The sequence below is a fragment of the Pseudomonas spelaei genome (genome assembly GCF_009724245.1).
GTDB classification, from domain to species: Bacteria; Pseudomonadota; Gammaproteobacteria; order Pseudomonadales; family Pseudomonadaceae; genus Aquipseudomonas; species Aquipseudomonas spelaei.
Genome location: NZ_WNNK01000001.1, coordinates 345,785 through 401,924 on the forward strand (window position 1 = coordinate 345,785; position 56,140 = coordinate 401,924).

The following is a 56,140-nucleotide window of genomic DNA, read 5'->3' on the forward strand; positions in this document are numbered from 1 at the left end:
CCTGATTGTCGTTTTGCCGCGCTTCGAAGGCGGCGGCCCGGCGCGGAAAGGTACCGCGCACTACCGGCTCGCCGCTTTCGTTAAGCACTTGCACGTCGATGTGGTACTGGCGTTTGCGCTGTTGCAGCAGCTCCTGGGCAGCATCCTCGCCCTGGGCTTCGTAGAGCTGGGTCCATTCTGCGGCAAGGTTGGCGAGGCCAGGGTGGCGGCTGAGAATCCAGGCGTCCTGGTTGAGCATGTGCCCAAGCAGGAGCGACAACCCGGCAACCAGGGCGATAGCCAGCCAGAAACTGGCAAGGATGCGCCAGAACAATGAACGCACAGGAAACCCTCAAACAGGAAAAGCCCAGCGGCACGGGCCACTGGGCTGGGAGTGAAGCTAGATCATTATTGCGCTTTTTGCGGTTGTTGCGCTTTCCAGGCCTGGAATTCCTTCCACTCGGCACGGCGCTCGGCTTGTTTTTTCACGATCTCGTCGAATTTCTTCTGTTGATCGGGTTTCAGCACGGCGCGAATGTCGGCCTGGGTTTTCTGTTTGGCAGCGGCCATTTCATCTTTCATGGCTTGTTGGTCAGCGGCAGGCAGTTTGTCCAGGTACTTCCTGACCAGGTCCTTGCGAGCCTGCCATTGGTGGCCCATCAATTTGCCGATCTGCTGGCGCTGTTCGCGGCTCAGATCAAGCTGGCTGAAAGGGCCGCCTTTACCGCGCATGCCGTGTTCGCCGCCGTGGTCCGGGCCGCCCATCATGTGGCCTTCAGGGGCGCCCATCGGGCCTTGGCCTTCTGGCGCAGCGGCCATGGCAACGGTGGGGAGGGCTGCCGCGAACATCAGAGCGATAAGGGTCTTGCGCATGGTGATTCTCCTGTCTCGGTTCCGGTGAGTCCGGATGTGAGTAGATTAAGGAGATCAAGGTCAGCGGCGGTCAGGGGAGGGTAAAGCTTGGGTAAAGAGGATTTTGGCGGGGGCTTACAAAACTGGGGATCTGACAAACAACGCAGGTTCATTGTGGGAGCTGTCGAGCTTTAGCGAGGCTGCGATGCAGGCGCTGCGGTCCGGCAGGTACACCGAGGTGATCCCATCGCAGCCTCGCCAGGGCTCGACAGCTCCCACATTAATCTTTATTGAATCAGAGGCTGTAGTAGTAACCACGGCTGCGCAGCGCCACGATCCGCGGCCGGCCATCGGCGTGTGGGCCGATCTTCTTGCGCAGGTTGCTGACGTGCATGTCCAGGCTGCGGTCGTACAGGGTCAGCTTGCGACCCAGGGCGATCTGCGCCAGTTCCTGCTTGTCCAGCGGCTCGCCCGGCTGGCGCAGCAAGGCTTCCAGCAGACGGCTTTCGGAGACGGTGAGGGCAAATTCCTGCTCGTCGATGGTGACCACGCCGCGCACCGGGCTGAAGCACAGGTCGCCCAGCTCCAACTGGGTCGACACTGCGGCCGGGTGGCTGCGACGCAATACGGCGCGCAAGCGAGCGGTCAACTCACGGGGGTCACAGGGCTTGGCCAGGTAATCGTCGGCGCCCAGTTCCAGGCCGAGAATCCGGTCCAGCGGTTCGCCCCGGGCCGAGAGCATCAGCACCGGTAACTCCGGGTGATCGCCACGCAATTGCTTGAGCAACTCCAGGCCGCTGCCATCGGGCAGCATCACATCGAGCACTACGGCAGCAGGTGCTGCCTCGGCCAACGCCTTGCGCGCGCTCAGGCCATCATGGCAAGCGCGCACCTGGAAGCCTTCCTGGCTCAACCAACTGGTCAGCAGCTCACAGAGCTCCTGGTCATCGTCTATCAGTAACAGCTCGCTCATGACTCACTCAATTTAGCCATTGTCGACGGCGTCGGTGCCCGCCGCTGGCGAAGATACCGCATAGCAGGGCGATCAGCGCTACTCCTGCACCTGTCACAAACCATTGTTGCTGCTCGGTCAGCCAGCGTGGCAACACCATGCCCTGTGCTTCTTTGAGTTGCTGGACCAGGCGTTGGTTCTCCTGGCGCAGTCGATTCAATTGGGCGCTTTCGCGGGTTGCATCGGCGCCTTTCAATTCGGGGCTTTGCAATTGTTTGCCCAGTTCGTCACGCAGTCGTTCGCTTTCCTTCAAACGTTGCTGCAGCTCGGTGATCTGGCTGCCGGCACTCAAGGACAGGGGCGTGGAACTGCCAGTGTTCGAGGATTCTTCAGCGTGGGCGGTTGCCCCGATCGTTAACACTGCCAACAGACACAACTGACTTAAGCGCATCGGAACTCCTGATTCCAATCGATTGTTCAGCACGTTGTCGGCCGCTTACCGAGAATGATGAGCGATAGGAGTACGCCAAACCCAATAGGTTCAGCGTAGCCGGGTCAAGGCAGGACTTGTTTGAATGGTTTGATCACCACGTCAGCGTAGACGCCGGCGGCTACATACGGGTCAGCATTGGCCCAGGCTTGTGCATCTTCGAGGGAGGCAAACTCGGCCACGATCAGGCTGCCAGTGAAACCGGCTGCACCTGGGTCATTGCTATCGACAGCCGGGTGAGGACCGGCAAGCACCACACGCCCTTCGGCTTGCAGCTGTTTCAGGCGCTCGAGGTGGGCCGGGCGCGCGGCCAGGCGTTTTTCCAACGAGTTGGCAACGTCGGTAGCAATGATGGCATAGAGCATGTCAGTCCTCGGTTTTCGGCGTGGTAGGGTCGGTGTCATGCAGGTGGCGCGACAGGTAGATGCCCTGGGCGACCAGGAACAGCACCGTCATGCCCAGGCTGCCGAAGACCTTGAAGTCGACCCAGTAGTTCTGGAAGGTAAAGGCGACGAACAGGTTGGCCGCGCCGCAGAACAGGAAAAACGCGATCCAGGCGATGTTCAGGCGGGTCCAGACCGGCTCCGGCAATGTCAGCGCGTGGCCCATGATCCGCTTGATCAGCAGGCGGTCACCGATGAAGTGGCTGCCGATAAAGGCCAGGGCGAACAGCCAGTTGACCACCGGGGCTTTCCATTTGAGGAAGGTTTCGCTGTGGAAGGCCAGGGTCAGGCTGCCGAAGACGAGGCAGGCGATCAGGGTCAGCCATTGGCTTTTTTCCAGCTTGCGCTGGGAGATGAAGAGGGCGCCGTAGACCACCAGGGAGCTGATGATCAGCACGGCGGTGGCGCTGTAGATGCCACCGACCGTCAGCTCATGGCCTGCGATATCGATGACCCGAGGGTCGAGTTTGTAGACGATGAAAAACAGTAACAGCGGGATGAAGTCGATGAATTGTTTCACAGTAAGAGCCAGAAGCTGGATGTGGCGGCATAATAACAAACATCCTTGGTAGCGAAAGCGCCAGCTGACTTGAGGTTACACACTCCCGTGAATGTTGATTTGCACTGCCACAGCACGGCCTCCGACGGCGCCCTGGCGCCCGCGGTACTGGTTGCGCGTGCGTTTGAAAAAGGCGTGCGAGTCCTGGCGTTGACCGACCACGACACCCTCGAAGGCCTGGAAGAGGCCCGCGTTACGGCGAATGCCCTGGGGATGCAACTGGTCAACGGTGTTGAATTGTCCTGCACCTGGGGCGGCGCAACCATTCATGTGCTGGGCTATGGTTTTGACGTAAACGCACCGCCATTGGTGGAGGCCATCGCCAAATTGCACGATGGCCGCTGGCTGCGGTCCGAAGAGATAAGCCGAAAACTGGCCCTCAAGGGCATGCCCAACGGGCTGGACGGTGCTCGAGCCATCCAGCAGGAACTGGGCGACAGCGGCAACGCGCCGGCCCGCCCGCATTTTGCCGACTGGATGGTGCGTGAAGGTTTTGTAAAGGATCGCGCCGAAGCGTTCCGCAAATGGCTGGGGGCCGGCAAGCTGGGTGACGTCAAGCAGCACTGGCCCACCCTGGAAGACACCGTCGCCACGTTGCGTGCGGCAGGCGCCTGGGTCAGCCTGGCGCACCCCTGGCACTACGACTTTACTCGCAGCAAACGCCGCAAACTGATTGGCGACTATATTCAAGCGGGTGGCCACGCCATCGAAGTGGTCAACGGGCATCAACCCGCCGAACAGGTGGGCAGCCTGGCGATTCTGGCCCGTGAGTTCGGACTGCTGGTGAGTGCCGGCAGTGATTTCCATGGTCCTGGCGGCTGGTCGGAGATTGGTGAATACCGCCAACTCCCGGAAGATTTGCCGCCCCTTTGGTGTCGGTTCAAACATGAACCCATTATTGCCACCGTCTGAACAGGTAGAGAACGTGAGTCAATTTTTCCAGATTCATCCGGAAAACCCACAAGCGCGCCTGATCAAACAGGCGGTGGAGATCATTCGCGCCGGTGGCGTGGTGATCTACCCCACAGACTCGTCCTACGCCATTGGTTGCCAGATCGGCGACAAAAGCGCTGTTGAACGGGTAAGGCGTCTGCGTGATCTGGACAAAAACCACAACTTCGCGCTGATTTGCAGCGACCTTTCCCAGTTGGGGTTGTTCGCCAAGGTCGACACCGGCACCTTCCGCCTGCTCAAGGCCCACACGCCGGGCCCCTACACCTTTATTCTCAACGCCACCCGCGAAGTGCCGCGCCTGCTGCTGCACCCGAAGAAGCGCACCATTGGTTTGCGGGTTCCGGAGCATCCCATTGCGTTGGCGCTGCTGGAGGAGTTGGGCGAACCATTGATGAGCGTATCGCTGATCCTGCCCGGCGAAACCGAGCCGCTGTACGACCCCTATGAAATGCGCCGCTTGCTGGAAAAACACGTCGACCTGATCATCGACGGCGGCTACGGTGGTAACAAGGCCTCCACCGTGATCAACCTGGCCGATGGCGAGCCGGAAGTGGTCCGCGTCGGTTGCGGCGACCCGGCACCGTTCATGGTCGAGGCCTGAATGTCGGTCGTGGAAACCGTCGACAGCCAGGCGGGCGCCCAGCAAGAGCTGCCATTCGCCATGGTCTACGGCCAGGCGGTCATGGAAATGCCCCTGGACTTGTACATCCCGCCGGACGCCCTGGAAGTCTTCCTCGAAGCCTTCGAAGGTCCGCTGGACTTGCTGCTGTACCTGATCCGCAAGCAGAACATCAACATCCTCGATATCCCGGTGGCGGAAATCACCCGCCAGTACATGGGCTACGTCGAGTTGATGCAGTCGGTGCGCCTGGAACTGGCGGCTGAGTACCTGGTGATGGCTGCGATGCTGGCGGAGATCAAGTCGCGCATGCTGTTGCCGCGATCGGAGACCGTCGAAGCGGAAGAGGATGACCCGCGCGCCGAACTGATCCGCCGCTTGCAGGAATACGAACGCTTCAAGGCCGCAGCCGAAGGCATCGACGGCCTGAGCCGGGTCGGTCGTGATGTGGTGGTGCCCAAGCTCGATGCCCCGGAAGCCCGGGCGCGCAAGCTGTTGCCGGACGTGAGTCTGGAAGAACTATTGATGTCCATGGCCGAGGTGCTGCGCCGTGGCGATATGTTTGAAAGCCATCAGGTCAGCCGTGAAGCGTTGTCCACCCGCGAGCGTATGAGCGATGTGCTGGAGCGCCTCAAAGGTGGTGGGTTTGTGCCCTTTGTCGAGCTGTTTACCAAAGAAGAAGGGCGCCTCGGCGTGGTGGTGACGTTTATGGCGATCCTCGAACTGGTCAAGGAATCCCTGGTCGAGCTGGTACAGAATGAGCCTTTTGCGGCTATCCACGTGCGGGCGCGAGCCGAATAAAGAGCTGAATCGATGAATTTGACTGAACCCCGCGAGCTGGCCCCGTTGCTGGAAGCCTTTCTCCTGGCCTCGGGCAAGCCGCAGTCCCTGGAGCGCTTGTTCGAACTGTTTGAAGAGGCCGAGCGCCCGGAACCGCCAGTGTTCAAGAAAGCCCTGGAAATCCTGCGCAAGTCCTGCGATGGCCGGGCGTTTGAGCTACGCGAGGTTGCCTCGGGTTACCGCCTGCAAATCCGCGAGAAATTCTCGCCGTGGGTCGGCCGCCTGTGGGAAGAACGCCCGCAGCGCTATTCGCGGGCGATGCTGGAGACCATGGCACTGATCGCTTACCGCCAACCCATCACCCGCGGCGAGATCGAAGACGTGCGGGGCGTGGCGGTCAACAGCCATATCGTCAAGACACTGCTGGAGCGTGAGTGGATCCGCATCGTCGGCTACCGTGACGTGCCCGGTAAGCCTGCGATGTTTGCGACCACCAAGGTGTTTCTCGATCACTTCAACCTGAAAAACCTCGACGATTTGCCGCCCCTGGCCGAGCTGCGGGAAATAGAGCCGGATCCAATCCTGGACTTCGACGACGTGCCGGTGCCTGTCGGGCTGCAGGAACTCGCCGATGCCAGCGCCGAGCCGGAAGAACCCAAGGACGAAACCAGTTTCCATACGTTGTTGCTGGAACTGGACGACATGGAGCAGGGGATCAAGACTGACTTTGACGATTTGCTGCGCGATGGAGTGAGCGAGCCTGATCCGGAAATGACGGTGAATGTTGAAATCGAGGCTGAGGTCGAGGTCGAGGTCGAAGACGCTGAGCCTGAACCGGAGGAAGACATCCTCGGAGTAGCTGAAGCCCGGGAAAAACTCCTGGCTGCCGTGGCCGCCCTTGAACAGCCAGAACTGAGTGATGAAGAGGCCGAAGCCCAGGCATTGGCCGATGCCATTGAAAATGAGCGTCGCCAATTCGACGACTGAGCTGAGTATTCCAGGCGCCGGGCTTTCTGTGGGAGCTGGCTTGCCTGCGATGCAGGCACCTCGGTGTTTCAGGCATACCAAGGTGATGCTATCGCAGGCAAGCCAGCTCCCACAGGGTGCCGCCGGTCGGCTGAAAGGCGGATGCCTGGCCACTTCTCGACTAGTCTCTGATGCGCAACGCTCGCCATGAGCGTATGATTCGCGACCCTTTGGCGATGCGTTCGCCAATAGCCCAGCTTTTACTATCTTCAGGCCAAGCCTGAATCGACACACCGGGAGGTGCTTAAGATGAGTGACCAAGACCAGAAAGACAGCCAGGAAATCGGCCCCGCAGGCGAAAAACTGCAGAAAGTCCTCGCCCGTATCGGCGTGGGTTCGCGCCGTGACGTAGAAGCCTGGATCACCCAGAAGCGAATCAAGGTCAATGGCGTTGAAGCCACCCTTGGCCAGCGGGTTGACCTGCACGACGCCATCACCATTGATGGCAAGGTCATCAAGCGTGAAGAGGCCGCCGAATCGGTGCGCCGCGTCATCATGTACAACAAGCCTGATGGCGAAATCTGCACCCGTGACGACCCGGAAGGCCGTCCAACCGTATTCGACAAGATGCCGCGCCCTAAAGAAGGCCGCTGGATCAACATCGGTCGTCTCGACATCAACACCACTGGCCTGCTGATGTTCACCACCGACGGTGAACTGGCCAACCGCCTGATGCACCCGTCCTACGAAATGGACCGCGAATACGCGGTACGTGTACGTGGCGAAGTCGATGACGAGATGATCGAGCGCCTGAAAGCCGGCGTCGTGCTGGAAGACGGCCCAGCCAAGTTCACCGACATCAAGCAGGCGCCAGGCGGCGAAGGTTTCAACCATTGGTACCACTGCGTGGTGATGGAAGGCCGTAACCGTGAAGTGCGTCGTTTGTGGGAATCCCAGGGCCTGGTGGTCAGCCGCCTGAAGCGCGTGCGTTTCGGCCCGGTGTTTCTCAACTCCGACCTGCCGATGGGCCGCTGGCGCGAAATGAGCCAGTACGAAGTCGACATTCTGAGTGCTGAAGTGGGCCTGACGCCTGTGGCCATGCCGCAGATGAACGCCAAGAGCAAAGACAAGCTTGAGCGTATGCAGCGTAAATCGTCGCGCCCTGTAGCCCGCACCGAACGCGTTGCCCGCACTGTGCGCCCAGCGTTGGACGCGCCAGCTACTGGCGGTCGTATCTCCCGCGAACCGCACGTGGAAGGCGATCGTCGTCCATCGGCACCTGCTCGTCAGGACGGCGAACGTGCTCCACGCACGCCGCGTCCGGCGGGTCGTGGTGACGCGCCAGCGGGCGGTCGCAGCAACCGTGGCGAGTCGGGTCGTGGTGCTCCGGCGACGGATCGTCCGGCGGACAGCGCCAGTACCAAGCGCCCAGCCAAGCCCGCGCCGAAAAAGCGCCCGGCGCTGAAGTTGGTAGACGACGCGCCATCGGGCAAGCGCCGTGGCGCGCCGGCCGGTTCGGGTCAGCGTCCAGGTTTTGGTCGCAAGAAGCCGCAGTGATGCTGTAAGCGCTGTACAAAAAACGCCAACCCTAGGGTTGGCGTTTTTTTTTGCGAGTGGTCTGGAATGCAATCTTCCACACAAGCCCGGCTCCCACAGGGATTTCCTGTGTTATCTAGAACACAAACGCCCCATCAAATACCGGCTTGTCATCCAGTGCCAACACCCCGCTGGAGAAAATCAGGTCCAGGTGATGGCTGCCTTTCTGGCCGCCCCCCAGCCCCAGGTGCAAGCCGCAGTGGCGCTCTTCAAAACCGGCGTTGCGGGCATACAGGTCTTTGACCCCTTCATTGGTGCCGATGCCCAGCTCTTCCACCCGACGGTTGGACGGGTTGGCATTCAGGTACTTGTTGAAGTCATCGGCCAGCCCCGGCACGTCACTGGCGACAGAGCAGATGGTTGAGTTCTCGATCCACAACTCCAGCGGTGACTGCAACACCCCGTATTTACGGGCGAAGGGGATGGTGCTGAGAAAGGTGCCGACAAATCGCACCTGACCATTGATGGCTTCGCTGTGAGTGGCAATTTCACCGGGCGCCAAGTCGTGGTTGCCGACGCCATTGATATTGGTCCACTTTTTAATGCTGCTCATGGGCGCTTCAAGGCGTGAGCCGTGTTCATCGGTGAAGCTCAGCACGTTGGCCTGGGACATGCGGCGGATCAGCGTGGCGTTGAGGTCGGCAATGCGCTGCGGGGCGACGCTGAAGGTGTCGTAGAAGTAGTCGCCATAGTCCTTGAGCAACAGGGACTTTTTCCAGTGCTCGGCCATGATGCCTTGCAGGGCGCGGATAAAGTCGGGGCCTTCAGCCCGGGGATTGGGCAAGGTCGAGGAATCGTAGAGAAACATGTACAGGTCGCAGTCTTCGATGGACTTGGCCAGGACCTCGCTGGGCTCCAGGTCCAGGCGCTGCACCTTGAAGTCAAAGCGCGCGGCACTGCCTTGGGTGATGGCGTGGGTGATGGCCTCGTAGCGCTCGGTATGGCCCAGGAGCACGGTTGGGCGATGAAGACCGGTCAGGGCCGGGTGATGTGCCAGGTAATAGAGAAAATGTTCGACGGCGCGGGCCTTGTCCATGACGTCCATCCTTCAAAGCCTTCGGAAAAGTGGCAGATGCAGTGAACTGCATCTGCCTGGATGCATGCCGGGTATTAGAAAGGCCACATCGCAGTGCCAAACGGCACAACGGCGTCGGCTTGCATCATTTCAACGGCGGCCTCATGGGTCGGCGCTTCAAACCAATCGTCGAGTTGCAGTTCGGTTTCCAGGTCGTTTTCCAGTGCTTGCATGGTGTATCTCCTAGAGGACGTTGTTTGAGACGAAGCTTGTCAGCGGGCTGCGCCGAGCAAGTGGAAAGAACCTAGATTAGAGTGATTCTGAATGCAAAAAATATATTGACACCGTTCCATTTGGATTTTTTATTCCGTTCTGGTGGCGATATTTTTATTAATGGAAAACAGTCGGCTAGGTGGGTTTAGCGGTCAGGAAATTTCCGACCGTCAATTTCTCGTTATCTGGCGGATCTCTGTCATCTGTCCCGGATATCTGCCACAGCGTAACGAATATTTTACGAAAATAGCCCTCGAAGACACGGGATGTGTAAGGGGAGAAGCGCTGTAAGGAAAACCTGACAACAGGTGGATTCCAAAGCCTTCGGCCGGGCCCCGGGCCTCTTGTTTCGGCCTACGGCAAAGGCTGTGATGGTGCCGTGCCACGTGCGGTACACCACAACAAGAAGGAGGCGCAATGAACGCCATATTGCCAAATGATCCCGCCGATTCCCCAGCGCTCGCGGGTCTCGTGCGCCACCTGTCTTCAACGCCCATACCCGCAAAGCCCCTGAATAGACCACTGCCGTAAACGCCGATGTCCGCCCGAATGGTGTTGGCGGTGTACAATGCGCGGCGTTTTACTGTGACCCAATTGCGTATCCGCGCATTTTGCGCCCGCCGGCTGTCGTGATGCCTTTGTGCTCATCGATGCACCCAAAGGCCAATACCTCAGGGCTATCCGCCTTGTTCACTCCGCCTGGCCACAAGCCAGCCGGGTTCGATTTCGTCACAGATAAAAACAAACAGGTGACGCATGACCGCTAGAAAGACGCTGAACTCCTGGTGCCTGCGCTGGGGTTTGATCGGCGCTGCTTGAGCCCGTTTCAAAGCAGCAACGTGCAACGAACATCATCAAACCTTGCGTGAGACCCTTTTCATGAGTGGACCCAACTCGCATTCAGGCGAGCTAAAACGCGGCCTGAAAAATCGCCATATTCAACTGATCGCCCTCGGTGGCGCGATTGGTACTGGCCTGTTCCTGGGCTCGGCCGGGGTGCTGAAATCCGCCGGCCCGTCGATGATCCTCGGCTACGCCATTTGCGGTTTTATCGCCTTTATGATCATGCGCCAACTGGGCGAAATGATTGTTGAAGAGCCGGTAGCCGGCTCCTTCAGCCACTTTGCCCACAAGTACTGGGGCGGCTTTGCCGGCTTCCTGTCGGGCTGGAACTGCTGGATTCTGTACATCCTGGTGGGCATGTCGGAGCTGACAGCCGTTGGCAAGTACGTGCACTACTGGTGGCCGGAGATTCCAACCTGGGTCTCGGCGGCGGCGTTTTTCGTGCTGATCAATGCAATCAACCTGGCCAACGTCAAAGTCTTTGGTGAGGCCGAGTTCTGGTTCGCCATCATCAAGGTGGTTGCCATCGTCGGCATGATCGCCCTGGGCAGTTACCTGCTGGTCAGTGGTACGGGCGGGCCACAGGCCTCGGTGACCAACCTGTGGGATCACGGCGGGTTCTTCCCCCATGGCGTCGGCGGTCTGGTGATGGCCATGGCGATTATCATGTTCTCCTTCGGTGGCCTGGAAATGCTCGGTTTCACGGCTGCTGAAGCGGACAAGCCGCGCACCGTGATCCCTAAAGCGATCAATCAGGTGATCTACCGGATTCTGATTTTCTACATCGGCGCACTGGTGGTGTTGTTGTCGTTGACGCCGTGGGACAGTTTGCTGGTGAGCCTCAACGCGTCGGGTGATGCTTATAGCGGTAGCCCGTTTGTGCAGGTGTTCTCGATGTTGGGCAGCAATACGGCTGCGCATATCCTTAACTTCGTGGTGTTGACGGCGGCGCTGTCGGTTTATAACAGCGGCACTTACTGCAACAGCCGCATGTTGCTGGGTATGGCTGAGCAGGGGGATGCGCCCAAGGGCCTGGCGAAGATCGACAAGCGTGGGGTGCCAGTGCGGTCGATTCTGGCGTCGGCGGCGGTGACGCTGGTGGCGGTGTTGATGAACTATCTGATTCCGCAACATGCGCTGGAATTGCTGATGTCGCTGGTGGTTGCGACGCTGGTGATCAACTGGGCGATGATCAGTTTTTCGCACTTCAAGTTTCGCCAGCATATGGACCGGACGGGGCAGGTGCCGTTGTTCAAGGCGCTTTGGTATCCCTACGGGAACTATGTTTGCCTGGCGTTTGTGGCGTTTATCCTGTGCATCATGTTGATGATCCCGGGAATCCAGATCTCGGTGTATGCGATTCCGGTTTGGGTGTTGTTTATGTGGGTGTGTTATTGCGTCAAGAACAAGCGCAAGGCTCAGGAAACGCTGAGTACGGCCTCGGTGCTTAAATAGCCCAGGCGACAAATAACAAACCCGGCCATGTGCCGGGTTTGTTTGTTCCGGCAGCCTCATTCCAGTCTTCTGTAAGGCTTATCAAGCCTGAATCAGCAAATGGCTACAGCAACAACGGCCCAACAGGTGATAAATAACCGTCGAGATTTTGCCCCCCCATCGGCGAGGATATTTCCCCATGATCACGACACCCCCCCTTTATCCGCAGGCCTTGCACAGCCCAGTGCTTGATCCGAGTCCCCATCAGAGCAATAACGTTACCGAGAACAAACAACTAGAGGCCAATCTTGGACGACTGGCCAGTGAAAGCCCGGCAGCCCACAAAACGGTAGATGCTTTGCTTTCAAGTGTGACCAGGCTGTTTACGTTAGTTGAAGGCAGTGAGCTGAAAGCCAGGGCAAAGATGCTTGCCAGTTACTCTCCGGACGCTCCCAATTTTGGGGTGATCGGCCAGTTGGGTGCCGGTGGTTTCACCCGCATCCTGGATGAGGCGCTCCAGGGTGGGGCGCACCGCCACCGCGATGGGCAAGAGCCACTGACACTGCGAGAAAAGGGCACCGCCTTTTTCAATCTGAGCAACTCGCCTTACTTTCGAGAAACCATGGAGCGTATTCACGGCTCGCCCGAGTTGAAAGAACAGGCTGGCGCAATTATTGATACTCGCTACCTGGAGTCAAAGCAGTTCGGGCCTGCACGAGGCAGCAGCAAGGAGCGGCCATTACCCGACCAACTGGCGCTTTATACATTCAAAAATGAAAGCACTCAGGATGCTTCGAAAAACGCGCATCTCTACGAGCAAATCAAGGAGGTGAACGGCCAGCCTGTGGTGAGCAATCCAGCCAAGGCAGGTGCCAGTTTAACTAAAGTGCAGAATGATTTTCGTGAAGCTCCACCTCTTGCGAACAAGGTTTGGACATCGGCCGCTGACCTGAAAAGTGATCAGCGGTTGACCTCCCGCGAGCTTGATTTTGCGCGCCTCAACCCTCGTAATCGTATGGATCGGGACGACGGCCAGTTTGGCCATCAAGGCCCGATCAAAAGTTTTACATCCTTGCCCCTCGAGCAAACGGTGGTTCCTCGGGGCAATGGCTTTGCGGTCTGGCAAGTGAAGCAGGGCACCGGCTTTGCGCGCGACGCGGTGTTACAGGCAAAACCAGTCGTGGCAGGCCCTTCCGGCACTACCGACCGCTTTATGACGGCTGCCCGTCTTTTGGGTAATGGCCTGATTAACGAACTGGGCCTCAACTCGCCCAAGGCCGGAGAATCCCACTCGCAAAGCGAGGCCAGGGCAGAACGGGAAATGAAAGAGCTGGTACGCTGGATGGCTACCGGCTATCTGGTGGACGACAATCATCACTCCATGGTCGAGGTCAATCTGGGGGCAGCCAACCACGGTCTTGCGGCCCAATGGGGCCCGGAGCTATACCGCGAACCCTTCACCGCACCGATCAATGCCCGTCAGTTCTCTACCTCCAACGCCGAGGTTGCACGCGAGCTGGAACGGCAACCGGCAGTGAAGACCCATTATGAGACGTTTCGACATGACTTGCAGGGTGGCAATCGTGCAACAGTGACGCCTGATGGGCGTGTGCTCTGATCCCATGGACGCCTGGCCGCAGCCGCGGCGACATTCGCGTATCCTTGGGTTCTTCTGACCCAAGGAACCAAGCCCTTCATGCTGGTGATTTCCAACAACGTTCACATACCAGATGCCGAGATCGAGTTGACCGCTATCCGCGCACAAGGTGCGGGTGGTCAAAACGTCAACAAAGTCTCCAGCGCCGTACACTTGCGCTTCGACATCCCGGCCTCATCATTGCCGGAGTTCTACAAGGAACGCCTGCTGGCCCTGCGCGACAGTCGCATCACCAGCGAAGGCGTGCTGATCCTCAAAGCCCAGCAATACCGAACCCAGGAACAAAACCGCGCCGATGCGCTGGAGCGCCTGGTGGAATTGATCCTCAGTGCCACCAAGGTCGAAAAGAAGCGCCGCCCCACCAAGCCAACACTGGGTTCAAAAAAGCGTCGCCTCGAATCCAAGACCAAGCGCGGCAGTATCAAGGCCGGCCGGGGCAAGGTCGATTTCTAAGGCGCTTCCCGCGCTTCCCGAGACTTCGGCGCCTGCCGGTACAAATACAGGCTGAGCAGTAAGCCGCCAAACGCCGCGATGGCCGCAAACAGGAAGATCGACGCAAACCCGAAGCCCGCCGCAATCGCCCCGGCCAATGGCCCGGTGATCCCCAGGGACAAATCGATAAACAACGAATACGCCCCCACCGCCGCGCCACGGCTGGAGGCAGGCACCAGGTTGACCGCTTCCACCCCCAATGCCGGAAACACCAGGGAAAAACCGAACCCGCTCAAGGCCGCGCCGGCCAATGCCAGGTGGGCGTCCGGTGCTAGCCATAACAGCAGCAGGCCCAGGGTCTCCACCGACAGGCAGGCAATCGCCACGCGAAAGCCGCCGATCCGGTTGATCAAGTTGCCGAACAGCAGCCGTGCGCCGATAAAGCTGGCACCGAACAGGCTCAGGCACAGCACCGCGTTGTCCCAGTGCTGGGTGGCGTAATACAGGGTGATAAAGGTGGCGATGGTGCCAAAGCCGATGGAGCCCAGGGCCAGCCCGCAACCATGGGGCAGCACGCGCCCCAGTACGTGCAGGAACGGCAAGCGTTCGCCCACGACAATCGGCGCCGGGACTTTCGGCCAGGCCAACACCAGGCCCACCACGGCCAGCAGGATAATGCTGACCCCCATGCTCCACAGTCCCAGATGGCTGACCAGCAGCACGCCCAGCGGTGCGCCGACGGCCAATGCACCGTAGCTGGCGATACCGTTCCAGGAGATGACCTTGGCGGTGTTCGCCGCACCCACTCGGCCGATACCCCAGCCGATCGAGCCAGACCCCACCAGGCTTTCGGCGCTGCCCAGTACCAGGCGGCCGATCAACAGGCTCGTCAGGCTCCAGGCCGGCAGGTTCGATAGCCAGGCCGAGAGCAGCATGAACACACCGCTCAAGCCACAACCCGCCAGGCCGTACATCACCGCACGTTTGCTGCCCAGATTATCGATGATCCGGCCGGCATACGGCCGGCTCAGCAACGTGGCCAGGTACTGCACGCTGATCACCAGCCCCGCGATCACCGCGCCGAAGCCCAGCTCGCTATGGACATAGCCCGGCAGCACGGCCAGGGGAATGCCGATATTCAGGTAGCCGATAAAGGTGAAGAGGACGATGGAAACGACTTGCAGCGTGACCGCCATGGGGCGCTGGGTATCTGGCATGGGGAGAGGTCCACTGTTGCAGCAGGAAAAGACAGGCTGCTTATGATACCGATGGTTTTGCCTGGGCAGGGGGGCAAAACATAAAACGCTTGATCAAGGTTTGGTGGCGGCTGGGTTCAGCAATTGCGTGGTCACCAGGGCGGCGAGGGCGTTTTCCTGGGTACCGAAGCGCTTGAGCAGCAAGGCTTGTTTTTCCGGGCTGAGGCGGTTCCAGACGTCGACCATCTGCAAGGCAGTGTCGAGCAAGGCGTTGTCGGGCGCGTTGTTGGCGTTATGGGGCATGGGCTCTGTCTCGGGTGATTCAGGCAGTGTGGAAAGCGCGCAATGTAACGCTTTCCACACGGTCTGGGTACGGCGCTCAGTCCTGGCTTTCGCGGTCGACTGGTTTTGCTTGCACAGGCTCAGGTTGTTTGCTGCTGGCCTGTTGCGGGGTTGGCTGCTCAGTTTCGTGCAGGCTTGGGAAGGGGAGATTAGGTATTTCGTGCATCGTCGTCGCTCCTCGCAAGGTCTGTTTTTTCAATCGCAGGTGATTCCGCGCTTTCAAAAAGCCTTGGCAGGATACAGCACTGTAAATGACAAAAAGACTTTTATATCGACGGATGTATGAATCGTCATCTGGAAACCGCAAGTGACATGGGGTCACACCTCCCTCGGCTTCAGTTCCGCCAATACAATCTTTGTCATCGTATGACCTTGTCGATTTCTTCATTTTATTCGATTGACAGTCAGCTATCTACTGAATATAAAGCATTAAGTTGTATGATGACATATAACGTTACATCTTTATATGACTCATCCGACAAGCACTGTCAGTTGCAGAACGTACGCCTCAACTCTAAAAATAATTAAGGTGAAACGATGAAAATCAAAGGCATCCGTTGGTGGATGGTCGGGCTGATGACGGTCGGGCTAATCATCAATTATCTGGCGCGCAACACCTTGTCGGTTGCTGCGCCGACGCTGATGAGTGACTTGAGTATCTCCACTGAGCAGTATTCTCATATCGTGGTCGCCTGGCAGGTTTGTTACGCGTTGATGCAGCCGGTGGCGGGGTACGTGATTGATGCCATTGGCACCAAAATGGGCTTTGCCGTTTTTGCGATTGCCTGGTCGGTGGTGTGCGCGCTGGCGGCCTTTGCCACTGGCTGGCAGAGCCTGGCCGTGGCCCGTGGTGCGTTGGGGCTGACGGAATCAGCGGGATTCCCGGGTGGCGTCAAGGCGATTACCGAGTGGTTTCCGGCCAAGGAGCGTTCCGTCGCCATCGGCTGGTTCAACTTTGGTTCTTCCTTTGGTGCATTGCTGGCGCCGCCACTGGTGGTGTGGGCGATTTTGCACAGCGGTTGGCAGTTGGCGTTCCTGATTGTCGGCGCGATTGGACTCATCTGGAGCGGGCTGTGGTTGTGGTTGTACAAACACCCGCTGGATCAGCGCCGTCTGGGGGATGCCGAGCGTGATTACATCCTCGCTGGCCAGGAATCCCACCTCAAGGAGGGCGTGCAGAAAAAGGCCAGTTGGAAGCGCATCCTCAAGAGCCGAAACTTCTTCGCCATCGCTTCGGCCCGGATGCTTTCGGAGCCGGCCTGGCAGACCTTCAATGCATGGATCCCGCTGTACCTGATGACCGAGCGACACATGAACATCAAGGAAATGGCGCTGTTTGCCTGGCTACCGTTTCTCGCCGCGGACATTGGTTGTGTGTTGGGGGGCTACCTGAGCCCGTTGTTTCACCGGCACTTCAAGGTGTCGTTGTTCACCTCGCGCAAGCTGGTGATGTTGCTGGGGTGCCTGTGCATGATCGGCCCGGCCTGCATTGGGCTGGTGGACAGTGCCTACACGGCGATCGCACTGCTGTGTGTCGGAGGGTTCGCCCACCAGACGTTGTCGGGGGCGTTGTTTTCCATCGCTTCGGATTCCTTTGGGAAAAACGACGTGGCGACCGCGACCGGCGGGGGGCAAATGTGTGGGTTTATCGGCGCGGCGGCCTTTACGGCGGTGTTTGGTGTACTGGTGACAAAAGTCGGCTACAGCCCGCTGTTCGTGGTGCTGGCGATTTTGGACCTGATGGCTGCCGTGATCATCTTGAGCGTCGCCAGGGCTATTCCCCAGGAGCCCGAACCACAGGCTCCCGGTACGGCTCAACCCGGCCAGGGTTCGCTGCTGCCGGTGTGACGCTGGCGTTCCATCGCCGTCATCACGCTTGCGCAGGTGACGGCTTTAAAACGGCACCTTGCCGAGAATCATGTCGCGGTACATCACAAAATCCCCCAGCAGGCTGTAAAACGGATGCTGGAAGGTGGCCGGACGGTTCTTCTCAAAGAAGAAGTGGCCAACCCAGGCGAAGCTGTAACCCGCTACCGGCACTGCCAGCAACAGCCACCAGGCACCCTTGCCGACGGCAAATGCCAGAATAAAAATCACCAGGCTGGTGCCGATGAAATGCAGGCGCCGGCAGGTACTGTTGCCGTGTTCGCTCAGGTAGTAGGGGTAGAACTCTGCGAAGCTATTGAATTGTTTAACGTTTTCCACGATGGCCGGCCCTCTGTTTATTGTTCCGCCCAGCAGATGCTCGGCGGGGAGCTTATTTGAGTCTAGAGTCATCAGGTGTAACGGCCAGTGACAATAGATGCCACTTTAGTATCCTTGGGTTTCCTGGCTGTAGTTTCAGCCTGCCATATCAAGAAAACGCCATGAGCGAACGAACAACTTCTTCAAGCTGGGCGATGGGGATAGTCAAGGCACTGGAGATGGACGGCCTGGATTGCCGTGCGTTGTTCAAGCAGCTTGGCCTGGACTATGCCGCCCTGGATGACCCTGATGCGCGTTTCCCGCAGGACTCCATGACCCGGCTCTGGCAGCGGGCGGTGGAGCTGTCGGGCAACCCGGCGATAGGCCTGAACATGGGCAAGGTGGTGCGCCCGGCGTCGTTTCATGTGGCCGGTTATGCCTTGATGTCCAGTCGCACGCTGGCTGAAGGCTTCATGCGCCTGGTGCGCTATCAACGAATCATTGCTGAAAGCGCCGACTTGAGTTTCCGACTCTTGCCTGAAGGCTATGCGCTGATTCTCACGGTGCATGGCGATCATCTGCCACCCACCCGGCAAAGTGCCGAAGCCTCCCTGGCCAGCGCCCTGGCGCTGTGCGGGTGGTTGACCGGGCGGACCTTGCAGCCGCGCAAAGTGCTGGTGCAGGGAGATCAGCCGGCGGACCTTGAGCCGTACAAAAAGGCCTTTCATTCGCCGATGGTGTTCAACGCGCCCTATGACGCGCTGATTTTCGAGCGAGCGGACATGGAGGCGCCGTTGCTCACCGCCAACGAGGCCATGGCGCTGTTACATGATCGCTTTGCTGGTGAATACCTGGCGCGGTTTTCGGAGAGCCGGGTGACTCACCGGGCGCGGCAGGTATTGTGCCGCCTGTTGCCCCAGGGCGAACCCAAGCGCGAGGTGGTGGCCCAGACCCTGCACCTGTCCCAACGCACCTTGCAACGGCGTTTGCAGGAGGAGGGCACCAGTTTCCAGACTTTGCTGGACGACACCCGCCGCGAACTGGCGGAGCAGTACCTGGCGCAGCCGTCCATGACCTTGCTGGAAATTGCCTACTTGCTGGGGTTTGCCGATCCGAGCAACTTCTTCCGTGCCTTCCGACGTTGGTTCGATGTCACGCCCGGCGAGTACCGGACGCGTTTGCTGGAGGCGTCAGCGTCGATCAGTGCCGCCAGAACGCCGGAATACACAGCACAAACACCGTAATGATCTCCAGTCGGCCCAGGAGCATGCCCAGGGACAGGATCCACTTGGCTGCATCCGGCAAGCTGGCAAAGTTGCCGGCCGGGCCAATGGTTTCCCCCAGGCCTGGGCCGACGCCGGACACGGTGCTGGCGGCACCGGTCAGTGCGGTCATCCAGTCCAGGCCCAGCAGTGACAGGGCCAGGGCGATCGCGCAGATGGTGATGGCGAAGAAAAACGAAAAGGTCAGGATCGAACGTACGATCTCTTCATCGAGCCGATGGCCGTTGTACTTTTGCTTGATCACGGCGCGTGGGTGAATCAGTTGATTCAAGTTGGCCTTGAGCAGGATGTAGGCCACCTGGAAGCGGAAGATCTTGATCCCGCCCGCCGTAGAGCCCGAGCAGCCGCCGATAAAGCCCAAGTAGAAGAACAGCATCAGTGAGAAATTTCCCCACATACTGTAGTCCCCGAGAGCAAAACCAGTCGTAGTCACGACCGATGTGACGTTCAGTGCCACATGGCGCAGGGCGTCCAGCCAGTGCAGGTCGGTGGTCCACCAGTACCAGGTGCCCAGCACCAGCCAGGTCACCAGCAGCAATCCGAGCAAGCCTTGTACCTGCTGATCCTTGATCAGCGCCCGGCGATTGCCGCGCAACATGGCCACATACAGAGTGAACGGCAGGGCGCCGAGGATCATCACTACCACCGCGACCCAATGCACTGCCGGCTGCTTCCAGTGGGCCAGGGATTCGTCGGAGGTGGAAAACCCGCCGGTGGAAATGGCCGACATTGCATGGTTGATGGCGTCGAACAGGCCCATGCCGGCCCACCAGAAGGCGAGGCTGCCGAGGATGGTAATACCGACATAGGTCGCCACAATCAGCCGTGCCACCATATGGGAACGCGGCATGACCTTCTCTGACCGGTCCGAGGATTCGGTCTGGAACAGACGCATACCACCGATGCGCAGCAGTGGCAGGATCGCCACGGCCATGCCGATAAAGCCGATGCCGCCGAGCCAGTGCAACAACGAGCGCCACATCAGGATCCCGGGGGACATGCTGTCCAGGCCGCTGAGCACCGTGGCGCCGGTGGCGGTGATCCCCGACATGCTTTCAAAGAAGGAGTCGGTGTAGCTGATGTGCTGGGTCAGCAGGAACGGCAAGGCGGCAAAGATGCACACCACCACCCAACTGGAGACTGTCAGCAGATACATATCTCGAGGGCGCAGGTGCACGTGTTCCGGGCGGCCAGGTATCACCAGTGCCAGACCCGCGAGGAAGGTGATCATGCTGGCCCAGAGAAACGACGGGAGGTCGCTGGTACGTTCGAAAATGACCAGTGTCGCCATCGGCACGACCATGGCGATCGCGAGGGTGATCAGGAAGATGCCGATAATGAAACCGATCATCCGTAAAGTCGGCAACGCCATGAGGTCCGCTCGGTGACAGGGAAAGGCGCCATTCTACCTGCGGTGCTAGGCATGTAAACCGGGGCTTGGAGGTGATGATGGGCAAATGTTGTAGCCGCTGCCGAGGTACGAGGCTGCGATGCGTGTCCGCAGGACCGCCCTTGGGGCCGCTGCGCAGCCCATCACAGCCTCGTGCCTCGGCAGCGGCTACAGTAAGCTCGCTGTGCAGACGATGAAAGGCACAAAAAAGGCGACCCGAAGGTCGCCTCTTTCACTCATCTAAACAGCGCCGCTCAGAACTCGTGATCGGCGTTGTCCGGGTTCAGGTCGCTGATACCCAGTTTGCCCGCTGCCAGCTCGATAGCGCCGGTCTGCTGGACCAGGGCGGCGATGGCGTCGCGCACGATCTGGTTGCCCGCGTCGTTGCCCGCGGCGATCAACTGGTCGTAGTGCTCGCCGTTGTTGGCGTGGTCAACCATGACCTGGATCTTCGCTTCGGTGGCTGCCAGGTCCGCCTTGAGGGCTGCGTCGGCGGCCGGGTCGGCCTTGGCCACCAGGGACGACAGGCTTGGGCCGGTCATCTTGTTGCCGTCGACACGGGTGTATTCGCCCAGGTAGACGTTGCGGATGCCTTTGGCGTCGTAGAAGTGCGAGTTGTGGGTGTTGTCGCTGAAGCAGTCTTGTTCGTCTTCTGGCGAGTTGGCTTCCAGGGAAACCTTCATGCGCTCACCGGCCAGCTCACCCAGGGACAGGCTGCCCATGCCGAACAGCATCTTGCGCAGGCCGTCGGTGGCAGGTTCTGCTTCCAGGGTGGCGCGGTAGTTGTCTTCGACGTTGGGCTTCCAGTTGCCGACCATTTCTTCGAGGTCGCTGACCAGCAATTGGGTCACGGCGCGCAGGTAAGTGCGACGACGCTCGTTGTGACCGCCAGTGGCGCCGTCACCGGTCATATAGTCCGAAGCAGGGCGGTTGCCGGCGCCAGGGCCAGTGCCGTTCAGGTCCTGGCCCCAGAGCAGGAATTCGATGGCGTGGTAGCCGGTGGCGACGTTAGCCTCGGAGCCGCCCAGTTCATTGAGGCTGGCGAGTTTTTCCGGGGTGATGTCCTTGACGTCAACCTTGTCTTCGCCGACCTGGATCTCGGTGTTGGCGATGATGTTGGCGTTTGCGCCTGGGTTACCGAGTGCGTGCTCGTAGGACTTGTCGACATAGTCGATCAGGCCTTCGTCCAGCGGCCAGGCGTTCACCTGACCTTCCCAGTCGTCGATGATAGTGTTGCCGAAGCGGAACACTTCACTCTGCAGGTACGGTACGCGTGCGGCGATCCAGGCGGTGCGGGCCGCTTTCAGGGTTTCGTCGCTCGGGTTGGCGAGGAAGGTGTCGATGGCGGTTTGCAGGGTTTTCGCCGTGGACTCGGCATCGCTGTAGACCGCAAAGACCATGTCTGCGTAATGCGCGACTACGGCCTTGGCGGCAGCCTCGTCGACCTGGCCAGCCGGTGCGGTAGCCGCGGGTGCGGTAGCGCTGGCGGCCGGTTGAGGCGCGGCGGCTTTGTCTTTGCCCTCACCGCAACCGGCGAGAGAAATGGCAATGGCCAGCAGACTGGCGGTGGCCAGAGGCATACGAATCATGGCGAACATCCTGCTTCGGTAGATGACTGGGGGCGCATGGCTGCGCGCAAAACTGCGACATAATGCGAAAGATTTGCATTTTGTGTAAAGGGTTAACGCGGTAAAAGTTTGTGACATAGGCGGCTGGCGCCCTGGGGTGGCCATCATTGACTTACAAAATCACCGCGTTATCCCGTCGGGACTGCTTCAGATACGCGGCCAACTCCCGGGCTGGCAGGGGTTTGCTGTAGTGGTAGCCCTGACCTTCATGGCAGCCTTCGGAGATGACGTAGGCCTCCTGCTCGGCGGTTTCCACCCCTTCGGCGATCACCTGCATGCCCAGGCTTTTTCCCAGTTGGATAATCGCTCGCACAATGGTGGCATCGTCATCGTCATCCAGCAGGTCCTGGACGAAGCTCTTGTCGATCTTGATCTTGTCCAGCGGCAGGCTTTTCAGGTAGCTGAGGGATGAGTAGCCGGTGCCAAAGTCGTCAATGGCGATCAACGCCCCGGAGCGGCGCAGGCTCAGCAGGTGCTGGGCGGCGGTGCTGATGTCTTCCATCAGGCCGGTTTCGGTGACTTCCAGCTCCAGGCTGCGGGGCGGCAGGCGATAGATTTGCAGCAGGTTATTGACCACCCGCGGCAGCTCGGCATGGTGCAGTTGCACCGTGGACAGGTTCACCGCCATCCGCAGGTCGCTGAAGCCCATGTCATGCCATTCCCGTAGCTGCCGACAAGCCTGGTCCAGTACCCACTCGCCGATGGGGATAATGGTGCCGTTCTGTTCTGCCAGCGGAATGAACAGGTCGGGCGGGACCAGGCCATGTTCCGGGTGCTGCCAGCGCAGCAGCGCCTCCACGCCCACTACGCGATTCTCGCGATAGCTGATCTGCGGCTGGTACACCAGATGAAACTGCTCGCGGCTCAAGGCATCGCGCAAGTCCTTCTCCAATTCCCGGCGCCGACGCATTTCGCTGTCGACGCTGGCGATATAGAACTGGTAGCGATTGCGTGAGCGGCTCTTGGCCAGGGTCATGGTCTGTTCGGCTTTTTGCAGCAGCTTCTCAGTGCTGTCACCGTCCTCCGGGAACAAGGTGATGCCAATCGTGGCGCGCAGGCGGATTTGTTCGTGGTCGAGGGCGAACTCGGCTTCCAGGTCATCGAGGATGCTTTGTGCCAGTTCGGCCGCTTCGTAGGGTTGTTCGATATCGGCCTGGACCAGGGCGAACTGGTCGCCTCCCAGTCGCGCGAGGGCACCGAGACGGCCGCTGTGGGCACGCAGGCGGTCGGCCAGGGCCAACAGTAATTGGTCACCAGCCTGGTAGGTGAACTGCTCGTTGACGCTTTTGAAGTCATCCAGGCCGACACACAACACCGCCACCCGACGTTGCCGACGGCCGGCATCAATCAGGATCTTGTCCAGTTGCTCCTGCAACTTCTGGCGGTTCGGCAGGCCGGTCAGGAAGTCGTGCTGGGCCATGCGCAGCAGGCTGTTTTCCGCTTCATGGCGCAGATGGGTGTTGCGTTCGATGGATTCGAGCAGTTGGTTGGCGGTGCTGATCCACAGCCCCAGTTCGTTCTTTTCATGGCCCTTGAGCTGCGGAATCTTGTGTTCGCTGGGACGGTCGGGGTTGATCGAACTCAAGTGCCCGATAATCCGTGACAGCGGCTTGGTCAGCAGCCAGTGGTAGACGAGGTACAGCACCAGGCCCATGGCCAGAGCACGCAGTACTCCAGAGATGAATATGATGACCGAGTTGACCAGAAAACCTTTGCCATAGGTGGCGGTGTCAAGGGTGATGCTCAGGTCGCCGTAATACTCGCTGTAGGGCCCGCGTCCCACCAGCGGCGTAGTGAAGGTGCGTTCCTGGCCGAGAATCGGGTCGGTGAACCAGCGGCTGGAGGATTGCTGCAGGTCACGGCTTTTCTCGGCGAGCATGGCTTCGTTGGGATGGCCGATGGACGCCACGCGCACGGCGTCATCCTGAAACAAACCTTCGATGACTTGCATACCCATCTCGCGGTCCAGGCTGTAGACCGCCTGGGTGGAGGGGTCGCGAAACATGTCGAGAATGCGCTGGGCATCGCCGGCCACGGCCTGGCGGGTTTTATAGGCATCGAAAACGATCTGCGCCACGCTCAGTGCCACGCCTACTATCAATGCTGAAAGCAGCACAACCCGGAGCAACTTCACCGACAAGCTGTTTTTGAGTTCCAGCTTCAAAGGGTCATTCCTTGTTCCATTCGGGTAGCCTCAAGATGCCATGAGTATTGGCAATCCGGTGATGGCAGTCAAAGGGATATGGCTTGAGGCGCTTTGAGGCTTTAGCTGGAAGGTTCTGGAAGGGCGCAGGGAGTTTATTCAGCGAGGCCCATCGAGCAGGAGGCGGATTTGTCTCCGCCTTCCTTTCGCGCCACCTCGGACTATAGGAGGCGAATGCTTTTTTGAGGTGATTATGGAGGTCCTTGGATATTCTTCTTTCAGAAGGATATCGGCGACCGGCTCCCGGATTGTTGACCTGACCCCATGACTTGGCCTGCAACCTGTTGTACTGCCTGCATCCCCATACTTGCTGCTTGTGCCACCATCGGAAGAACTATTGGGGCCAGCGCTGCTGCCGCTCCTGCTCCTGCAATCATATTTAAACTCTCCGGTGTTATTAAAGGAATGAAAGAGGAATCCCTTTCGCTGCATGGGTGGCAAATTTCCGTCACTGGGTTCCATGATTTCCTACCTGGTTTTCCAGTTTTCGACCGTCCACAAAAAAGCCCGGCAATCGCCGGGCTCTTTCTACTGCAAGCGTTGCTTAAGCGGTGAAGGTCTTGCCTTCGAACTGCTCAGCGACGAACTTCCAGTTGACCAGGTTCCAGAACGCTTCCACATACTTTGGACGCACGTTGCGGTAGTCGATGTAGTAAGCGTGTTCCCAGACGTCGCAGGTCAGCAGCGGGGTGTCGCCGCTGGTCAGCGGGTTGCCGGCGCCGATGGTGCTGGCCAGGGCCAGGGAACCGTCAGCTTTTTTCACCAGCCAGCCCCAACCGGAACCGAAGGTACCGATGGAAGTCTTGGAGAACTCCTCCTTGAACTTGTCGAACGAACCGAACGCTGCGTTGATGGCATCGCCAAGTGCGCCGGTAGGCTGACCGCCGGCGTTTGGCGCCAGGCAGTTCCAGTAGAACGTGTGGTTCCAGACCTGAGCGGCGTTGTTGAAGATACCGCCCGAGGAAGACTTGACGATTTCTTCCAGGGTCTTGCCTTCGAACTCGGTGCCAGGCACCAGGTTGTTCAGGTTCACGACGTAGGTGTTGTGGTGCTTGTCGTGGTGGTATTCCAGGGTTTCCTTGGAAATGTGCGGCTGCAGGGCATCGTGTGCATAAGGCAGCGGCGGCAATTCGAAAGCCATGATGATTCTCCTAATCAGGTCAGTTGCGGTGAGCGCAAGGCCGATCACGGGCGGCCATACAAGCGCCGGGGAGTTTGTACTCTTTGCGGCGCAGGGTCCGGATCATAGCACCGGGGGTGCGGCAAAACCACGCAACAACTGTGTGGGATAGAGGTTCCAGAGTCTTTTGGCTGCTCTTCAAATGAGTTCAGCTCGCGCTTATCAATTGATAGGCCACAGAGAACATCATTGCCGCCACCAACAAGTCCAGTAACCGCCACGTGGCCGGGCGCGCCAGCCACGGCGCCAACCAGGCAGCGCCGAGCGCCAGGGCGGAAAACCACAACAGCGAAGCACTGGCGGCGCCGGCGACATAAGCGCCAGGTTCGGTTTGCTGGGCACCCAAGGAGCCAATCAACAGCACCGTGTCCAGGTACACATGCGGGTTGAGCAGGGTCACTGCCAAGGCGCTGAGCAGCACCGCGCGCAACGAGCGAACCTTGTGGTTTTCCCCTTGCTCCAGGCTTTGCCGTGAACAGGCCCGGCGCAGCGCGAGGGTGCCGTACCACAACAGGAAGGCCGCGCCGCCCCAGCGGGCAATGGCCAACAACAAAGGGTTCTGGGCCAACACCGTCGCCAGGCCAAATACCCCGGCAGCCACCAGGATCGCGTCACACACCACACACAGCGCGGCTACCGGCAGGTGATGTTCCCGGCGCAGGCTCTGTGCCAGGACAAAGGCGTTTTGCGTGCCAATGGCCATGATCAAACCGAGGGCGACCAGCAGGCCGTTCACGTAACTTTGCCACATGCTCTTTACTCCGCGTTGGCTGCTAACTGGCGCAGCACGGTCATGGCTCGTTCGGCGTCGCTGCGGCCGACAAACAGGTGGTCGTGGTAATACCCGGCAATCACGTTGCAACTGATCCCGGCCTGGCCCAGAGCGCTGGCGAAAGCCGCGGTGAGACCGACTGCCTCCAGGGCCGAGTGCACATTCAAGGTGATCCAGGCGGCGATGTACTCGTAGGGCAATCCGGCCTGTTCAGCCTGTTGACGCTCGACAATCACCGTCAGGCCTTCTTGTTCACGAAAGCTGCCGATCACCTCGCAACCGTCCGGGATGCGGTGGTCGGGCAGGGTGCAAAACACATAGTCGCCCTCGTTGAGGTGCGGGCTCATGCTGCGCAACAGGGTTGCCAGGGCGGTTTCGCCGGCCATGGGGAAGATCCTTGAAAAGTGGAGAAGCGATGCTGGCTATTCTCGGGGTTGAAGCTGTATAAGAAAAACCAATATTGCTGATCGCTCATTAGGAAAACTGATGTTCGACTATAAATTACTGGCCGCCCTGGCGGCGGTGGTGGAACAGGCCGGATTCGAACGCGGTGCCCAGGTGCTTGGTGTCTCGCAATCGGCCATCTCCCAGCGCATCAAACTGCTCGAGGCGCGGATCGGCCAGCCCGTGCTGGTACGGGCAACGCCGCCGACGCCGACAGACATTGGCCGGCGGCTGCTCAACCATGTGCAGCAGGTGCGGTTGTTGGAGCGGGATCTGCAGAGCCAAGTCCCGGCCCTGGATGAAGAGGGCATGCCAGAGCGCCTGCGCATCGCCTTGAATGCCGATAGCCTGGCCACCTGGTGGGCCGAAGCGGTCAGTGATTTTTGCGCCGAGCAACACCTGCTGCTGGACCTGGTGGTGGAGGACCAGACCGTGGGCCTCAAGCGCATGCGCGCCGGTGAAGTGGCGGCGTGTATCTGTGCCAGCGAACGGCCAGTGGCGGGTGCACGCAGCTTGCTGTTGGGGGCGATGCGCTATCGGGCGCTGGCCAGCCCGGCGTTTATCGCCCGGCACTTTCCAGGCGGTGTTCGTGCCGACCTGGTGGCACGCACTCCGGCACTGGTGTTTGGCCCTGATGATTTCCTGCAGCATCGTTACCTGGCTTCCCTGGGTGTCGAGGGTGGTTTCGAGCACCATTTGTGCCCATCGTCCGAAGGCTTTATGCGCCTGGTAGAAGCCGGATTGGGCTGGGGCCTGGTGCCTGAGTTGCAGGTGCACGACCAGCTTGAGCGGGGTGTTCTGGTGGAGTTGTTGCCAGATAAGCCAATCGACGTGCCGCTGTACTGGCATCATTGGCGCAGTGGCGGGCAATTGCTCGGGATGCTGACCGAGCATCTGGCCCGGGCGACTGGCCAATGGCTGGTGCCGTTGGAGTGACAGCAAGCGTCAAGGCAGCAGCGATGAAAAACGAAAGAATGCGGAGTAACACATGAAAATTCTGGTCACCGGCGCAAGCGGCTTCATCGGCGGACGCTTTGCGCGTTTCGCCCTGGAGCAGGGCCTGGACGTGCGGGTCAACGGGCGGCGGGCCGAAGGTGTCGAGCACCTGGTGCGGCGTGGCGCCGAGTTTATCCAGGGTGATTTGAATGACCCGGACCTGGTGCGCGACCTGTGTCGCGATGTCGAGGCGGTGGTGCATTGCGCGGGTGCCGTGGGGCTGTGGGGGCGCTATCAGGACTTTCACCAGGGCAACGTGTTGGTGACCGAAAACGTTGTCGAAGCGTGCCTCAAACAGAGGGTCGGGCGCCTCGTACACTTGTCGTCGCCGTCGATTTATTTCGATGGCCGCGACCACTTGGGATTGACCGAGGAACAGGTGCCCAAGCGCTTCAAACACCCGTATGCGGCCACCAAGTACCTGGCCGAGCAGAAGGTCTTCGGGGCTCAGGAGTTCGGCCTCGAAGTGCTGGCGCTGCGCCCGCGTTTTGTCACCGGCGCCGGGGACATGAGCATCTTCCCGCGCCTGCTGAAAATGCAGCGCAAGAATCGCCTGGCCATCGTCGGTGATGGCTTGAACAAGGTCGACTTCACCAGCGTGCACAACCTCAACGAGGCGTTGCTCAGCAGCTTGCTGGCCACCGGTTCTGCCTTGGGCAAGGCGTACAACATCAGCAACGGCACCCCGGTACCGATATGGGATGTGGTGAACTACGTGATGCGGCAAATGGAAATGCCCCAGGTCACGCGCTACCGTTCCTACGGTTTGTCCTACAGCGTCGCGGCGCTCAATGAAGCATTCTGTGCAATGTGGCCGGGGCGTCCGGAGCCTTCACTGTCCCGGCTGGGCATGCAGGTCATGAACAAGGATTTCACCCTCGACATCAGCCGCGCCCGGCATTATCTCGACTACCAACCCAAGGTCAGCCTGTGGGCGGCCCTTGATGAGTTCTGCAACTGGTGGAAGGCCCAGGAGGCGGGGGCGAAATAGAACCGACCAATGACCTGTAACACACCGGGAACCGAACTTGCGGTTCCCGGTCGATCAGTGCGACGGGCAAGGGGTTTATACTCCGCCGCCAGGCTTTCCATGTGGCTACCTCAAGGATTTAAGGTTGATTCATGCGTAACGATGCTAACGACGACTTCGACAACGTTCCCAGCCTGCGGGCAGACACCGGGGGCGACGATGATTTTGTACCAACCGCTGCCACGTCCGTGCGCTCTCGGCCAGCGCCCGTGGTCAAGGTCAAGAGTGCCAGCACCGGGCCTTTGTGGGCGTTGGTCGGCGCGCTGTTATTTGCCTTCGCAGGCCTTGCCTGGTGGAGCTTCCAGCAGATTTCCCTGATGGGGCAGCAGTTGGTGGCGACCCAGGAAAGCTTTGCGCGCATCAGCGAAGAAGCGGCCGGGCGCCTGCAGGATATTTCCGGCAAGGTGGTGGCCAGTGAGGCCAACGTCAATAACGGCAGCGAAGCGCTGAAACTGCAGATCAAGCAGCTCGAAACTCAACTGTTGGAGCAAGGCAAGCAGCAGCAAGGCGTGGCCGGGCAGGCGACGGATCTGGACAAGCGCCTGGCGCAGATGACAGCCAGTACCACCGAGCTGTCGACGGCCAATGTGCAACTGCAAGGGCAGGTGCAGGCACTGACGGAGGCTGTGGCGACCCTCAAGGTGGCTCAAACCGACGCAAGCAAGCGCGATGCCGAGCTTAACGCTGATGTGGCGGCCTTGAAGAAGCAGGGCAACCCAACCGCGGCCATCGCTCGCCTGGAACAGGATCTGCTGGTGCTCAAGAGCGAGCAGGATAATCGCCAGGCCGCTGCTGACGGCCCGACGACCAAGGAGTTCGACGTGTTCCGTATCCAGACCACCCGCAATGTCACCACCTTGCAAAGCCAGGTGCAGAACCTGCAACAGCAGATCAGTGCGCCGGCCCGGGTCAGCCCTATCGGGCAGTGATGTTGATGGCCTGTAGGCGCCTGCTTTCATTGCGGCTACAGGCACTTTCAAGTCGAATGTCACCAGCCGGTGACATTTCCAGCCCCCTTCGTTACTTGCCCTCTCCCAGCCCTTGTTTAGACTCCGGTCATCCCATAAAAACAAATAGGGCTCACCATGACCACGCAACCGCTGCCTTTGAGCAGTTGGCTGAACGCACCTGCCCATCACACCTGGCTGGCCGCTGAAGGTCAGCGCCTGCTGTCGTTCGCCAAGGCTTCGAAGCTGCCTGAAGGCTTCGGCAACCTGGATGATCAGGGCCACCTGCCGGCCAATGCCATCGCCGAAACCATGAACACCGCCCGTATGACCCACAGCTTCGCCATGGCCCACGCCCAAGGCCTGCCGGGTTACGCCGACCTTGTAGCGCACGGGGTGAGTGCCCTCGGCGGCCCACTGCGCGATGCCCGCCATGGCGGTTGGTTCGCTACCCCGCAGGCTCGCGACGGGAATACTGGCAAGGCTGCCTACCTGCATGCCTTTGTCGCCCTGGCTGCCAGCTCGGCGGTGGTGGCCGGTGCGCCCGGTGCGCAAACCCTGTTGAATGACGCCATCCACATCATCGACCAGTATTTCTGGAACGAGGAGGAGGGCGCGATGCTCGAGTCCTTCGCGCAGGACTGGACGGGTGTAGAAGCTTATCGCGGCGCCAACAGCAACATGCACGCCACCGAAGCCTTCCTTGCCTTGGCCGATGTGACTGGCGACACGCGCTGGCTGGACCGTGCGCTGCGTATCGTTGAACGCGTGATCCACGCGCATGCCGCCGACAACCAGTTCATGGTGATCGAACACTTTGATCGTCACTGGCAACCCGTGCGCGGCTACAACGAAGACAACCCGGCTGATGGCTTTCGCCCCTACGGCATCACCCCGGGCCATGGCTTCGAATGGGCGCGGCTGGTGCTGCACCTTGAAGCGGCGCGCCAGCAAGCTGGCTTGATGACACCCGAGTGGCTGTTGACTGACGCCAAGGGCCTGTTCGCCAGTGCCTGCGAATATGGCTGGGCGGTGGATGGCGCTCCCGGCATTGTCTACACCCTCGACTGGGCCCGGCGCCCGGTGGTCCGCGAGCGTTTGCACTGGACCCACGCCGAAGCCAGCGCTGCGGCGCAGGCTTTGCTCAAGCGCACGGGTGAGCTGCACTACGAAACCTGGTACCGGCGTTTCTGGGAGTTTTGCGAGACCCATTTTATCGACCGTACCCATGGCAGTTGGCACCACGAACTGAGCCCGCACAACCAGCCCAGCCGCAAAATCTGGGGCGGTAAACCGGATCTGTACCATGCCTGGCAAGCCGTTCTGCTGCCTGGTCTACCCTTATCCCCGAGTATGGCCAGCGCCTTGGGCGCGGGACGCAATGTCACCAACTGGTGACATTTGTGCGTCCCTTTGTTACGTGCACCTTAAATATCCCTGTTTAAAATCCTATGCAGCGCAAGCTCTAGACTTGCATGCATAACAACAAAAAAGGTACTCAGATGAACGCGATTAATCGCCTCGCCGTTGCTATTTCCATTGCCTCGTTGTTTCCCCTCAGTGCTTTTGCCGCCGACTCGAAAGGGACGGTTGAAGTTGTGCATTGGTGGACCTCGGGTGGTGAGAAGGCGGCAGTAGATGTCCTGAAGGCCCAAGTTGAAAAAGACGGTTTCACCTGGAAAGACGGTGCCGTCGCAGGTGGCGGTGGTTCCACGGCCATGACCGTGTTGAAAAGCCGCGCCGTTGCTGGCAACCCGCCAGGTGTTGCCCAGATCAAAGGCCCGGACATCCAGGAATGGGCGTCCACCGGGCTGCTCGACACCGACGTTCTGAAGGACGTTGCCAAAGAAGAAAAGTGGGACTCCCTGCTCGACAAGAAAGTCTCCGATACCGTGAAGTACGAAGGTAACTACGTGGCCGTACCGGTGAACATTCACCGCGTCAACTGGCTGTGGATCAACCCTGAAGTCTTCAAGAAAGCTGGTATCGAAAAAGCACCGACCACCCTCGAAGAATTCTACGCCGCCGGCGACAAGCTCAAGAAAGCCGGCTTCATTGCGCTCGCCCACGGTGGCCAGCCTTGGCAGGACAGCACCGTGTTCGAAGCGGTGGTCCTTTCGGTGATGGGTGCCGATGGCTACAAGAAAGCCCTGGTCGACCTGGACGAAAAAGCCCTCACCGGCCCTGAAATGATCAAGTCGCTGACCGAGCTGAAGAAAGTCGCGACCTACATGGACGCCGACGGAAAGGGCCAGGACTGGAACCTGGAAGCCGCCAAAGTCATCAACGGCAAGGCCGGCATGCAGATCATGGGTGACTGGGCCAAGAGCGAGTGGACCGCGGCCAAGAAAGTCGCTGGCAAGGACTACGAGTGCGTAGCCTTCCCGGGCACCGACAAAGCCTTCACCTACAACATCGACTCCCTGGCGGTGTTCAAGCAGAAAGACAAAGGCACTGCGGCCGGTCAGCAGGACATTGCCAAGGTCGTGCTGGGTGAGAACTTCCAGAAAGTCTTCAGCATCAACAAGGGCTCGATCCCGGTTCGTATCGACATGTTGAAAGACATGGGCAAATACGGCTTCGACTCGTGCGCCCAGACCGCCGCCAAGGACTTCCTGGCAGATGCCCAGACCGGTGGCCTGCAGCCAAGCATGGCGCACAACATGGCGACCACGCTGGCCGTACAAGGTGCGTTCTTTGACGTAGTGACCAACTACATCAACAACCCGGCCGCTGATCCAGCCGCCACCGCCAAGCAACTCTACAGCGCGGTCAAGTCGGCCAAGTAAGCCCTGGAACGCCGGTCCTGCCGGGGCCGGCTTGTGTGGGAGCCGGGCTTGCCCGCGATGCAGACACCTCGGTCTGTCAGCTATGCCGAGGTGATGCTATCGCAGGCAAGCCAGCTCCCACGCAAGCCTGGCCCTCACAAGGAGCTCCCTTGAAGTTATTTTCTCTGTACTGGATTTCCCCATGAGTTCTGTTGCTGTGTTCAGCAAAGCCTCGCCGTTCGATGCACTGCAGCGCTGGCTACCCAAACTGGTGCTGGCGCCCAGTATGTTCATCGTTTTGGTGGGCTTCTATGGCTACATCCTGTGGACGTTTGTCCTGTCGTTCACTAACTCGACTTTCCTGCCGTCCTACAAGTTTGTAGGCCTGGCGCAATACGCACGCTTGTTCGACAACGACCGCTGGTGGGTGGCGAGCAAGAACCTGGCGGTGTTCGGTGGCATGTTCATCGGCATCACCTTGGTGATCGGCGTGACGCTGGCGATTTTCCTCGACCAGAAAATCCGCCGCGAAGGCTTCATTCGCACCATTTATCTGTACCCGATGGCGCTCTCGATGATCGTGACCGGTACCGCCTGGAAATGGCTGCTCAACCCGGGCATGGGCCTGGACAAACTGCTGCGCGACTGGGGTTGGGAAGGCTTCCGCCTGGACTGGCTGATCGACCCTGATCGTGTGGTGTACTGCCTGGTGATCGCGGCCGTGTGGCAAGCCTCGGGCTTTATCATGGCGATGTTCCTGGCCGGTTTGCGCGGTGTCGATCAATCGATCATCCGTGCCGCCCAGATCGATGGCGCGAGCATGCCCAGGATCTACTGGAAAGTGGTGCTGCCCAGCCTGCGTCCGGTGTTCTTCAGTGCGGTGATGATTCTGGCCCACATCGCGATCAAGAGTTTCGATCTGGTGGCGGCGATGACGGCCGGTGGTCCGGGTTACTCGTCCGACCTGCCGGCGATGTTCATGTATTCCTTCACCTTCAGCCGCGGCCAGATGGGCATGGGTTCGGCCAGTGCGATTCTGATGCTCGGTGCGATTCTCGCAATCATCGTGCCTTACCTGTACTCCGAGCTAAGGACCAAACGTAATGACTAGTCTCGCCGGCAAACCTTTTATCAGCCTGAGTCGCATCGCGATCTACGCGGTGCTGATTCTCGCGGTACTGCTGTATCTGGTACCGCTGGTGGTCATGCTGTTGACCAGCTTCAAAACCCCGGAAGACATCAGCACCGGCAACTTGCTGAGCTGGCCTGCCGTGGTCACCGGCATTGGCTGGGTCAAGGCCTGGGCCACAGTCGACGGTTACTTCTGGAACTCGATCAAGATCACGGTCCCGGCGGTATTGATCTCTACCGCCATCGGCGCGTTGAACGGCTATGTGCTGTCGATGTGGCGTTTTCGCGGTTCGCAGTTGTTCTTCGGCCTGTTGTTGTTCGGCTGCTTCCTGCCGTTCCAGACCGTGCTGCTGCCGGCCTCGTTCACCCTCGGCAAGATGGGCCTGGCCAGCACTACCACGGGCCTGGTGTTCGTGCACATCGTCTACGGCCTGGCGTTTACTACACTGTTCTTCCGTAATTACTACGTGAGCATTCCTGATGCGTTGGTAAAGGCGGCACGGCTGGATGGTGCGGGCTTCTTCACGATCTTCCGGCGGATCATTTTGCCGATGTCGACCCCGATCATCATGGTCTGCCTGATCTGGCAGTTCACGCAAATCTGGAACGACTTCCTGTTCGGTGTGGTGTTCTCCAGCGGTGACTCGCAGCCCATCACGGTGGCGCTGAATAACCTGGTTAACACCAGCACCGGGGTCAAGGAATACAACGTGGATATGGCGGCGGCGATGATCGCCGGGCTGCCGACCCTGCTGGTCTATGTGATCGCAGGCAAGTATTTCGTGCGCGGCCTCACGGCCGGCGCGGTCAAGGGGTAATCATGGCAACGCTTGAACTTCGCAACGTAAACAAGACCTATGGCGCCGGCCTGCCGGACACCTTGAAGAACATCGAACTGTCGATCAAGGAAGGTGAGTTTCTGATTCTTGTCGGACCTTCGGGTTGCGGCAAGTCGACGCTGATGAACTGCATCGCCGGCCTTGAGAACATCACCGGCGGCGCGATCATGATTGGCGACCAGGACGTCAGCGGCATGAGCCCCAAGGATCGCGACATCGCCATGGTGTTCCAGTCCTACGCGCTGTACCCGACCATGAGTGTGCGCGAGAACATCGAATTCGGCCTGAAGATCCGCAAGATGCCGCAGGCGGCCATCGACGAAGAAGTGGCGCGGGTGGCCAAGCTGCTGCAAATCGAGCACTTGCTCAATCGCAAACCGGGCCAGCTCTCCGGCGGCCAGCAACAGCGCGTGGCCATGGGCCGTGCGTTGGCCCGCCGGCCGAAGATCTACCTGTTCGACGAACCGCTGTCCAACCTCGACGCCAAGCTGCGGGTCGAGATGCGCACCGAAATGAAACTGATGCACCAGCGTCTGAAAACCACCACCGTCTACGTCACCCACGATCAGATCGAAGCGATGACCCTGGGCGACAAAGTGGCGGTGATGAAGGACGGCATCATCCAGCAGTTCGGCACGCCGAAAGAGATCTACAACGACCCGGCCAACCTGTTTGTGGCGAGCTTTATCGGCTCACCGCCGATGAACTTCATTCCATTGCGCCTTCAGCGCAAGGATGGCCGCCTGGTGGCGCTGCTGGACAGTGGCCAGGCGCGCTGTGAACTGCCGCTGAGCATGAGTGATGCAGGCCTTGAAGACCGCGAAGTGATTCTGGGCCTGCGCCCGGAACAGATCGTGCTGGCCCCAGCCGAGGCCGCAGGCGCACCGACCCTTCGTGCCGAGGTGCAAGTCACCGAGCCGACCGGGCCGGACACGCTGGTATTCGTGCAAATCAATGACAGCAAGGTCTGCTGCCGCCTGGCGCCTGATGTGGCGCCGCAGGTAGGCGAGACCCTGACCCTGCAGTTCGACCCATCCAAGGTGTTGCTGTTCGACGCCAAAACCGGTGAGCGCCTGGGGACTTGTGGGAGCGGGCTTGCCCGCGATGCAGGCGACTCGGTCCGCCTGCCAGAACGCAGTGATGCTATCGCGGGCAAGCCCGCTCCCACATTCAAGGCAAGTTAAGTCGTTGTTTCAGATAAAAATGTAACCTGCGTTAGATAAAAACAGTTTAATAACAATAAAGACGAGGATGTAGGGATGAAAATGAAACACACCAACACCCGGCTGCTCTGCCAAGTGTCAGCAGTTGCAGCACTGCTCATGTCCGCCAATGCGATGGCGGACGACGCGTTCAGCGCCAATTCCAAGTGGATGACGGGCGACTGGGGTGGCGAGCGGACCAAGTTGATCGAGCAGGGTATCGACATCAAGGCCGACTACGTCGGTGAAATGGGCGCCAACCTCCATGGCGGCTATAACGACGACAAGACCGGACGCTACAGTGACCAGTTTGGCCTCGGCGTGGCACTGGACCTGCAAAAGCTCTGGGGCTGGGATAACACCCAGGCCAAGATCCAGTTGACCAATCGTAATGGCCAAAACATCTCCAATGACCGTGTGGGTGATCCGCGTGCCGGCACCTTGAGTTCCTCACAGGAAGTCTATGGTCGTGGCCACATGGTGCGTCTGACCCAGTTGTGGATCCAGCATCAGTTCCTCGACGGCAAACTGGACGTGAAGGCCGGTTACTTCGGTGAAGGCGAAGACTTCAACACCTTCCCCTGCGAATTCCAGAACCTGGCGTTCTGCGGCTCCCAAGTGGGTAACTGGGCGACCAACATCTGGTACAACTGGCCAGTCATGCAGGCGGCGTTGCGCGTGAAGTACAACATCACGCCTGAGTTCTATGCGCAGATCGGCGCGTACAACCAGAACCCATCGCAGACCGAACATGGTAATGGTTTCAAACTCAGCGGCAGCGGTACCAAAGGCACCGTCATCCCAGTTGAATTGGTCTGGTCGCCAAAGGTTAACAACCTGCCGGGCGAATACCGTGTGGGTTACTACAAAAGCACCGCGCCTGCTTCTGACGTCCGTGAGGACGTCAACGGCAACGATGCTGCGACCACGGGCGATGCCTATCGTACTCACAGCAGCAAGCACGGTTACTGGTTCGTTGCCCAGCAACAACTCACCAGCCATAACGGTGACGCTTCCCGCGGTCTGAACATCGCGGCCAACGCGACCTTCCACGACAAGGACACCAACATCGTCGACAACTACCAGTCGTTGATGTTTGTGTACAAGGGGCCATTCGATGCGCGTCCAAAAGATGACGTCGGTATCGGCTTCGCCCGTATCCATGTCAACGATGACGTGAAGAAAAACGCCGAGCTGATCAACGCTGACAATGGCATTAGCGATTACAACAATCCGTTGTACGCGCCACTGCGCTCCACTGAATACAACTACGAAATCAACTACGGTTTCCACGTTACCAACTGGTTGACCGTGCGTCCTAACCTGCAATACATCACTCACCCAGGTGGCGTAGATCAAGTCGACAACGCTTTGGTTGCCGGCCTGAAAATTCAGTCGGTGTTCTAACGTTGTTGCGATAAGCTCCTCTCTCTGTGCGCATTTTGCGGATGGCCTTGGCTATCCGCTTTTTTTGGGGCGCATTGTGATGAATCTCAGGACCGTGGCACATGCATGAGCATCCGCTACAACGCTTTTTCAAATCCCTGCGCCCACGTCCCGTGTTCGCCTGGGAGCGTTTCCAGATGCGCGAGGTGCTGGTGATTGATCACCCGCTATGCCAAGCGGTGTTCAGTCGTCAGGGCGCGCAATTGCTGCACTTTCAGCCCAAGGGCCAAAAACCCTGGTTGTGGTGCGCGGCCAAGTGGCCACAAGTCGGCGCGATCCGTGGCGGTGTGCCGGTGTGTTGGCCGTGGTATGGCCGTCATCCCAGCGAAAACGCCTGGCCATCCCATGGTTGGGCGCGGTTGATCGACTGGAAGCTGCTGGACAGCAGCAGTGACGACGACGGTGTGCGCCTGCATTGGCGGTTGCAGTTGTGCGATTGGCAAGTGGACCTGCATGCACACTTGGGCGAGAGCCTTGAACTGCGCTTGAGCACGGAGCATCAGGACGAGTTGCCCTGCCAACTGAGTCACGCTTTGCACGCCTATTGGCGGATTGGCAATGTCGGTGAGGTAGCGCTGTCTGGGCTCGATGGGGCGCAAGGTTATGACCAGCTCAATCGCCAGGCTTGCCAGCAGGAAGGTGAGTTACGGGTTGATGGCGGCTGTCAGCGAGTGTTCCAGCATGAGGGTGAGTTGCACCTCAAGGATCACGCCTGGCAGCGTGAGTTGTGCATCGATACCGGAGAGAGCGCTGACACGGTGGTGTGGCATCCGGGCAGCCGGCCATTGCTGGGGGTGAGCTTCAATGAGGCGGCGGGGTTTGTCTGTGTTGAATCGGCGATGGCGGGCGCCAGCCTGGCGCCGGGGGAGAGGGCGCATTTGAGTCTTCAAGCCAGGGCGGGGGTTTGATCCTGAAGTGAGCTGTGTTGCTGATGCCGCCATCGCGGGCAAGCCCGACTCCCGCACTTGGAATGCATTCCCCTGTGGGAGTCGGGCTTGCCCGCGATGAGGCCGGTACAGCCAATAAAGGGTTCAGGCCTTAGTTGAACTCATCCCCCACCGGATACCGACTGTCATTCAAGCTCTCTTTGATCTTGCGCAAATGCGGCTGGAAATCCACCCCGCGACGCAAGGTCATGCCTGTCGCCAGCACATCCAGCACCGTCAGCTGAATGATCCGTGAAGTCATCGGCATGTAGATATCCGTGTCTTCCGGCAGTGGAATGTTCAGGCTCACCGTACTGGCCTTGGCCAATGGCGAGTTCTCGGCGGTCACGCCTAATACCGAAGCGCCGTTTTCCCTGGCAATACGGGCCACTTCCACCAGCTCGCGGGTACGCCCGGTGTAGGAAATGATCACGAACAGCTCACCCGTGTGGGCCACCGACGCGATCATCCGTTGCATCAGCACATCGGCATGGGCCGTCACTGCCAGGTTGAAGCGGAAAAACTTGTGCAGGGCATCCATGGCCACCGGCGCTGAAGCACCGAGACCGAAAAAGTGAATCTGCCGGGCCTGGATCAACAGGTCCACGGCTTTGCTGATCAGGTTCGGGTCCAGGGCCTGGCAGGCGGCGTCCAGTGACGCGATGGCGCTGCCGAAAATCTTCTGGGTGTAGGCCTCGGGGTTATCATCGGCTTCCACAGCGCGGCTGACGTAAGCCGCGCCGCTGGCCAGGCTTTGCGCCAGCTGCAATTTGAGTTCAGGGTAACCACTGACGCCGAACGAGCGGCAGAAGCGGTTGACCGTCGGTTCGCTCACCGAAGCGGCTTGGGCGAGGGCGGCGATAGAGAAGCGGGTCGCCTGCTGCGGGTTGAGCAGGATGACCTCGGCGACTTTTCGCTCAGCCTTGTTCAGTTCTTCGAGGCGTTTCTGGATCTGTTCCAGAAGATTTCGCACGCGGTCCATTCATGTTTCCTTAGGGCGACGATGCAAATAAGGGTCGTCAACCAATCGACGAGTGGCCCTTTGCGGTGGCCTATCCTACTGAGGGTAGTTCAACACCACCACTCGGAATGCGTATTTCGGGAAAATGTTGTGGTTATTACTACATTTTTCCTTGAGTGATGCCTTGAAAAAAGGTATTTGTAGCTTAACTTGATAAAAGAACAAACATCATGCCTTTGATAACCGTAGAACCCTGCACCTTTGCCCTGTTTGGCGCCTTGGGTGATCTGGCGCTGCGCAAGTTATTTCCTGCCCTCTATCACCTCGATGGCGCCGGGCTCTTGCACGACGACACGCGCCTCCTGGCCCTGGCCCGTGAAGCCGGTTCCGAGCAGCAGCACCTGGCCCACATCGAGAAAGAATTACGCAAATACGTTGGCAAGGAGCTGGATGAAGCCGTTGCCCAACGCTTCCTGGCGCGCCTGAGCTACCTGCACGTCGACTTCCTGAAGGCTGAAGACTACGTTGCCCTGGCCGAAAAGGCCGGTACTGGCCAGCGTCTGATCGCCTATTTCGCCACCCCGGCGGCAGTGTACGGCGCGATTTGCGAGAACCTGTCCAAGGTCGGCCTGGCGGAAAACACCCGGGTTGTCCTGGAAAAGCCCATCGGTTCGGACCTGGAATCTTCGCGCAAGGTCAACGACGCCGTGGCGCAGTTTTTTCCGGAAAACCGCATCTACCGTATCGACCATTACCTGGGCAAAGAGACCGTTCAGAACCTCATTGCCTTGCGCTTTGCCAACAGCCTGTTCGAAACCCAGTGGAACCAGAACTATATCTCCCACGTGGAAATCACCGTGGCCGAGAAGGTCGGTATCGAAGGCCGCTGGGGTTATTTCGACAAGGCCGGCCAACTGCGGGACATGATCCAGAATCACCTGCTGCAACTGCTTTGCCTGATCGCCATGGACCCCCCGGCCGACCTGTCCGCCGACAGCATCCGTGACGAGAAGGTCAAGGTACTCAAGGCCCTGGCGCCCATCAGCCCGGAAGGTCTGACCACTCAAGTCGTGCGCGGTCAGTACATTGCCGGCTACAGCGCCGGCAAGCCAGTGCCGGGCTACTTGGAGGAAGAGAATTCCAACACCCAGAGCGACACTGAAACCTTCGTTGCTCTGCGGGCCGATATTCGTAACTGGCGTTGGGCCGGCGTGCCGTTCTACCTGCGCACCGGCAAGCGCATGCCGGACAAGCTGTCGCAGATCGTCATTCACTTCAAGGAGCCGTCTCACTACATCTTTGCCCCCGAGCAGCGTTTGCAGATCAGCAACAAACTGATCATTCGCCTGCAGCCGGATGAAGGTATTTCCTTGCGCGTGATGACTAAGGAGCAGGGCCTGGACAAGGGCATGCAACTGCGCAGTGGGCCACTGCAACTGAATTTTTCCGACACCTATCGCAGCGCACGAATTCCCGATGCCTACGAGCGGTTGTTGCTGGAAGTGATGCGCGGCAATCAGAACCTGTTTGTCCGTAAAGATGAAATCGAAGCCGCGTGGAAGTGGTGTGACCAGTTGATCGCCGGGTGGAAAAAATCCGGTGATGCGCCCAAGCCGTATGCGGCGGGTTCCTGGGGGCCGATGAGCTCCATTGCACTGATCACGCGGGATGGGAGGTCATGGTATGGCGATATCTAATTTGAAACTGCCTCAGGGCGTCAGCGCTCATGAGTACCGCAACCCCGTGCTGTTGGCCGAAGGCCTGGCCAATGACGTGGCTGAACAATTGCGCGCGGCCATCAGTGCCCGTGGCGAAGCGGTGCTGGTGGTGTCCGGCGGTCGCAGTCCGGTGGCGTTTTTCCAGAACCTGGCCAAGCAAGGCCTGGACTGGTCCAAGGTGACCATCACCCTGGCTGACGAGCGCTGGGTACCGGTGGAACACGCCGACAGCAATGCCGGCCTTCTGAAGAAATACCTGCTGCAAGGCCCTGCGGCCAAGGCGAAGTTTTTGAGCCTGTACCACGTTGCCGCCAACCTTGAAGACGCCGCCGAACTGGCCGATCGCCAGTTGGCAGAATTGCCGGCAATTGATGTGCTGGTGCTGGGAATGGGGGATGACGGTCATACCGCATCGCTGTTCCCCAACAGCCCGAACCTGCTGGATGCCTTGAAGCCGGACGGCAGCCGCCGTTGCTGGCCGATGTTGGCCCCGACCGTGCCCCGTCAGCGCCTGACCATGAGCCGCGCATTGCTGGCCACAGCCAACTACACCGTATTGTCGATCTCCGGCAGTTCGAAACTCACCACCCTGAGCGAAGCGCTGGCCAGTGACGATGTCGCTGTCATGCCGGTTCGGGCGTTTTTGCAACCTACTTTAGAGATTTACTGGTGCCCATGAGCCAAGGATCAGCCGCGATGAAAAGCCCTCAACCTACCGTATCCATGGCGGACAAAGTTGCCTTGATCGACAGCCTCTGCGCCAAGGCGCGGATCCTGCCGGTGATCACCATTGCCCGCGAACAGGACATTCTGCCGTTGGCCGATGCCCTGGCGGCCGGTGGTTTGACCGCGCTGGAAGTGACCCTGCGCTCGCAGTTCGGCCTCAAGGCCATTCAGGTGTTGCGTGAGCAGCGTCCGGAGCTGTGCACCGGTGCTGGCACTGTGTTGGATCGCACCATGCTCGAAGCGGCGGAAGTCGCAGGCTCGCAATTTATTGTCACTCCGGGCATTACCCGTGACCTGCTGGAAGCCTCGGTGCACAGCCCGATCCCACTGCTTCCAGGTATCAGCAATGCGTCGGGCATCATGGAAGGCTATGGCCTGGGTTATCGCCGCTTCAAGCTCTTCCCGGCGGAAGTCAGTGGCGGCGTCGCCGCAATCAAGGCCCTGGGCGGCCCGTTCGGCGAAGTGAAATTCTGCCCGACTGGCGGTGTTGGCCCGGCCAATATCAAGAGCTACATGGCGTTGAAGAATGTGATGTGTGTGGGCGGGAGCTGGATGCTTGATCCGGAGTGGGTCAAGAACGGCGACTGGGCACGTATTCAGGAAACTACCGCTGAGGCGCTGGCGCTGCTGGACTGATTGGATTTACCGAATCGTTGTTGCTGTGTTCTACGGCATTTTTGCGGTGCACTTGGTCGGTGCGCCGCTTTTTTTATGCAAAATTCGGTCAAAAGGTGGCCAATTCGGTAATGGCTTTGATCAGAACATGGATGTCCGCCGCTGACGTCAGAAACCCGGGCGTTACCCGAATGCAACTGCCAAACGCGGCCCCGCTGCGGGTCGTGGTAAACAGGTTGTACTCCTTGAGCAATCGATCTGCCATCACCTGCTGATCCACCTGCCCGGTGAATTTGAACGACGTAATCGCGCAATACAAGCGAGGATCATCCGGCGTCAGCACCTCAATCCCCGGTAACTGCCGCACCTCACGCACCCACAAATCCCGCAGGTAGTTAAGCCGGGCGCCTTTGGCCTCGGATCCACCCAACAACCGGTGTTCCTCGAACACCAGCGGCAACGTCATCAGCGCTGGAAAATTCGGCGTGCTATAGGGCGTGCGAGCGCGTACATCGGTAGCCGGGTAGTGGAATTCGCCCATGTCCGGATCAATATCCGCCAGCCGTTGCGGGTCGATATAGATAAAGCCCAGGGTCAACGGGGCGCCAATCCACTTGTGCAGATTGAAACCGGCAAAGGCGATACCCAACTGCGCCAGGTTGAATTCGATCTGGCCCAGGGCGTGGGCGCCATCGAGGATTACATCAACCCCGTGTTCCCGTGCGGCATTCGCAATGGCCTCCACTGGCATCACCAGCCCGGTGCGGTGGGTGACGTAAGTCAGCGCCAGCAGTTTGAGGCGCGGGTAACTCATGAAAGCATTGCGGTAGGTCTGCACCAGGCTGTCGAAGCTGGCCGGGTGTTCGTGAGCAATTTCGATCACCTCCACCCCACGGTGGCGCGCCAGCCAGCGCATGGCGCCTTTGACGGTGTCGTACTCCAGGTCGCTGATCAGCACCTGGTCGCCCGGTTGCAAGCGGTTGTAGTTGCGGATCAGTGATTGCAGCGCGTCGGAAGCGCAGCGGGTGAGGGCGATAGCTTCGGGATCGGCGTCCAACAAATGCGCCAGTTGGTTACGGATCTCGACATTTTCACCCTGCTCGTAACACTGGCGCACATGGATCGAATTGCTGCGATTGATGAAGGCAACATTGTCCTGGTACTGCTTAAGTACTGCGCGGCTCATACGCCCGAAGTACCCGTTTTCCAGATTGATCGGGCCGGGCTCCAGGTCGTAGCGCTGGGCGATGGCCTGCCAGTGAAGTTCGTCTTGTGCGTTCCGTTGCATGGTCGGGCTCTAGTCAGTGACGAGGGGCGGGCTTGCCGTGTTTGGCACGTAGTGGTTCCAACAGTTCGCAGAGGCCGTTGTGGTCGATTTCCTGCATCAACGCCAGAAGGCCGCCCAGTTCTCCATGAGGAAAACCTTCACGGGCGAACCAGTTCAGGTAGGGGCCGGGCAGGTCGGCGATGATCCGTCCCTTGTACTTGCCGAAGGGCATTTCGCGGGTGATCAGCAGTTCAAGTTTTTCAGGATTCATTGGGCTTCAGGCGTTTGGGTCGATGGCTTGGAAAATACAGGCATTTTGCATGCAGGCCAAATGACAGATCATGCAAATAAAGCGGATATTGAACGTCAGTCCCACGGTGTACAACGCAATCATGATCAGGTGGAAGCCCTGCCTGGCCTATCGCGGAATAGAAAAAGCCCCGTCGATGCGGGGCTTTTTCATGGGGGCTGTTTCAGCCAATGCTGATGGCCGGCAACTCGGTCAAGGTCACGACCTGTTGCTTGCGTGGCGCGAGGATTTCCGCTTCACCGTCCACCACCAATTCATCGCGCTGGTTGAACACACGAGTGGCGATTCGCACGCGAAACTTTGGCAGCTTCTCGAGAATTTCCAGACGCACGGTCAGGGTGTCGCCGATTTTTACCGGCTTCTGGAAGCTCATTTGCTGGCCGATATAGATAGTGCCTGGCCCAGGCAGCTCACACGCCACTGCCGCACTGATCAGGGCGCCGCTGAACATGCCGTGGGCAATGCGCTCCTTGAACATGGTGGCTTTGGCGAATTCGGCGTCCAGGTGCACCGGGTTGTGGTCGCCGGACATCGCTGCGAACAGCTGGATATCGCGCTCTTCGACGGTTTTGCTGTAGCTGGCGGTCTGGCCGACTTCGAGGGCTTCGTACGGAGTGTTGGTAACCTGGGTCATCTAATGGTGCATCCTGTGGCTAATCAATAATCTTAATTCGTTGATTTTAAACGAAAATATTTAGACGTTCATTCGCAGCGTGCAGGGCGGCGCAGGTTGACGGCCTGGGCCAGCCACGCCAGCACATCGGCTGTGACCACATCGCGGTTGGTTTCGTTGAACAATTCGTGGCGCGCCTGCGGGTAAATATTCAGTTGCAGGTTCTGGCAACCTCCATCACGCAGGGCATGGGCCAGGCTTTTGAGACGCTTGCCTTCACTGACCGGATCACATTCACCACCCATCACCAGGATCGGCAGGCCCGGATCGATCTGAGCGAGATTGGACGCTTTGCTGATTTGCTGCAAGCCGCTCAACAGGTCAATCCATAGCTGGTTGGTGCAGCGAAAGCCACACAGTGGGTCGCTGACATACTTGTCGACTTCGTCCGGGTCACGACTGAGCCAGTCGAACGCCGTGCGATTGGGCTTGAACGCTTTGTTGAACGAGCCAAACGACAGAAAGTCGATCAGCGCACTGCGGCCCCTGAGGCCCTGGCGCAGGCGTTCAACATGGGCGATGACCTTGGCTGCGCCGTACAGCGCTACCGGCTGGAAATTCGAGCCGCTGAGAATGGCCCCATTGAGGCTGGCGCTGTGGTGCAGCAGGTAGGCCTGGGCGATATAGCTGCCCATGCTGTGGCCCAGCAGAATGATCGGCAGTCCAGGTTGTTGCTGGCCGATGTGCTGGTTGAGGCTGGCCAGGTCACCCACTACTTTGTTCCAGCCGTCTCGCTCGGCGAACAGCCCCAGGGTGCCTTCGTCGGCGGTCCGGCCGTGACCACGCTGGTCGGGGGCATACAGGCCGTAGCCGGCACCACACAACGCTTCGGCCAGGCGGGCGTAGCGACCACTGTGCTCGGCCATACCGTGAGCGAGCATGATCAACGCCTTGGGCGGGCCGTCCGGCAGCCATTGGTTGACGTACAGGCGACTACGGTCATTCGCGGTCAGCCAGAAAGAGGTGTGGTTCATGGCGCTTCCTTTGCTCAGGGTCGATGCTGTGTATAGCTCATCTGCCGAGGGCCGTCAGATCAGCCCGGGCCTCAGGGACAAGATTCATACAATCAATGACACGATTTTGAGTATTTGCCTGTTTGGCCATTGCTGCTAACGTCCCCGAAGCTCCGCTTGTCATAGCAGCAGAAAGCGGCCGGACACACGCAGGTAAGAGGATAAGAATAATGCAACCTGATTTCTGGAATGACAAACGCGCAGCGGGCGTTCCCACCGACATCGACCTGAGCGTCTACAAGTCGGTGATCGAAGTCTTCGAGCGTTCCTGCAAGACCTTTGCCGATCGTCCGGCGTTCAGCAACATGGGGATCACACTGACCTACGCCGAGCTTGAGCGCCAGAGTGCAGCGTTCGCCGGTTACCTGCAACAGCACACCGACCTCAAGCCAGGCGACCGCATTGCGGTGCAGATGCCCAACGTCCTGCAGTACCCGATTGCGGTGTTCGGTGCCTTGCGGGCGGGGCTGATTGTGGTCAACACCAACCCGTTGTACACCCCGCGTGAGATGCTCCACCAGTTCAAGGGCGCTGGCGTTCGTGCCCTGGTCTACCTGAATCTGTTTGGCTCGCGGGTTCAGGAAGTGGTTCCCGATACCGAGATCGAGTACCTGATCGAAGCGAAGATGGGCGACCTGATGCCCGCCGCCAAGGGCTGGCTGATCAACACTGTGGTCGATAAAGTGAAGAAAATGGTCCCGGCCTACAACCTGCCTCGGGCCGTTTCTTTCAAGCGTGCGCTGCGTCTGGGGGCCGGCTTGGGCATTACCCATCACCCGGTCACTCTGGATGATATTGCCGTGCTGCAATACACCGGCGGCACCACCGGCCTCGCCAAAGGTGCAATGCTCACCCATGGCAACCTGGTCGCCAACATGCAGCAAGTGCGTGCCTGCATGTCACAACTTGGCGACGATGGGCACCCGCTGATCAAGGAAGGACAGGAGGTGATGATCGCGCCGCTGCCGCTGTACCACATCTATGCTTTCACCGCGAATTGCATGTGCATGATGGTATCCGGTAACCATAACGTGCTGATCACTAACCCCAGGGACATTGGCGGCTTTATCAAGGAATTGAAAAAGTGGCGCTTTACCGGACTGATGGGGCTCAACACGCTGTTTGTGGCGTTAATGGACCATCCTGATTTCAAGAGCCTCGACTTCTCCCACCTCAAACTCACCAGCTCCGGTGGTACTGCGCTGGTCAAGGCCACTGCCGAGCGTTGGCAGCAACTCACCGGATGCGCGATCGGCGAGGGCTATGGCCTGACCGAGACCTCGCCGGTGGCGAGTGCCAATCCTTACGGCAACAAAATTCGGTTGGGAACCGTGGGCATTCCGCTGCCGGGCACGGCGATGAAGGTCATCGATGATGAAGGTGCGGAATTGCCCTTGGGCGAACGAGGCGAACTATGTGTGAAAGGTCCGCAAGTAATGAAGGGCTATTGGCAGCAACCGGCCGCTACCGCTGAGACCCTGGATGCGCAAGGCTGGCTCAAGACGGGTGACATCGCGGTGATCGACCCTGATGGTTTTGTGCGGATCGTGGATCGCAAGAAAGACTTGATCATCGTTTCGGGTTTCAACGTTTACCCCAATGAGATCGAAGACGTGATCATGGCCCACCCGAGCGTTGCCAATTGTGCGGTGATCGGCGTGCCGGACGAGCGCACCGGGGAGGCGGTGAAGCTGTTTGTAGTGGCGCGTGCTCAGGGTGTCAGCCTTGAAGAACTGAAGACCTATTGCAAGGCCAACTTCACCGGCTACAAGGTGCCCAAGCACATCGTACTGAGGGATTCGCTGCCGATGACACCGGTAGGGAAAATCTTGCGGCGCGAGCTTCGCGATATTGCTTGATTTGAATGCGGTCAACATGTGGGAGCTGCGGTACGACGATTCGGCGTGCTCGCTCCCATATTTATTGTGTAGACCCCTGATTTAGAGGCTTTTCACAACATATAGAATCTTTGCTCTAAAAGTGACTACTGAATATTCTTGAGTCATGTTTATGACTGTAGGGGCCACCTTTGGCTCTAGGCGGCCTTTGGCAAAGCTGCTACTCTCGGCGCGCTTTGTGACATCTCGGCCTGCTTGAAACAGCCAGACTCACCCTAAAAAACACACACAAATAATAATCGCATCAAATGCGATGAATGAATTCGCGTCGCTGAGGAGTGGGCTTCCATGAACGAAGACTTTTGGAAGGATAAGTACCCTGCCGGGATTGCTGCAGACATCAATCCAGACGAGTATCCAAATATTCAGGCGGTACTGAAACAGTCCTGCCAACGCTTCGCCGACAAACCGGCTTTCAGCAACCTGGGCAAGACCATCACCTACGGTGAGTTGTACGAGTTGTCCGGAGCGTTTGCCGCATACCTGCAACAGCATACCGATTTGCAGCCCGGTGATCGAATCGCCGTGCAACTGCCCAATGTCCTGCAGTACCCGGTCGCCGTCTTTGGTGCCATCCGCGCGGGCTTGATCGTAGTCAATACCAACCCGCTGTACACCGCGCGGGAAATGGAGCACCAGTTCAACGACTCCGGCGCCAAAGCGCTGATTTGCCTGGCCAACATGGCCCACCTGGCCGAAAAAGTCGTCCCCAAGACTTCCGTCAAGCATGTGATCGTCACCGAAGTGGCCGACCTGTTACCGCCGCTCAAGCGGCTGCTGATCAACAGCGTCATCAAATACGTGAAGAAAATGGTCCCGGCCTATCACTTGCCCAAGGCGATCAAATTCAACGACGTCCTGGCCGGGGGGCACGGCCAGCCGCTTAACGAAGTCAGCCCCAGCAGCGATGAGGTGGCCGTGCTGCAATACACCGGTGGCACCACCGGTGTGGCCAAGGGCGCAATGCTCACCCACCGCAACCTGGTGGCCAACATGCTGCAGTGCAAGGAGCTGATGGGGGCCAACCTCAATGAAGGTTGCGAGATCCTGATCACCCCGTTGCCGCTGTATCACATTTACGCCTTCACCTTTCATTGTATGGCGATGATGCTGATCGGCAACCACAACATCCTGATCAGCAACCCGCGCGACCTGCCGGCGATGGTCAAAGAGCTGTCGAAGTGGAAGTTCAGCGGTTTTGTCGGCCTCAATACCCTGTTTGTGGCCCTGTGCAACAACGAGGGTTTCCGCAAGCTGGATTTCTCGGCACTCAAAGCTACCTTGTCGGGTGGCATGGCCCTGCAACTGGCGGCGGCTGAGCGTTGGAAGGCCGTCACTGGCTGCTCCATCTGTGAAGGTTACGGCATGACCGAAACCAGCCCGGTGGCTACCGTCAACCCGATCCAGAACATCCAGATCGGCACCATTGGCATTCCGTTACCGTCGACCCTGTGCAAAGTCATCTCCGACGACGGTGTTGAGTTGCCACTGGGAGAAATCGGCGAGCTGTGCGTCAAGGGCCCGCAAGTGATGAAAGGCTACTGGCAGCGTGAAGACGCTACTGCCGAGATGATCGACAGCGAAGGCTGGTTGAAGACCGGTGACATTGCGGTCATTCAGCCGGACGGCTACATGCGCATTGTCGATCGCAAGAAGGACATGATTCTGGTCTCCGGTTTCAACGTCTATCCCAATGAACTGGAAGACGTGCTGGTAAGTCTGCCGGGCGTGCTGCAATGCGCGGCCATTGGTGTACCCGACGAAAAGTCCGGGGAGCACATCAAGATCTTCATCGTGGTCAAGCCGGGTGCCTCCCTGACCAAGGACCAGGTGATGGAGCACATGCGTGCCAACGTCACCGGTTACAAGGTGCCGAAGGCTGTGGAGTTCCGCGACGCGTTGCCGACCACCAACGTTGGCAAGATCCTGCGCCGCGAGTTGCGGGACGAAGAACTGAAGAAGCTGGGTTTGAAAAAGTAACCCAATAAAAAACCCCGCCAATGCGGGGTTTTTTATGGCCTGTCGACTCTCCTGAATTGCAATGCAATCCAATGTGGGAGCAGGCTTGCCGGCGATAGCCATAGGTATCTACACAATTGCGCAGGGCCTGGCTTTCTGTAGCCGCTGCCGAGGCACGAGGCTGCGATGCGGGCCGCAGGACCGCTTAGGGGGTCGCTACGCAACCCTTCGCAGCCTCGTGCCTCGGCAGCGGCTACAGGTTTTCCTACAGGGCAAATTGCGCGAAGCTCACACCGGCACCTGCCGGGCGCACATCCTTGAGGAATGAATCCTTATCGGCACTCAGCTCCAGGGTGATCTCCGGCTTGCGTTTGCCGGCGTTGCGCACCACGAGGCCTTCAAGCTTCTCGCGCATGAACGCCGTCGGCACTTTCAGATGCAGCAACTGGTCACTTTCAGCGTTGTGCATCAACAAGTGAATCCACTCGTACTGGCCCACGGCAATACGGGTCACCGGCAGGTCGAACCACCAGATGTTGCGTTTGCGGTCCAGGTCGGTGAAGTGGCAGTTGTTGACGCCGAGCACGGCACCGCCCAGTTCTTGGTTTCTGCGGGCGATGGCTTGGGTTTTATTGAGTTTCATAACGTTCCTACGGGATCAGGTATTCAGCGTTTTAGCCTGAATGTGCCGGGCATTCTCGTGGGTTGGCCGCAAAACATAAAGCCCAACCTGTCGAGGGCGATGAAATGCCTGGGCAAAAATAATTGAAACTCTGCCAAGCGGCCCAGGGTCAACCTCTACGTAATGACCCAAACCCTTGATTGTTCCCAGGAGAAATACCATGAGTAGCACATCGGATAAGGCAAAAGGTTTAGCGAACGAGGCCATCGGCAACATCAAGCAAGGTGTCGGTAAAGTCACCGGCAACGACAAGCTGCGTGCCGAAGGCGTGATTCAGGAAAAGAAAGGTGAAGTACAAAAAGCCGTCGGCGACGCCAAAGATGCGGTAAAAAAAGCGGTCAAATAGTCCTGACCCGATTGCTCGCGATCGAGCAGTCCGACGGCCATCCACAGATGGCCGTTTTTGTGTGTCTTGCAGTAATTAAAGTTTCGAAATTGTTTCAAGGTCGCCAAATAGGCTACCTTGATGTAGAAAACGGCCCCTGAGTCGCCCACGAACTCAACCTTTTGCGGCGAAAGGAGACGCTATGATTTTTCCGGTATTGAACGGTTTGCCCCTGCACAAAGTGCTGGTACGCACGGTCACCGAGTTTATCGATGACGAGATGCCCACCTACGCCTCGGCACTGGCCTACCAGATGCTGTTCTCGCTGTTTCCCTTCCTGTTGTTCCTGATTGCCCTGATCGGTTTCCTGCGCCTGCCGGAGTTTTTCACCTTCCTGCGCGACCAGTCGGCGCTCGTGTTACCCCCCCAGGCCCTGGAACAGGTCAACCCGGTAATCGACCAACTGCAGCAATCCAAGGGCGGCTTGCTGTCCGTGGGTATCGTCGTTGCACTATGGACCGCCTCGGCAGGCGTACGCCTGATGATGAGCGCGATGAACGCCGCCTACGATGTGGTCGAGGGCCGGCCGATCTGGAAGCGTTTTCCGCTGTCGGTCTTCTACACCATTGGCGTCGCCGGCATGCTGCTGATGGCCGCCGCGCTGATGGTCCTCGGGCCACAGGTGATGGAGTGGCTGGCGGGCCAGATCGGCATGGAGCAATACGTGGTCACCCTGTGGACCATCCTGCGCTGGCCGGTGATCGTCATCCTGCTGATGTTTGCCGTGGCCTTGATGTACTACGTGATGCCCGATGTGAAGCAGAAGTTTCGCTTTATCTCCCCAGGTTCGGTACTGGCGGTGGTGGTCTGGATCCTCGCCTCCCTGGGCTTTGGCTTCTATGTCAAAGCCTTTGGCAACTACAACGCCATGTATGGCAGTATCGGCGCGATCATCGTCCTGTTGCTGTACTTCTACATTTCCGCTGCCGTGTTGCTGCTGGGCGCGGAGATGAATGCGGTGATCGAACACATGTCGGCTGAAGGCAAGAACCCCGGTGAAAAGGACTTTGGCGAGCACGACGACAAACAACATGTCTCAGGCTTGGGCCGGGACCATTCACTCAAGCCTACTACTGACGAAGCCTGATCATGATCCGTGAAATCCTGAAAATGGGCGATGAGCGCCTGCTGCGTATCGCGCCCCCGGTTCCACCGGAAATGTTCGACAGCCCCGAGTTGTGGCAGTTGATCGACGACATGTTCCAGACCATGGAACATGTGGGCGGCGTTGGCCTCGCCGCGCCGCAGGTGGGTGTTGATTTGCAACTGGTGATCTTTGGTTTCGAGAGCAGCGAACGCTATCCGGATGCCCCGGCCGTGCCGCAGACCATCCTGATCAACCCGTTGATCACGCCGTTAAGTCCGCTGCTGGAAGAAGGCTATGAAGGCTGCCTGTCGGTGCCCGGCATGCGTGGGGCGGTGGACCGTTATCAGCGGATTCGCTATGAGGGGTTTGATCCCAAGGGCGAACCGATTGTGCGGATTGCCGAAGGTTTTCATGCGCGGGTGGTGCAGCATGAATGCGATCACCTGATTGGCCGGTTGTACCCGTCGCGGATTACCGACTTCAGCAAGTTCGGGTTTATCGAGGTAATGTTCCCGGACATGGATCCTGACTCCGACGAATAACCCGAGATACAACACAGGTCAACATGTGGGAGCGAGCAAGCCCGCTCCCACATTGGATTCGCGTTCTGCTTGGCTATTTGACCGGTTTAACAAACCGCAACGTCATCCGGTCCGACTCGCCAATCGCCAGATACTTCGCCTTATCCTTCTCCCCCAGTTTCAACGCAGGCGGCAATGTCCAGACGCCATCGGGATAATCCTTGGTGTCTTTCGGATTGGCGTTGATCTCGCTCTGCCCATCCAGCTTGAACCCCGCATCCGTCGCCAGTTTCACCACATACGCCGTGGTCAGGTACCCGCTGTGCTTGATGTCATCCAATGACGCACCGTCCTTGGCCCGATGATCCACTACGCCCAGTACGCCGCCCGGTTTCAACACCTTGAAGAAGGCTTCAAAGGTTGCCGGTGCGGTGTCGGCCAACACCCAGTTATGGACGTTACGGAAAGTCAGCACCGTGTCAGCTGAACCTGGTTTGCCCAGAGTCGGTGCCTTGGGGTCGAACTCGACGAAGCCAGCTTTGGCATAACGGGCCGGATCGGCAGCGAATTTCTGTTTCAGGCTTTCTTCGGAGGTGCGGGCATAGGCGCTGCTGGTCGGGGCTTGCACGGCGGCGATGTAATGGCCGTGCTCCTTGAGCAGCGGCGCCAACACTTCACTGTACCAGCCGCCGCCGGGGGTGATTTCGATCAGCGTCTGGTCGGGCCGCAGGCCGAAGAACGCGAGGGTCTGCTGCGGATGGCGATACACGTCGCGCGCGCTGTTGGCCGGTGCACGCCAACTGCCGGCCAGCACGGTTGCGTATTGCTGGGCAGAAACCGGAGCCTCTGCTGCCTGGCTCAAGGCTGGGAAAAGGAGGGCGCTGAGGGATAAAGCCGCAAGGGTCGCTTTCATGATCATCCTAGTGTGGGCCATTGTGCCGAGGAGGCTAGCACGCAGCCCACAACCACTGATCATCCATTATTGAAGGTCGACCTAACCAATGGTTCTAAGCCCATGGCGATCATTGGCTTGTTGCGTTTGTAGCGCACCCATCGTTCGGCCAGGGACTGGGGCAGTGGTGTGTCCTGGGTAAAACCGAGGCGCTGATAAAACCCTTCCAGGTCCGGATGGCAAAGCAGCCACACCGTGCCTTCCACCGGTGCGACGGCCTCACGAATCAGTCGCGCCGCCAAACCCTGGCCACGCAATGCCGGGTCGACAAACAGCCCGGTCAACCATTGCCCGCCCACCACCGGGCTCAAGCAGAGGCCGGCGACGATCTCACTGTGCCTGGCCACCCACAGTTGGCCGCCCTTCAGGGCTTTCATCGGCGAGTTATGGCTTCGGTAAAACTTGTTCAGCAGTGGCCAAAGCGGCTCTGCCAGCAGATTGATGTGCAACTCGGGCATGGTATTTCGACAGGCGTGATCAAGGGGTCGGGATTATAAGTCGGGCAAAGCGCCTTCTGTTGGGCAATAGGTGTTATACCCCTTGTTACATCCCCTGAAAGTGGAGCACGCATCATGGCCAAAGGCATGGATTCAAAGAAAGCCGCGAAGAAGAAACCGGCAAAGACTGCCGATGAAAAACGCGCCGACAAAAAAGCCAAAAAATCCGACGCGGGTTTGTTTGGGCATTGATTACTTGTAGCCGCTGACGAGGCACGAGGCTGCGATGGGGTGCGAAGCAGCCCCCAATGGATGGTCCTGCGGGCCACTTCACAGCCTCGTACCTCGGCAGCGGCTTGTTTGCTTCTAAGCTAAGCACCAAACGATCTGCAAGATTTCCCCGCCTCGTTGCACAGAGCAGGATGAAGCCGACTTTCGTTGTCGGCCTGGACTGCCCTGAGCTCGCCGATGCCCAACTACCTCGATGACACCCACCGCCTCGAAATCGAAGTCCTGAGTCAAAGCCTCACCGCCCGCACCGAATGGCCGACCTGGCTATTATTGATCGGCGTCTACGCCAGCTGGTTTACCGTGATATTGGGCAGCGCCTGGCTGGGCCGGTGGCTGAGCACGATGCTGTTGATCCCGATTGTGGTGCTGTGGCTGTCCCTGCAACACGAAATGCTCCATGGCCATCCCACCCGTTTCAAGGCCCTGAACAAACTCCTTGGCTACGCGCCCTTGGCGGTCTGGTATCCCTACACCCTGTATCGCGACAGCCATTTGTTGCACCACAACGATGAGCAACTCACTGTTCCCGGCGTTGATCCGGAAAGCCGCTACCTGACGCAAGGGCAATGGGCCGGCAGTTCGCTGTTCGAGCGCAGCCTGCACAGGCTGAACAAAACCGTACTCGGGCGTTTCCTGCTGGGCGCGCCGTTGGCGTTGTGGACGCTGGCGCGCGAAGAGTTGCTGCGGCTGCGCCAAGGCCAGCGTCAGGCCTGGCTGATGTGGCTGACCCATGGCGTATTGACCGTGCTGATGCTGGTGTTTATCGCCCGCTACAGCGTGCTGCCGGTGTGGCATTACCTGGCGCTGGTCAGTGTGCCCGCGCTGTCGGTGGCGATGATTCGTTCGTACTATGAACACCGCCCGCACCTGCAACCTGAACAGCGCACAGTGATCAACGAAGCCGGCTGGCCGTGGACCTGGCTGTTTCTCAACCTCAACCTGCATTTGGTGCATCACGACTTGCCGAAGCTGCCCTGGTATTTCCTGCCCCGGGTCTATCGCGCACGTCGTGCGCAGTGGCAGGCGCGTAGCGGTGGCTTTGTGGTGCAAGGTTATGGCCAATTGATCGGCCGCTACGGGCTCAAGACCATCGACAGTCCGCGCCATCCCTTTATCTGACGAGGCTTGCATGAGCGAACACTACGCCGAGCTGTTGATGTACGTGGCGCCCCAGCAGGTGCTTGAGGCCAACGAGCAATGGCTGGCGCGCATCCTTGAACGGCTCGACGTTACCCGGCGTACCGCTGACGGCCTGGACCTTCTAAGCCTGTGGCGCGCGCCCGAATTGTTGTTGACCCAGACCTGCGGCTATCCGCTGATGACCCAACTGCGTGGGCAAGTGCGGCTGATTGGCCGTCCCCGCTACGAACTGCCCGACAGCAGCGCTGGCAATCACTGCAGCCTGCTGCTGACCCGCGACGACAACCCGCGAACGACCCTGGTGGATTTCTACGACAGTCGTGGCGTGATCAACGGTGAGGACTCCAACAGCGGCATGAACCTGCTGCGCGAGCACCTGGCACCGTTACATCGCCAGGGACGCTTCTTTGCCAGCGTGGCCATCAGCGGCGGTCATCGCGACAGCCTGCGCTGGCTGCGGGAAGACCGTGCAGACCTCGCCGCCATCGACAGCGTGACCTTCGCCTACCTGGCGCGTTTTGCTCCAGAAGAAGTCGCGGGACTGCGTATCGTCACCCGCAGTGCGATCAGCCCGACGCTGCCTTACATCGGCGCGCAGGGTTTGAGTGATGAATACATCCTGCGGATTCGTCAGGCGATGAACCAGGCGTTGCAGGAACTGCCGCAGGTGGTGGAGATACTGGGCGTGCAGGAGGTGCTGGCTGCCAGTGAAGCGGATTACCAAGTGCTGTTGGATTACCGGCAGCAGGCTCAGGCACTGGGTTTCGAAAGGCTTCGTTGAACCTGTAGCCGCTGCCGAGGCACGAGGCTGCGATGCGTGTCCGCAGGACCGCCCTCTGGGGTCGCTTCGCAACCCATCGCAGCCTCGTGCCTCGGCAGAGGCTACAATAAAGTTATATAAAAATGCATTTTAAGTATTATTAAAGAATAAGCAGCCTTGCTAGGATCGCCCCACCGGAACACCGGACATAACGTGCAACCTACTCAGATGGAGCCACTATGTCCGGCGCCGACATTTCTCACAGCGACTACGTGGGCGGATTGTTCCGTAGTCATTACGACTGGCTGTGCAGCCGTTTGCATCGGCACCTGGATTCCCGTGCTCACGCCGAAGACATCGCCGCCGACACCTTTGTCCAGTTGCTGAGCGCGCCGGGCGTCACACCGATCCGCCAGCCCCGCGCCTTGTTGACAACCATTGCCCAGCGCCTGATGTATCAACTGTGGCGTCGCCGTGATCTGGAGCGCGCTTACCTCGATGCCCTGGACCAGGACGAAACATCATCTGCGCCATCCCCTGAAGAGCTGGCGCAAATGCTCGAAGCGTTGCAGGCCATCGACCAATTGCTTGACGGCTTGCCGGCCAAGGTCAAGGCGACCTTCCTGCTGTCGCAACTCAATGGCCTGACGTATCCCGAAATTGCCGCCGAACTCGGCATCTCTCAACGCTCCGTCAGCGACTACATGACCCGCGCCATCAACCGTTGTCTGCGGCTGTGCCTGGAATGAATGACGAACTGATCGACAGTGCCACTCGCTGGATCGTCTTGCTGCGCTCTGGTCAGGCGAGTGCGGCCGACTGGCAGCGTTATCACCAATGGCGTGCCGAAGACCCACGTCATGAAGCGTTGTGCCAACAGCTGGAAACCCGCCTCGATGTGTTCCAGATTGCCCAGGCCCAAGGTGTCAGCGGCAAGGTGCTGCAGCAAGCGCTGCAAGCGCCGCCCAGCCGACGCGCGTTGCTGCGTGGGGCC

57 protein-coding genes (2 of these 57 cut by a window edge) are annotated in these 56,140 nt (G+C 59.1%); 32 read left to right on the forward strand and 25 right to left on the reverse strand.

The window, feature by feature from the left end:
- The 6 genes from GNF76_RS01545 to GNF76_RS01570 form a co-directional block, all read right to left on the reverse strand.
- Positions 1-322 carry the start of an ATP-binding protein gene (locus tag GNF76_RS01545; protein ID WP_178123130.1) on the reverse strand. Its footprint begins 1,022 nt before the window's first position, so 322 of the gene's 1,344 nt are visible here — the first part of the coding sequence; its start codon is at positions 320-322; the stop codon falls past the left edge of the window.
- 65 nt (positions 323-387) lie between these two features.
- Positions 388-852 (reverse strand): Spy/CpxP family protein refolding chaperone, encoded by a 465-nt coding sequence (locus GNF76_RS01550; RefSeq protein WP_155581402.1) that lies wholly within the window; start codon positions 850-852, stop codon positions 388-390.
- 274 nt (positions 853-1,126) lie between these two features.
- The gene (locus tag GNF76_RS01555; protein WP_155581403.1) at positions 1,127-1,804 is read right to left on the reverse strand and encodes a response regulator transcription factor; all 678 of its coding nucleotides are present in this window, start codon (positions 1,802-1,804) and stop codon (positions 1,127-1,129) included.
- Positions 1,805-1,811: 7 nt separating this feature from the next.
- Positions 1,812-2,234: an SH3 domain-containing protein gene (locus GNF76_RS01560; protein ID WP_155581404.1), complete on the reverse strand. Its 423-nt coding sequence runs from the start codon at positions 2,232-2,234 to the stop codon at positions 1,812-1,814.
- 104 nt (positions 2,235-2,338) lie between these two features.
- On the reverse strand, positions 2,339-2,638 hold the full coding sequence (locus GNF76_RS01565; protein ID WP_155581405.1) for a YciI family protein: 300 nt from the start codon (positions 2,636-2,638) through the stop codon (positions 2,339-2,341).
- 1 nt (position 2,639) lies between these two features.
- Positions 2,640-3,236, reverse strand: coding sequence for a septation protein A (locus GNF76_RS01570; RefSeq protein ID WP_169355986.1), 597 nt, complete (start codon positions 3,234-3,236; stop codon positions 2,640-2,642).
- A gap of 87 nt (positions 3,237-3,323) precedes the next feature.
- Between GNF76_RS01570 and GNF76_RS01575 the strand changes: the two genes are divergently transcribed.
- From GNF76_RS01575 to rluB, 5 genes are all read left to right on the forward strand, one after another.
- Positions 3,324-4,187, forward strand: coding sequence for a PHP domain-containing protein (locus GNF76_RS01575; protein ID WP_178123131.1), 864 nt, complete (start codon positions 3,324-3,326; stop codon positions 4,185-4,187).
- Positions 4,188-4,200: 13 nt separating this feature from the next.
- Entirely contained in the window at positions 4,201-4,830 is a 630-nt protein-coding gene (locus GNF76_RS01580) for an L-threonylcarbamoyladenylate synthase (protein WP_178123132.1), read from the forward strand.
- Positions 4,831-4,950: 120 nt separating this feature from the next.
- On the forward strand, positions 4,951-5,649 hold the full coding sequence (locus GNF76_RS01585; RefSeq protein ID WP_177053511.1) for a segregation and condensation protein A: 699 nt from the start codon (positions 4,951-4,953) through the stop codon (positions 5,647-5,649).
- Positions 5,650-5,661: 12 nt separating this feature from the next.
- Positions 5,662-6,615, forward strand: coding sequence for an SMC-Scp complex subunit ScpB (gene scpB, locus GNF76_RS01590; protein WP_155581409.1), 954 nt, complete (start codon positions 5,662-5,664; stop codon positions 6,613-6,615).
- Between the two features lie 288 nt (positions 6,616-6,903).
- Complete coding sequence (gene rluB / locus GNF76_RS01595; protein ID WP_155581410.1) at positions 6,904-8,151, forward strand: 23S rRNA pseudouridine(2605) synthase RluB; 1,248 nt, start codon at positions 6,904-6,906, stop codon at positions 8,149-8,151.
- 115 nt (positions 8,152-8,266) lie between these two features.
- On the opposite strand, the gene GNF76_RS01600 is transcribed toward rluB, so the two are convergent.
- Together GNF76_RS01600 and GNF76_RS29290 are read right to left on the reverse strand one after the other, a co-directional pair.
- Entirely contained in the window at positions 8,267-9,226 is a 960-nt protein-coding gene (locus GNF76_RS01600) for a CgnE/CgnB domain-containing protein (RefSeq protein WP_155581411.1), read from the reverse strand.
- Positions 9,227-9,300: 74 nt separating this feature from the next.
- Positions 9,301-9,438, reverse strand: a complete 138-nt coding sequence (locus GNF76_RS29290) for a hypothetical protein (protein ID WP_003175756.1) — start codon at positions 9,436-9,438, stop codon at positions 9,301-9,303.
- A 919-nt stretch (positions 9,439-10,357) separates the two neighbouring features.
- Between GNF76_RS29290 and GNF76_RS01605 the strand changes: the two genes are divergently transcribed.
- The 3 genes from GNF76_RS01605 to arfB all read left to right on the forward strand — a co-directional run bounded on the left by GNF76_RS01605 (position 10,358) and on the right by arfB (position 13,865).
- Entirely contained in the window at positions 10,358-11,776 is a 1,419-nt protein-coding gene (locus GNF76_RS01605) for an amino acid permease (protein WP_155581412.1), read from the forward strand.
- A gap of 178 nt (positions 11,777-11,954) precedes the next feature.
- Positions 11,955-13,373, forward strand: coding sequence for a type III effector (locus tag GNF76_RS01610; protein ID WP_155581413.1), 1,419 nt, complete (start codon positions 11,955-11,957; stop codon positions 13,371-13,373).
- A 78-nt stretch (positions 13,374-13,451) separates the two neighbouring features.
- Entirely contained in the window at positions 13,452-13,865 is a 414-nt protein-coding gene (gene arfB, locus GNF76_RS01615; RefSeq protein WP_155581414.1) for an alternative ribosome rescue aminoacyl-tRNA hydrolase ArfB, read from the forward strand.
- On the opposite strand, the gene GNF76_RS01620 is transcribed toward arfB, so the two are convergent.
- Complete coding sequence (locus GNF76_RS01620; RefSeq protein ID WP_155581415.1) at positions 13,862-15,061, reverse strand: MFS transporter; 1,200 nt, start codon at positions 15,059-15,061, stop codon at positions 13,862-13,864. The genes arfB and GNF76_RS01620 overlap by 4 nt on opposite strands.
- A gap of 93 nt (positions 15,062-15,154) precedes the next feature.
- Positions 15,155-15,343, reverse strand: coding sequence for a hypothetical protein (locus GNF76_RS01625; protein WP_155581416.1), 189 nt, complete (start codon positions 15,341-15,343; stop codon positions 15,155-15,157).
- Positions 15,344-15,919: 576 nt separating this feature from the next.
- On the opposite strand from GNF76_RS01625, the gene GNF76_RS01635 reads away from it, so the two are divergent.
- Positions 15,920-17,230 carry an MFS transporter gene (locus GNF76_RS01635; RefSeq protein WP_155581418.1) on the forward strand — a complete coding sequence of 437 codons (1,311 nt, stop codon included), beginning with the start codon at positions 15,920-15,922 and terminating at the stop codon, positions 17,228-17,230.
- 45 nt (positions 17,231-17,275) lie between these two features.
- Here the strand turns inward: GNF76_RS01635 and GNF76_RS01640 are convergent, their stop codons facing one another.
- Positions 17,276-17,587, reverse strand: a complete 312-nt coding sequence (locus tag GNF76_RS01640) for an Mpo1-like protein (RefSeq protein ID WP_178123133.1) — start codon at positions 17,585-17,587, stop codon at positions 17,276-17,278.
- A gap of 161 nt (positions 17,588-17,748) precedes the next feature.
- On the opposite strand from GNF76_RS01640, the gene GNF76_RS01645 reads away from it, so the two are divergent.
- The gene (locus GNF76_RS01645) at positions 17,749-18,810 is read left to right on the forward strand and encodes an AraC family transcriptional regulator (protein ID WP_155581420.1); all 1,062 of its coding nucleotides are present in this window, start codon (positions 17,749-17,751) and stop codon (positions 18,808-18,810) included.
- Here the strand turns inward: GNF76_RS01645 and GNF76_RS01650 are convergent.
- The 6 genes from GNF76_RS01650 to GNF76_RS01675 all read right to left on the reverse strand — a co-directional run bounded on the left by GNF76_RS01650 (position 18,767) and on the right by GNF76_RS01675 (position 26,408).
- A complete protein-coding gene (locus tag GNF76_RS01650) occupies positions 18,767-20,221 on the reverse strand; it encodes a TrkH family potassium uptake protein (protein ID WP_155581421.1) in 1,455 nt (484 codons plus the stop codon). The two genes, GNF76_RS01645 and GNF76_RS01650, sit on opposite strands and share 44 nt — an antisense overlap.
- A gap of 272 nt (positions 20,222-20,493) precedes the next feature.
- The gene (locus GNF76_RS01655) at positions 20,494-21,828 is read right to left on the reverse strand and encodes an imelysin family protein (protein WP_155581422.1); all 1,335 of its coding nucleotides are present in this window, start codon (positions 21,826-21,828) and stop codon (positions 20,494-20,496) included.
- A 151-nt stretch (positions 21,829-21,979) separates the two neighbouring features.
- Entirely contained in the window at positions 21,980-24,031 is a 2,052-nt protein-coding gene (locus GNF76_RS01660) for a putative bifunctional diguanylate cyclase/phosphodiesterase (protein WP_155581423.1), read from the reverse strand.
- 583 nt (positions 24,032-24,614) lie between these two features.
- Positions 24,615-25,211, reverse strand: coding sequence for a superoxide dismutase (locus GNF76_RS01665; RefSeq protein WP_155581424.1), 597 nt, complete (start codon positions 25,209-25,211; stop codon positions 24,615-24,617).
- 187 nt (positions 25,212-25,398) lie between these two features.
- The gene (locus GNF76_RS01670) at positions 25,399-26,001 is read right to left on the reverse strand and encodes a LysE/ArgO family amino acid transporter (RefSeq protein ID WP_155581425.1); all 603 of its coding nucleotides are present in this window, start codon (positions 25,999-26,001) and stop codon (positions 25,399-25,401) included.
- A 5-nt stretch (positions 26,002-26,006) separates the two neighbouring features.
- Entirely contained in the window at positions 26,007-26,408 is a 402-nt protein-coding gene (locus tag GNF76_RS01675) for an ACT domain-containing protein (protein WP_155581426.1), read from the reverse strand.
- Positions 26,409-26,508: 100 nt separating this feature from the next.
- Here GNF76_RS01675 and GNF76_RS01680 point away from each other — a divergent pair, with 100 nt between their 5' ends.
- The 10 genes from GNF76_RS01680 (at position 26,509) to GNF76_RS01725 (ending at position 37,733) form a co-directional block, all read left to right on the forward strand.
- Positions 26,509-27,402: a LysR family transcriptional regulator ArgP gene (locus GNF76_RS01680; protein ID WP_155581427.1), complete on the forward strand. Its 894-nt coding sequence runs from the start codon at positions 26,509-26,511 to the stop codon at positions 27,400-27,402.
- A 52-nt stretch (positions 27,403-27,454) separates the two neighbouring features.
- Positions 27,455-28,453 carry an NAD-dependent epimerase/dehydratase family protein gene (locus GNF76_RS01685; RefSeq protein ID WP_155581428.1) on the forward strand — a complete coding sequence of 333 codons (999 nt, stop codon included), beginning with the start codon at positions 27,455-27,457 and terminating at the stop codon, positions 28,451-28,453.
- A gap of 131 nt (positions 28,454-28,584) precedes the next feature.
- On the forward strand, positions 28,585-29,421 hold the full coding sequence (locus GNF76_RS01690; RefSeq protein WP_155581429.1) for an ATPase: 837 nt from the start codon (positions 28,585-28,587) through the stop codon (positions 29,419-29,421).
- A gap of 156 nt (positions 29,422-29,577) precedes the next feature.
- On the forward strand, positions 29,578-30,837 hold the full coding sequence (locus GNF76_RS01695) for a D-mannose isomerase (RefSeq protein WP_155581430.1): 1,260 nt from the start codon (positions 29,578-29,580) through the stop codon (positions 30,835-30,837).
- A gap of 104 nt (positions 30,838-30,941) precedes the next feature.
- Positions 30,942-32,228 (forward strand): ABC transporter substrate-binding protein, encoded by a 1,287-nt coding sequence (locus GNF76_RS01700; protein ID WP_155581431.1) that lies wholly within the window; start codon positions 30,942-30,944, stop codon positions 32,226-32,228.
- Positions 32,229-32,409: 181 nt separating this feature from the next.
- Positions 32,410-33,318, forward strand: coding sequence for a carbohydrate ABC transporter permease (locus tag GNF76_RS01705; RefSeq protein WP_155581432.1), 909 nt, complete (start codon positions 32,410-32,412; stop codon positions 33,316-33,318).
- Positions 33,311-34,156 carry a carbohydrate ABC transporter permease gene (locus GNF76_RS01710; RefSeq protein WP_155581433.1) on the forward strand — a complete coding sequence of 282 codons (846 nt, stop codon included), beginning with the start codon at positions 33,311-33,313 and terminating at the stop codon, positions 34,154-34,156. Before GNF76_RS01705 ends, GNF76_RS01710 begins: the two co-directional genes overlap by 8 nt.
- Positions 34,157-34,158: 2 nt before the next feature.
- Positions 34,159-35,361, forward strand: a complete 1,203-nt coding sequence (locus GNF76_RS01715; RefSeq protein WP_246211844.1) for an ABC transporter ATP-binding protein — start codon at positions 34,159-34,161, stop codon at positions 35,359-35,361.
- A gap of 75 nt (positions 35,362-35,436) precedes the next feature.
- On the forward strand, positions 35,437-36,786 hold the full coding sequence (locus GNF76_RS01720; protein ID WP_155581434.1) for a carbohydrate porin: 1,350 nt from the start codon (positions 35,437-35,439) through the stop codon (positions 36,784-36,786).
- Between the two features lie 101 nt (positions 36,787-36,887).
- Positions 36,888-37,733, forward strand: coding sequence for a D-hexose-6-phosphate mutarotase (locus GNF76_RS01725; protein WP_155581435.1), 846 nt, complete (start codon positions 36,888-36,890; stop codon positions 37,731-37,733).
- Positions 37,734-37,863: 130 nt separating this feature from the next.
- Here GNF76_RS01725 and GNF76_RS01730 read toward each other — a convergent pair whose 3' ends face one another.
- Complete coding sequence (locus GNF76_RS01730; RefSeq protein WP_178123141.1) at positions 37,864-38,724, reverse strand: MurR/RpiR family transcriptional regulator; 861 nt, start codon at positions 38,722-38,724, stop codon at positions 37,864-37,866.
- 218 nt (positions 38,725-38,942) lie between these two features.
- Between GNF76_RS01730 and zwf the strand changes: the two genes are divergently transcribed.
- Genes zwf through GNF76_RS01745 form a run of 3 tightly spaced genes read left to right on the forward strand, consistent with a single transcriptional unit; the run spans position 38,943 to position 41,792 of the window.
- Positions 38,943-40,409, forward strand: coding sequence for a glucose-6-phosphate dehydrogenase (gene zwf / locus GNF76_RS01735; RefSeq protein WP_155581437.1), 1,467 nt, complete (start codon positions 38,943-38,945; stop codon positions 40,407-40,409).
- Entirely contained in the window at positions 40,396-41,109 is a 714-nt protein-coding gene (gene pgl / locus GNF76_RS01740; protein WP_155581438.1) for a 6-phosphogluconolactonase, read from the forward strand. Before zwf ends, pgl begins: the two co-directional genes overlap by 14 nt.
- A gap of 17 nt (positions 41,110-41,126) precedes the next feature.
- Positions 41,127-41,792 (forward strand): bifunctional 4-hydroxy-2-oxoglutarate aldolase/2-dehydro-3-deoxy-phosphogluconate aldolase, encoded by a 666-nt coding sequence (locus GNF76_RS01745; RefSeq protein ID WP_155581439.1) that lies wholly within the window; start codon positions 41,127-41,129, stop codon positions 41,790-41,792.
- An 88-nt stretch (positions 41,793-41,880) separates the two neighbouring features.
- Here the strand turns inward: GNF76_RS01745 and GNF76_RS01750 are convergent, their stop codons facing one another.
- From GNF76_RS01750 to GNF76_RS01765, 4 genes are all read right to left on the reverse strand, one after another.
- Positions 41,881-43,059 carry an aminotransferase class V-fold PLP-dependent enzyme gene (locus GNF76_RS01750; protein WP_155581440.1) on the reverse strand — a complete coding sequence of 393 codons (1,179 nt, stop codon included), beginning with the start codon at positions 43,057-43,059 and terminating at the stop codon, positions 41,881-41,883.
- 13 nt (positions 43,060-43,072) lie between these two features.
- The gene (locus tag GNF76_RS01755) at positions 43,073-43,309 is read right to left on the reverse strand and encodes a DUF3820 family protein (RefSeq protein WP_155581441.1); all 237 of its coding nucleotides are present in this window, start codon (positions 43,307-43,309) and stop codon (positions 43,073-43,075) included.
- A gap of 202 nt (positions 43,310-43,511) precedes the next feature.
- Positions 43,512-43,982 carry a MaoC family dehydratase gene (locus tag GNF76_RS01760; protein WP_154745702.1) on the reverse strand — a complete coding sequence of 157 codons (471 nt, stop codon included), beginning with the start codon at positions 43,980-43,982 and terminating at the stop codon, positions 43,512-43,514.
- 68 nt (positions 43,983-44,050) lie between these two features.
- A complete protein-coding gene (locus GNF76_RS01765) occupies positions 44,051-44,995 on the reverse strand; it encodes an alpha/beta hydrolase (protein WP_155581442.1) in 945 nt (314 codons plus the stop codon).
- A 209-nt stretch (positions 44,996-45,204) separates the two neighbouring features.
- On the opposite strand from GNF76_RS01765, the gene fadD2 reads away from it, so the two are divergent.
- Positions 45,205-46,893 carry a long-chain-fatty-acid--CoA ligase FadD2 gene (fadD2, locus tag GNF76_RS01770; RefSeq protein ID WP_155581443.1) on the forward strand — a complete coding sequence of 563 codons (1,689 nt, stop codon included), beginning with the start codon at positions 45,205-45,207 and terminating at the stop codon, positions 46,891-46,893.
- Between the two features lie 327 nt (positions 46,894-47,220).
- Complete coding sequence (fadD1, locus tag GNF76_RS01775) at positions 47,221-48,912, forward strand: long-chain-fatty-acid--CoA ligase FadD1 (RefSeq protein WP_155581444.1); 1,692 nt, start codon at positions 47,221-47,223, stop codon at positions 48,910-48,912.
- Between the two features lie 244 nt (positions 48,913-49,156).
- Here the strand turns inward: fadD1 and GNF76_RS01780 are convergent, their stop codons facing one another.
- Complete coding sequence (locus GNF76_RS01780; RefSeq protein WP_155581445.1) at positions 49,157-49,534, reverse strand: hypothetical protein; 378 nt, start codon at positions 49,532-49,534, stop codon at positions 49,157-49,159.
- 199 nt (positions 49,535-49,733) lie between these two features.
- On the opposite strand from GNF76_RS01780, the gene GNF76_RS01785 reads away from it, so the two are divergent.
- The 3 genes from GNF76_RS01785 (at position 49,734) to def (ending at position 51,587) form a co-directional block, all read left to right on the forward strand.
- Positions 49,734-49,919, forward strand: a complete 186-nt coding sequence (locus GNF76_RS01785) for a CsbD family protein (protein WP_155581446.1) — start codon at positions 49,734-49,736, stop codon at positions 49,917-49,919.
- A 181-nt stretch (positions 49,920-50,100) separates the two neighbouring features.
- Positions 50,101-51,045: a YihY/virulence factor BrkB family protein gene (locus GNF76_RS01790; RefSeq protein WP_155581447.1), complete on the forward strand. Its 945-nt coding sequence runs from the start codon at positions 50,101-50,103 to the stop codon at positions 51,043-51,045.
- Positions 51,046-51,047: 2 nt separating this feature from the next.
- Positions 51,048-51,587, forward strand: coding sequence for a peptide deformylase (def, locus tag GNF76_RS01795; RefSeq protein WP_155581448.1), 540 nt, complete (start codon positions 51,048-51,050; stop codon positions 51,585-51,587).
- 73 nt (positions 51,588-51,660) lie between these two features.
- Here def and GNF76_RS01800 read toward each other — a convergent pair whose 3' ends face one another.
- A complete protein-coding gene (locus GNF76_RS01800; RefSeq protein WP_155581449.1) occupies positions 51,661-52,479 on the reverse strand; it encodes a class I SAM-dependent methyltransferase in 819 nt (272 codons plus the stop codon).
- Positions 52,480-52,538: 59 nt separating this feature from the next.
- On the reverse strand, positions 52,539-52,976 hold the full coding sequence (locus GNF76_RS01805; protein WP_155581450.1) for a GNAT family N-acetyltransferase: 438 nt from the start codon (positions 52,974-52,976) through the stop codon (positions 52,539-52,541).
- 447 nt (positions 52,977-53,423) lie between these two features.
- Here GNF76_RS01805 and GNF76_RS01810 point away from each other — a divergent pair, with 447 nt between their 5' ends.
- The 4 genes from GNF76_RS01810 to GNF76_RS01825 form a co-directional block, all read left to right on the forward strand.
- On the forward strand, positions 53,424-54,365 hold the full coding sequence (locus GNF76_RS01810; RefSeq protein WP_155581451.1) for a fatty acid desaturase: 942 nt from the start codon (positions 53,424-53,426) through the stop codon (positions 54,363-54,365).
- A 10-nt stretch (positions 54,366-54,375) separates the two neighbouring features.
- On the forward strand, positions 54,376-55,167 hold the full coding sequence (locus GNF76_RS01815) for a phosphate/phosphite/phosphonate ABC transporter substrate-binding protein (RefSeq protein ID WP_155581452.1): 792 nt from the start codon (positions 54,376-54,378) through the stop codon (positions 55,165-55,167).
- A 218-nt stretch (positions 55,168-55,385) separates the two neighbouring features.
- Entirely contained in the window at positions 55,386-55,895 is a 510-nt protein-coding gene (locus tag GNF76_RS01820; RefSeq protein WP_155581453.1) for a sigma-70 family RNA polymerase sigma factor, read from the forward strand.
- Positions 55,892-56,140, forward strand: partial view of a FecR domain-containing protein gene (locus tag GNF76_RS01825; RefSeq protein WP_155581454.1) — the 5' end (the start) only. Its footprint extends 696 nt past the window's final position; 249 of the gene's 945 nt are visible here — the first part of the coding sequence; its start codon is at positions 55,892-55,894; the stop codon falls past the right edge of the window. Before GNF76_RS01820 ends, GNF76_RS01825 begins: the two co-directional genes overlap by 4 nt.

Excerpts from the sequence above, each read along its gene's own strand:
- GNF76_RS01745 (WP_155581439.1), top strand. The coding sequence starts at position 41,127 with ATGAAAAGCCCTCAACCTACCGTATCCATGGCGGACAAAGTTGCCTTG.
- GNF76_RS01635 (WP_155581418.1), top strand. The coding sequence starts at position 15,920 with ATGAAAATCAAAGGCATCCGTTGGTGGATGGTCGGGCTGATGACGGTC.
- zwf (WP_155581437.1), top strand. The coding sequence starts at position 38,943 with ATGCCTTTGATAACCGTAGAACCCTGCACCTTTGCCCTGTTTGGCGCC.
- GNF76_RS01550 (WP_155581402.1), bottom strand. The coding sequence starts at position 852 with ATGCGCAAGACCCTTATCGCTCTGATGTTCGCGGCAGCCCTCCCCACC.
- pgl (WP_155581438.1), top strand. The coding sequence starts at position 40,396 with ATGGCGATATCTAATTTGAAACTGCCTCAGGGCGTCAGCGCTCATGAG.
- GNF76_RS01685 (WP_155581428.1), top strand. The coding sequence starts at position 27,455 with ATGAAAATTCTGGTCACCGGCGCAAGCGGCTTCATCGGCGGACGCTTT.
- GNF76_RS01710 (WP_155581433.1), top strand. The coding sequence starts at position 33,311 with ATGACTAGTCTCGCCGGCAAACCTTTTATCAGCCTGAGTCGCATCGCG.
- fadD2 (WP_155581443.1), top strand. The coding sequence starts at position 45,205 with ATGCAACCTGATTTCTGGAATGACAAACGCGCAGCGGGCGTTCCCACC.
- GNF76_RS01715 (WP_246211844.1), top strand. The coding sequence starts at position 34,159 with ATGGCAACGCTTGAACTTCGCAACGTAAACAAGACCTATGGCGCCGGC.
- GNF76_RS01600 (WP_155581411.1), bottom strand. The coding sequence starts at position 9,226 with ATGGACAAGGCCCGCGCCGTCGAACATTTTCTCTATTACCTGGCACAT.
- GNF76_RS01675 (WP_155581426.1), bottom strand. The coding sequence starts at position 26,408 with ATGGCCGGCGAAACCGCCCTGGCAACCCTGTTGCGCAGCATGAGCCCG.
- GNF76_RS01750 (WP_155581440.1), bottom strand. The coding sequence starts at position 43,059 with ATGCAACGGAACGCACAAGACGAACTTCACTGGCAGGCCATCGCCCAG.
- GNF76_RS01700 (WP_155581431.1), top strand. The coding sequence starts at position 30,942 with ATGAACGCGATTAATCGCCTCGCCGTTGCTATTTCCATTGCCTCGTTG.
- scpB (WP_155581409.1), top strand. The coding sequence starts at position 5,662 with ATGAATTTGACTGAACCCCGCGAGCTGGCCCCGTTGCTGGAAGCCTTT.
- fadD1 (WP_155581444.1), top strand. The coding sequence starts at position 47,221 with ATGAACGAAGACTTTTGGAAGGATAAGTACCCTGCCGGGATTGCTGCA.
- GNF76_RS01725 (WP_155581435.1), top strand. The coding sequence starts at position 36,888 with ATGCATGAGCATCCGCTACAACGCTTTTTCAAATCCCTGCGCCCACGT.
- GNF76_RS01560 (WP_155581404.1), bottom strand. The coding sequence starts at position 2,234 with ATGCGCTTAAGTCAGTTGTGTCTGTTGGCAGTGTTAACGATCGGGGCA.
- GNF76_RS01680 (WP_155581427.1), top strand. The coding sequence starts at position 26,509 with ATGTTCGACTATAAATTACTGGCCGCCCTGGCGGCGGTGGTGGAACAG.
- GNF76_RS01655 (WP_155581422.1), bottom strand. The coding sequence starts at position 21,828 with ATGATTCGTATGCCTCTGGCCACCGCCAGTCTGCTGGCCATTGCCATT.
- GNF76_RS01645 (WP_155581420.1), top strand. The coding sequence starts at position 17,749 with ATGAGCGAACGAACAACTTCTTCAAGCTGGGCGATGGGGATAGTCAAG.
- GNF76_RS01820 (WP_155581453.1), top strand. The coding sequence starts at position 55,386 with ATGTCCGGCGCCGACATTTCTCACAGCGACTACGTGGGCGGATTGTTC.
- GNF76_RS29290 (WP_003175756.1), bottom strand. The coding sequence starts at position 9,438 with ATGCAAGCACTGGAAAACGACCTGGAAACCGAACTGCAACTCGACGAT.
- GNF76_RS01785 (WP_155581446.1), top strand. The coding sequence starts at position 49,734 with ATGAGTAGCACATCGGATAAGGCAAAAGGTTTAGCGAACGAGGCCATC.
- GNF76_RS01755 (WP_155581441.1), bottom strand. The coding sequence starts at position 43,309 with ATGAATCCTGAAAAACTTGAACTGCTGATCACCCGCGAAATGCCCTTC.
- GNF76_RS01625 (WP_155581416.1), bottom strand. The coding sequence starts at position 15,343 with ATGCCCCATAACGCCAACAACGCGCCCGACAACGCCTTGCTCGACACT.
- GNF76_RS01760 (WP_154745702.1), bottom strand. The coding sequence starts at position 43,982 with ATGACCCAGGTTACCAACACTCCGTACGAAGCCCTCGAAGTCGGCCAG.
- GNF76_RS01620 (WP_155581415.1), bottom strand. The coding sequence starts at position 15,061 with ATGCCAGATACCCAGCGCCCCATGGCGGTCACGCTGCAAGTCGTTTCC.
- GNF76_RS01815 (WP_155581452.1), top strand. The coding sequence starts at position 54,376 with ATGAGCGAACACTACGCCGAGCTGTTGATGTACGTGGCGCCCCAGCAG.
- GNF76_RS01670 (WP_155581425.1), bottom strand. The coding sequence starts at position 26,001 with ATGTGGCAAAGTTACGTGAACGGCCTGCTGGTCGCCCTCGGTTTGATC.
- GNF76_RS01605 (WP_155581412.1), top strand. The coding sequence starts at position 10,358 with ATGAGTGGACCCAACTCGCATTCAGGCGAGCTAAAACGCGGCCTGAAA.
- GNF76_RS01555 (WP_155581403.1), bottom strand. The coding sequence starts at position 1,804 with ATGAGCGAGCTGTTACTGATAGACGATGACCAGGAGCTCTGTGAGCTG.
- GNF76_RS01690 (WP_155581429.1), top strand. The coding sequence starts at position 28,585 with ATGCGTAACGATGCTAACGACGACTTCGACAACGTTCCCAGCCTGCGG.
- GNF76_RS01765 (WP_155581442.1), bottom strand. The coding sequence starts at position 44,995 with ATGAACCACACCTCTTTCTGGCTGACCGCGAATGACCGTAGTCGCCTG.
- GNF76_RS01720 (WP_155581434.1), top strand. The coding sequence starts at position 35,437 with ATGAAAATGAAACACACCAACACCCGGCTGCTCTGCCAAGTGTCAGCA.
- GNF76_RS01705 (WP_155581432.1), top strand. The coding sequence starts at position 32,410 with ATGAGTTCTGTTGCTGTGTTCAGCAAAGCCTCGCCGTTCGATGCACTG.
- GNF76_RS01780 (WP_155581445.1), bottom strand. The coding sequence starts at position 49,534 with ATGAAACTCAATAAAACCCAAGCCATCGCCCGCAGAAACCAAGAACTG.
- arfB (WP_155581414.1), top strand. The coding sequence starts at position 13,452 with ATGCTGGTGATTTCCAACAACGTTCACATACCAGATGCCGAGATCGAG.
- GNF76_RS01810 (WP_155581451.1), top strand. The coding sequence starts at position 53,424 with ATGCCCAACTACCTCGATGACACCCACCGCCTCGAAATCGAAGTCCTG.
- GNF76_RS01565 (WP_155581405.1), bottom strand. The coding sequence starts at position 2,638 with ATGCTCTATGCCATCATTGCTACCGACGTTGCCAACTCGTTGGAAAAA.
- GNF76_RS01650 (WP_155581421.1), bottom strand. The coding sequence starts at position 20,221 with ATGGCGTTGCCGACTTTACGGATGATCGGTTTCATTATCGGCATCTTC.
- GNF76_RS01790 (WP_155581447.1), top strand. The coding sequence starts at position 50,101 with ATGATTTTTCCGGTATTGAACGGTTTGCCCCTGCACAAAGTGCTGGTA.
- GNF76_RS01695 (WP_155581430.1), top strand. The coding sequence starts at position 29,578 with ATGACCACGCAACCGCTGCCTTTGAGCAGTTGGCTGAACGCACCTGCC.
- GNF76_RS01805 (WP_155581450.1), bottom strand. The coding sequence starts at position 52,976 with ATGCCCGAGTTGCACATCAATCTGCTGGCAGAGCCGCTTTGGCCACTG.
- GNF76_RS01610 (WP_155581413.1), top strand. The coding sequence starts at position 11,955 with ATGATCACGACACCCCCCCTTTATCCGCAGGCCTTGCACAGCCCAGTG.
- rluB (WP_155581410.1), top strand. The coding sequence starts at position 6,904 with ATGAGTGACCAAGACCAGAAAGACAGCCAGGAAATCGGCCCCGCAGGC.
- GNF76_RS01665 (WP_155581424.1), bottom strand. The coding sequence starts at position 25,211 with ATGGCTTTCGAATTGCCGCCGCTGCCTTATGCACACGATGCCCTGCAG.
- GNF76_RS01800 (WP_155581449.1), bottom strand. The coding sequence starts at position 52,479 with ATGAAAGCGACCCTTGCGGCTTTATCCCTCAGCGCCCTCCTTTTCCCA.
- def (WP_155581448.1), top strand. The coding sequence starts at position 51,048 with ATGATCCGTGAAATCCTGAAAATGGGCGATGAGCGCCTGCTGCGTATC.